This is a genomic window from Planktothrix mougeotii LEGE 06226, from assembly GCF_015207485.1.
Lineage (GTDB): Bacteria > Cyanobacteriota > Cyanobacteriia > Cyanobacteriales > Microcoleaceae > Planktothrix.
Map to the genome: position 1 here is coordinate 1 of NZ_JADEWU010000034.1, position 54,638 is coordinate 54,638.

Annotated in this window: 47 protein-coding genes, 1 rRNA gene and 1 riboswitch; of the genes, 26 read left to right on the forward strand and 22 right to left on the reverse strand. The window is 39.7% G+C overall.

Translation table 11 applies throughout. From position 1 onward, the window contains the following. The 6 genes from IQ236_RS15005 to IQ236_RS15030 all read right to left on the reverse strand — a co-directional run. Positions 1 to 120 (reverse strand): 16S ribosomal RNA (locus IQ236_RS15005); the annotation flags it as partial. A gap of 600 nt (positions 121 to 720) precedes the next feature. Then, a complete protein-coding gene (locus IQ236_RS15010; RefSeq protein WP_193869989.1) occupies positions 721 to 1,341 on the reverse strand; it encodes a hypothetical protein in 621 nt (206 codons plus the stop codon). 141 nt (positions 1,342 to 1,482) lie between these two features. Continuing rightward, positions 1,483 to 2,631: a PspA/IM30 family protein gene (locus tag IQ236_RS15015; RefSeq protein WP_193869990.1), complete on the reverse strand. Its 1,149-nt coding sequence runs from the start codon at positions 2,629 to 2,631 to the stop codon at positions 1,483 to 1,485. 67 nt (positions 2,632 to 2,698) lie between these two features. Next, positions 2,699 to 3,250 (reverse strand): hypothetical protein, encoded by a 552-nt coding sequence (locus IQ236_RS15020; protein WP_228041656.1) that lies wholly within the window; start codon positions 3,248 to 3,250, stop codon positions 2,699 to 2,701. Positions 3,251 to 3,401: 151 nt separating this feature from the next. Then, on the reverse strand, positions 3,402 to 3,776 hold the full coding sequence (locus IQ236_RS15025; protein WP_228041657.1) for an HNH endonuclease: 375 nt from the start codon (positions 3,774 to 3,776) through the stop codon (positions 3,402 to 3,404). 115 nt (positions 3,777 to 3,891) lie between these two features. Further along, complete coding sequence (locus IQ236_RS15030; protein ID WP_193870024.1) at positions 3,892 to 4,104, reverse strand: hypothetical protein; 213 nt, start codon at positions 4,102 to 4,104, stop codon at positions 3,892 to 3,894. A gap of 275 nt (positions 4,105 to 4,379) precedes the next feature. On the opposite strand from IQ236_RS15030, the gene IQ236_RS15035 reads away from it, so the two are divergent. From IQ236_RS15035 to IQ236_RS15050, 4 genes are all read left to right on the forward strand, one after another. Continuing rightward, complete coding sequence (locus IQ236_RS15035) at positions 4,380 to 4,625, forward strand: AbrB/MazE/SpoVT family DNA-binding domain-containing protein (RefSeq protein ID WP_193869991.1); 246 nt, start codon at positions 4,380 to 4,382, stop codon at positions 4,623 to 4,625. A 47-nt stretch (positions 4,626 to 4,672) separates the two neighbouring features. Further along, positions 4,673 to 5,107 carry a hypothetical protein gene (locus tag IQ236_RS15040; RefSeq protein WP_193869992.1) on the forward strand — a complete coding sequence of 145 codons (435 nt, stop codon included), beginning with the start codon at positions 4,673 to 4,675 and terminating at the stop codon, positions 5,105 to 5,107. 21 nt (positions 5,108 to 5,128) lie between these two features. Further along, a complete protein-coding gene (locus tag IQ236_RS15045) occupies positions 5,129 to 5,641 on the forward strand; it encodes a hypothetical protein (protein ID WP_193869993.1) in 513 nt (170 codons plus the stop codon). 102 nt (positions 5,642 to 5,743) lie between these two features. Next, on the forward strand, positions 5,744 to 6,949 hold the full coding sequence (locus IQ236_RS15050) for a Coenzyme F420 hydrogenase/dehydrogenase, beta subunit C-terminal domain (RefSeq protein WP_193869994.1): 1,206 nt from the start codon (positions 5,744 to 5,746) through the stop codon (positions 6,947 to 6,949). A 116-nt stretch (positions 6,950 to 7,065) separates the two neighbouring features. On the opposite strand, the gene IQ236_RS15055 is transcribed toward IQ236_RS15050, so the two are convergent. Further along, positions 7,066 to 7,272: a hypothetical protein gene (locus IQ236_RS15055; RefSeq protein WP_072720775.1), complete on the reverse strand. Its 207-nt coding sequence runs from the start codon at positions 7,270 to 7,272 to the stop codon at positions 7,066 to 7,068. Between the two features lie 40 nt (positions 7,273 to 7,312). Further along, a riboswitch (Glutamine riboswitch) is annotated at positions 7,313 to 7,404 on the reverse strand. 659 nt (positions 7,405 to 8,063) lie between these two features. On the opposite strand from IQ236_RS15055, the gene IQ236_RS15060 reads away from it, so the two are divergent. Beyond that, positions 8,064 to 8,237 carry a hypothetical protein gene (locus IQ236_RS15060; RefSeq protein WP_186440356.1) on the forward strand — a complete coding sequence of 58 codons (174 nt, stop codon included), beginning with the start codon at positions 8,064 to 8,066 and terminating at the stop codon, positions 8,235 to 8,237. A gap of 101 nt (positions 8,238 to 8,338) precedes the next feature. Here IQ236_RS15060 and IQ236_RS15065 read toward each other — a convergent pair whose 3' ends face one another. Together IQ236_RS15065 and radA are read right to left on the reverse strand one after the other, a co-directional pair. Beyond that, a complete protein-coding gene (locus tag IQ236_RS15065) occupies positions 8,339 to 10,990 on the reverse strand; it encodes a sensor histidine kinase (RefSeq protein ID WP_193869995.1) in 2,652 nt (883 codons plus the stop codon). Positions 10,991 to 11,333: 343 nt separating this feature from the next. After that, on the reverse strand, positions 11,334 to 12,947 hold the full coding sequence (radA, locus tag IQ236_RS15070; RefSeq protein ID WP_193869996.1) for a DNA repair protein RadA: 1,614 nt from the start codon (positions 12,945 to 12,947) through the stop codon (positions 11,334 to 11,336). A gap of 413 nt (positions 12,948 to 13,360) precedes the next feature. Between radA and rpaB the strand changes: the two genes are divergently transcribed. From rpaB to IQ236_RS15090, 4 genes are all read left to right on the forward strand, one after another. Next, complete coding sequence (gene rpaB / locus IQ236_RS15075; protein WP_072719259.1) at positions 13,361 to 14,092, forward strand: response regulator transcription factor RpaB; 732 nt, start codon at positions 13,361 to 13,363, stop codon at positions 14,090 to 14,092. A 107-nt stretch (positions 14,093 to 14,199) separates the two neighbouring features. Beyond that, the gene (locus tag IQ236_RS15080) at positions 14,200 to 14,865 is read left to right on the forward strand and encodes a cofactor assembly of complex C subunit B (protein ID WP_193869997.1); all 666 of its coding nucleotides are present in this window, start codon (positions 14,200 to 14,202) and stop codon (positions 14,863 to 14,865) included. Positions 14,866 to 15,262: 397 nt separating this feature from the next. Then, positions 15,263 to 15,676 carry a hypothetical protein gene (locus tag IQ236_RS15085; protein WP_228041658.1) on the forward strand — a complete coding sequence of 138 codons (414 nt, stop codon included), beginning with the start codon at positions 15,263 to 15,265 and terminating at the stop codon, positions 15,674 to 15,676. Then, a complete protein-coding gene (locus tag IQ236_RS15090) occupies positions 15,648 to 15,983 on the forward strand; it encodes a hypothetical protein (protein WP_190523242.1) in 336 nt (111 codons plus the stop codon). The genes IQ236_RS15085 and IQ236_RS15090 overlap by 29 nt, the downstream gene beginning before the upstream one ends. Before the next feature lie 35 nt (positions 15,984 to 16,018). On the opposite strand, the gene rfbB is transcribed toward IQ236_RS15090, so the two are convergent. Continuing rightward, entirely contained in the window at positions 16,019 to 17,128 is a 1,110-nt protein-coding gene (rfbB, locus tag IQ236_RS15095) for a dTDP-glucose 4,6-dehydratase (RefSeq protein WP_193869998.1), read from the reverse strand. A 145-nt stretch (positions 17,129 to 17,273) separates the two neighbouring features. Here rfbB and IQ236_RS15100 point away from each other — a divergent pair, with 145 nt between their 5' ends. The 8 genes from IQ236_RS15100 (at position 17,274) to IQ236_RS15135 (ending at position 26,550) form a co-directional block, all read left to right on the forward strand. Continuing rightward, positions 17,274 to 18,980 carry a CapA family protein gene (locus tag IQ236_RS15100; protein ID WP_193869999.1) on the forward strand — a complete coding sequence of 569 codons (1,707 nt, stop codon included), beginning with the start codon at positions 17,274 to 17,276 and terminating at the stop codon, positions 18,978 to 18,980. A gap of 119 nt (positions 18,981 to 19,099) precedes the next feature. Then, positions 19,100 to 20,566: a rhamnogalacturonan lyase family protein gene (locus tag IQ236_RS15105; protein ID WP_193870000.1), complete on the forward strand. Its 1,467-nt coding sequence runs from the start codon at positions 19,100 to 19,102 to the stop codon at positions 20,564 to 20,566. Positions 20,567 to 20,640: 74 nt separating this feature from the next. Then, a complete protein-coding gene (locus IQ236_RS15110; RefSeq protein WP_193870001.1) occupies positions 20,641 to 21,069 on the forward strand; it encodes a hypothetical protein in 429 nt (142 codons plus the stop codon). 378 nt (positions 21,070 to 21,447) lie between these two features. After that, positions 21,448 to 21,825 (forward strand): 50S ribosomal protein L21, encoded by a 378-nt coding sequence (rplU, locus tag IQ236_RS15115; protein ID WP_190523232.1) that lies wholly within the window; start codon positions 21,448 to 21,450, stop codon positions 21,823 to 21,825. 54 nt (positions 21,826 to 21,879) lie between these two features. Further along, the gene (gene rpmA, locus IQ236_RS15120; protein WP_190523230.1) at positions 21,880 to 22,164 is read left to right on the forward strand and encodes a 50S ribosomal protein L27; all 285 of its coding nucleotides are present in this window, start codon (positions 21,880 to 21,882) and stop codon (positions 22,162 to 22,164) included. Positions 22,165 to 22,673: 509 nt separating this feature from the next. Continuing rightward, entirely contained in the window at positions 22,674 to 23,162 is a 489-nt protein-coding gene (locus tag IQ236_RS15125; protein WP_193870002.1) for a GNAT family N-acetyltransferase, read from the forward strand. Positions 23,163 to 23,306: 144 nt separating this feature from the next. Continuing rightward, a complete protein-coding gene (locus IQ236_RS15130) occupies positions 23,307 to 24,233 on the forward strand; it encodes a class I SAM-dependent methyltransferase (RefSeq protein ID WP_193870003.1) in 927 nt (308 codons plus the stop codon). 121 nt (positions 24,234 to 24,354) lie between these two features. Continuing rightward, a complete protein-coding gene (locus tag IQ236_RS15135) occupies positions 24,355 to 26,550 on the forward strand; it encodes an alkaline phosphatase D family protein (protein ID WP_193870004.1) in 2,196 nt (731 codons plus the stop codon). Here IQ236_RS15135 and IQ236_RS15140 read toward each other — a convergent pair. Both IQ236_RS15140 and IQ236_RS15145 read right to left on the reverse strand, forming a co-directional pair. Continuing rightward, on the reverse strand, positions 26,526 to 28,841 hold the full coding sequence (locus IQ236_RS15140) for a diguanylate cyclase domain-containing protein (protein WP_193870005.1): 2,316 nt from the start codon (positions 28,839 to 28,841) through the stop codon (positions 26,526 to 26,528). The genes IQ236_RS15135 and IQ236_RS15140 overlap by 25 nt on opposite strands. A 352-nt stretch (positions 28,842 to 29,193) precedes the next feature. Next, positions 29,194 to 30,273: a PIN/TRAM domain-containing protein gene (locus IQ236_RS15145; RefSeq protein WP_190523216.1), complete on the reverse strand. Its 1,080-nt coding sequence runs from the start codon at positions 30,271 to 30,273 to the stop codon at positions 29,194 to 29,196. Positions 30,274 to 30,560: 287 nt separating this feature from the next. Between IQ236_RS15145 and hemW the strand changes: the two genes are divergently transcribed. Together hemW and IQ236_RS15155 are read left to right on the forward strand one after the other, a co-directional pair. Beyond that, positions 30,561 to 31,829 (forward strand): radical SAM family heme chaperone HemW, encoded by a 1,269-nt coding sequence (hemW, locus tag IQ236_RS15150; RefSeq protein ID WP_193870006.1) that lies wholly within the window; start codon positions 30,561 to 30,563, stop codon positions 31,827 to 31,829. A gap of 204 nt (positions 31,830 to 32,033) precedes the next feature. After that, complete coding sequence (locus IQ236_RS15155; protein ID WP_193870007.1) at positions 32,034 to 33,356, forward strand: aromatic ring-hydroxylating dioxygenase subunit alpha; 1,323 nt, start codon at positions 32,034 to 32,036, stop codon at positions 33,354 to 33,356. Between the two features lie 91 nt (positions 33,357 to 33,447). On the opposite strand, the gene purF is transcribed toward IQ236_RS15155, so the two are convergent. From purF to IQ236_RS15170, 3 genes are all read right to left on the reverse strand, one after another. Then, positions 33,448 to 34,929 carry an amidophosphoribosyltransferase gene (gene purF / locus IQ236_RS15160; protein ID WP_193870008.1) on the reverse strand — a complete coding sequence of 494 codons (1,482 nt, stop codon included), beginning with the start codon at positions 34,927 to 34,929 and terminating at the stop codon, positions 33,448 to 33,450. 292 nt (positions 34,930 to 35,221) lie between these two features. Further along, a complete protein-coding gene (purL, locus tag IQ236_RS15165) occupies positions 35,222 to 37,567 on the reverse strand; it encodes a phosphoribosylformylglycinamidine synthase subunit PurL (protein ID WP_193870009.1) in 2,346 nt (781 codons plus the stop codon). Between the two features lie 97 nt (positions 37,568 to 37,664). Continuing rightward, positions 37,665 to 38,774, reverse strand: a complete 1,110-nt coding sequence (locus IQ236_RS15170; RefSeq protein ID WP_193870010.1) for a hypothetical protein — start codon at positions 38,772 to 38,774, stop codon at positions 37,665 to 37,667. 30 nt (positions 38,775 to 38,804) lie between these two features. On the opposite strand from IQ236_RS15170, the gene tadA reads away from it, so the two are divergent. The 3 genes from tadA (at position 38,805) to IQ236_RS15185 (ending at position 40,597) form a co-directional block, all read left to right on the forward strand. Next, positions 38,805 to 39,284, forward strand: coding sequence for a tRNA adenosine(34) deaminase TadA (gene tadA, locus IQ236_RS15175; RefSeq protein ID WP_193870011.1), 480 nt, complete (start codon positions 38,805 to 38,807; stop codon positions 39,282 to 39,284). Between the two features lie 108 nt (positions 39,285 to 39,392). Next, the gene (locus tag IQ236_RS15180; RefSeq protein ID WP_193870012.1) at positions 39,393 to 40,103 is read left to right on the forward strand and encodes a lysophospholipid acyltransferase family protein; all 711 of its coding nucleotides are present in this window, start codon (positions 39,393 to 39,395) and stop codon (positions 40,101 to 40,103) included. 56 nt (positions 40,104 to 40,159) lie between these two features. Further along, complete coding sequence (locus IQ236_RS15185; RefSeq protein ID WP_193870013.1) at positions 40,160 to 40,597, forward strand: hypothetical protein; 438 nt, start codon at positions 40,160 to 40,162, stop codon at positions 40,595 to 40,597. Between the two features lie 90 nt (positions 40,598 to 40,687). On the opposite strand, the gene IQ236_RS15190 is transcribed toward IQ236_RS15185, so the two are convergent. Next, positions 40,688 to 40,882, reverse strand: coding sequence for a hypothetical protein (locus IQ236_RS15190; protein WP_072719281.1), 195 nt, complete (start codon positions 40,880 to 40,882; stop codon positions 40,688 to 40,690). Positions 40,883 to 41,360: 478 nt separating this feature from the next. Between IQ236_RS15190 and IQ236_RS15195 the strand changes: the two genes are divergently transcribed. The 4 genes from IQ236_RS15195 (at position 41,361) to IQ236_RS15210 (ending at position 48,999) form a co-directional block, all read left to right on the forward strand. Continuing rightward, positions 41,361 to 44,021 carry a TIGR03960 family B12-binding radical SAM protein gene (locus IQ236_RS15195; RefSeq protein WP_193870014.1) on the forward strand — a complete coding sequence of 887 codons (2,661 nt, stop codon included), beginning with the start codon at positions 41,361 to 41,363 and terminating at the stop codon, positions 44,019 to 44,021. Between the two features lie 437 nt (positions 44,022 to 44,458). After that, on the forward strand, positions 44,459 to 44,599 hold the full coding sequence (locus tag IQ236_RS15200) for a hypothetical protein (protein WP_193870015.1): 141 nt from the start codon (positions 44,459 to 44,461) through the stop codon (positions 44,597 to 44,599). Between the two features lie 238 nt (positions 44,600 to 44,837). Then, positions 44,838 to 46,037, forward strand: a complete 1,200-nt coding sequence (locus tag IQ236_RS15205) for an RNA-guided endonuclease InsQ/TnpB family protein (RefSeq protein ID WP_193870016.1) — start codon at positions 44,838 to 44,840, stop codon at positions 46,035 to 46,037. Positions 46,038 to 46,800: 763 nt separating this feature from the next. Then, entirely contained in the window at positions 46,801 to 48,999 is a 2,199-nt protein-coding gene (locus IQ236_RS15210; RefSeq protein WP_193870017.1) for an Rne/Rng family ribonuclease, read from the forward strand. Positions 49,000 to 49,105: 106 nt separating this feature from the next. Here the strand turns inward: IQ236_RS15210 and IQ236_RS15215 are convergent, their stop codons facing one another. The 6 genes from IQ236_RS15215 to IQ236_RS15240 form a co-directional block, all read right to left on the reverse strand. Then, positions 49,106 to 49,594 (reverse strand): hypothetical protein, encoded by a 489-nt coding sequence (locus tag IQ236_RS15215; RefSeq protein ID WP_193870018.1) that lies wholly within the window; start codon positions 49,592 to 49,594, stop codon positions 49,106 to 49,108. Positions 49,595 to 49,818: 224 nt separating this feature from the next. Then, positions 49,819 to 50,664, reverse strand: a complete 846-nt coding sequence (locus IQ236_RS15220) for a M56 family metallopeptidase (protein WP_193870019.1) — start codon at positions 50,662 to 50,664, stop codon at positions 49,819 to 49,821. Next, on the reverse strand, positions 50,664 to 51,086 hold the full coding sequence (locus IQ236_RS15225) for a BlaI/MecI/CopY family transcriptional regulator (protein WP_072719286.1): 423 nt from the start codon (positions 51,084 to 51,086) through the stop codon (positions 50,664 to 50,666). Before IQ236_RS15225 ends, IQ236_RS15220 begins: the two co-directional genes overlap by 1 nt. Before the next feature lie 171 nt (positions 51,087 to 51,257). Beyond that, positions 51,258 to 51,593: a cytochrome c6 PetJ gene (gene petJ, locus IQ236_RS15230; protein ID WP_193870020.1), complete on the reverse strand. Its 336-nt coding sequence runs from the start codon at positions 51,591 to 51,593 to the stop codon at positions 51,258 to 51,260. A gap of 168 nt (positions 51,594 to 51,761) precedes the next feature. Next, positions 51,762 to 53,645: a hypothetical protein gene (locus IQ236_RS15235; protein WP_193870021.1), complete on the reverse strand. Its 1,884-nt coding sequence runs from the start codon at positions 53,643 to 53,645 to the stop codon at positions 51,762 to 51,764. Positions 53,646 to 53,663: 18 nt separating this feature from the next. Further along, a complete protein-coding gene (locus tag IQ236_RS15240) occupies positions 53,664 to 54,626 on the reverse strand; it encodes a lysylphosphatidylglycerol synthase domain-containing protein (protein ID WP_228041659.1) in 963 nt (320 codons plus the stop codon). Positions 54,627 to 54,638: the final 12 nt, after the last annotated feature.

Genomic DNA, 54,638 nt, shown 5'->3' on the forward strand with positions numbered 1-54,638 from the left:
GGCAGGTTCTTACGTGTTACTCACCCGTCCGCCACTAAAGTATTGCTACTTCCGTTCGACTTGCATGTGTTAAGCAGACCGCCAGCGTTCATCCTGAGCCAGGATCAAACTCTCCATTTTGAAGAATTTGTAGCTCTTCTGTTGACTAGACTTGCTAGTCATGTTATCTTTTGGGAGTCCTCAGTCTTTTAACTGATTCCTCCGATAGTTTTTTGACTAGGAGTTCGTTAATTCGACTTTCAAACGTATTTTTTTTTCTAGGTTCGGTGCGCTTTCGGTTCTTTCGTCTCTCAAGCGCATTTACCAATGTATCTAATCTCTTCGGCTTTGTCAACCCCTTTTCTTAACTTTTTTTTGATCCAGGGGAAATCCTTGTCTGGCAAGGGTTGTAGTTTCTCCAGATCTTGGAGAGCTTGGAAATTTAACTGGGGGCATAGCGAAAATCCAGCGAAAATTTTTTGAACGTAGGCCTAGGGCTGGAATCTTTCCTAACTTCAAGGTAGGTTGCTTGTCCATTCATAAAGGTTACTTAGGGCATCGTATAGACCCTAAGCACCGATGGCAAAAGGATAAGTATTGATGGGAGTGTGTTTTGCCTGCGAGAATTTAGAACGATAATATATAGTCATCAGCGACGGGATAACGAACGGAATCCGGCAATAAACTCCTTCTGAGTATGACTACCCCCTGACATTCGTTTATTATTGAGTCGATTTAGGATCATGTACTTACTTTTGCCCACAGTGCAACACCACCACCTCTTCCCCTAGCAGCAATAAGATTAGGGGTGATTACAAAAAAGGCAAAAAAAGCTTGTTTTTTGATAGAATCTTGATAAAATTGTTGAGCATTACTTGGAGTTCCAGGCATTTTTCCATTGTAGAGGTTTAATCCTAAGAATTTAGCCGTAAGACAGGTAAAGTCAAAAGCTAGAATATTGTTTTTTTCTACAAATTTAGCAGGGCCAGTTAGGATTAAATTCAACCCATCCAACTGAACAGAATTTTGAATAATTCCTGCATCTATTTTCGAGGGTGGATTGAAGGGTAACAGGGGATGGGGATATTGAGAATAGATAATTTGTAGACTTAAAAATCGAGGAATATAAAACCCGCTTCCGATAAAAACTCCGGCTTTTTTACGGAGTTTATGGGTTCCACTTACCCAACACAGTCGCCAAGTTCCAACTAAGGATTCAAAACTATAGTGTTCTTTGTTTTTTTTAGCCCAATGTTCACATCGAATTAAACTTTCAGCAACAATATGAGAGTCGATTTTTTGTTCTTGACCCGTTAACACAAATTTAGCTACTTTTTCTAACAAGAGAATATCATTTTGCATAAAGTTGGGGACTATCGACTATTGGTTGTGGAAGGAACTAGAAATTTATCCTATCATAAACATCAAGAGTTAAAAAACTGTTTAGGAATTTTACTCGATAATCTAGGGAACCCATAATTGACATTACTCCTCATTTTTGATTTACATTTTATCCAATTCTTGACGTAATTGTTCTAACTCATTATCAAATACATCTGTTTTTGATAATGAGTTAGTCTGAATATGAGGATCACTTATTGTATGATTACTTGAAATTTGTGCTTTTAATGCTGCCAACTCATCATCAACCTCACTTGTTGCTTCTAAAGCAGCCAATTTACTTTCAAAATCTGAGCCTGCTAATTTTCCTGCTGCTGAACGAGCTTCTAGTTGTCTAACTTTCTCTTCCATTCGTTCAAAGGCTGTTGTTGCATTATAAGAATTAATTTCACCTAACAAATCTTGTCGATTATTAATTTCAATCTGTGCTTTTGCAGCTTTGATTTTAGACATTAGTAATGATTTTTTAGACTTAGCATCAGAAACCTTTTGTTCAAAAACTAATAATTGATGTTTAAAAGAAGTAACTTTTTCTGTATGAGTATCGAGTTGCTGCTTAATTGTATTTAAAGTATTCAACGATAATCGTTTTCGATTTAATGCTTCTATGGCTAAATCTTCATAACCTTTTTTTAAAGCAAGTTCGGCTCGTGATTGCCATTGATCAACTTGCATTTTAGTTTGATTATATTGTTGTTCAAGACGTTTTTGAGCAACAATGACTGGAACAATCGCTTTACGGAACTTAATCATATCTTCTTGCATATCCAAAACCGCTTGTTCTAACAGCTTTTCTGGATCAATTCCTTGCTTCAAAAGACGAATTAAACCTGCTACACCGAGTCCAGCAATAGCTCCCGCAGCACCCATAGAAGCCATTCCCACACCAAATGCTGTTCCTCCTGTGGCGACTCCAATACCCCCTATCGCAGCAGACAAACCTGCACCCGCAACTGCACCTGCGGTGGCTGCTCCCACTGAGGAAGTATCCCCTTCTACCATCATTCTAATTGCTTCATAAAGTGCAAGTCCTGTTAATGCACCAGCCCCAGTTAATCCAACTGTTCCAACACTAAAACCTGTTCCGGCTGCTAAAATTCCTACTTGACCAACAGAAGCACCTGCTAAAGCACCCCCTGTAGCAAAGGCTGAACCTGCTGCAAAATTGCGAGAATCTGTTTCTGAAGAGTCGAGATAAGAGTTGACATTAGCTCTAATTAAACGACCCATTCGATTAAAGAGTTGACCCATGATTTTTAACTCCTCTAAGATGACATCTTGAGCTATTTTTCGTTAATTTATTCACTCCGTAACTTATCTATTTATCGGCTAGATCCCTTTGTTTCCAAAACTCATCTCGTGCAGCTTGTTCCGCTTCTAATTTCGCTTTTTTTGCAGTTTCTAAATTTTCATTGAGTTTATTAGCGATCGCATTTTCTAACTGTTCTTGTTCAGAATTTTGTAAATGATTATCGACTAACTTTTTAATCCCATACCCTGCTAACCCCACAATCGCACCTGTTGCCACAACAGGGGCCATTCCAATCCCAACGGCAGTTCCCGCCACCGCTAAACCCATACCACCCACAACCGCAGAAACCCCAGCACCTCCAACCGCACCTACCGCTATTGCCCCTAACGCGGTTGCATCTCCTTCTTCTAAGGCTTTTTTCGCACCATAGGCTGCTGTTCCCACCACTGCACCTGCGGCTACAACGGGTGCTGCACCGACCGCCACGCCCCCAAAACCACCGACTAACCCCATTCCCCCAACCGTTGCTGCAACTCCGCTTCCAACTGCTGCTCCTGTCGCTGCGTAACCTGTCGCTTCTGCAACGTTTTGCAAATCCTGATTATCCTTGTCAGTCATGGTGGTTGCCTAAAATGTTGACCTTGATATTAAATTAACAAAAATAACAATATCTGGGAATTGGTATTTATACGGAAGTTTAATACTATTAGTGATACTTCAATATTGATATTTTTTGTTGATCATTAATTGACATTTATTCAATAAAAACCTATTTTAAAATACGCGCTCCTTTGCCTCTATTGCAGTCAATACAAAGAGTCTGTAAGTTATTAATTTCATGAGTTCCGCCTTTTGAAAACGGCTTAATATGATCAATTTCTAGCTGTACCTGTGTAGATTTTCGACCACAAAAACGACATTTATAATTATCTCTAGTTAAAACAGACACTCTCACTGATGCGGGGATATGACGAGACTGCTTTTTATTTTTAGATTTATTCTCTAATTTCGGGTTGTCAAGATTAAGATTTTTTGGTTTTGGCTTGGAATATTTAGTTGGTTTTTGCTCATTAGCATTATTAATCAAATCTCGAAGAAATCCTCTTACCATTTTTTGTAAAGGATTGGGCTGTTTTTTTGTCATAAATTATTTGAAACATCAAACTTTAGTGAGATGGATGATAACCGATTATGTAATGCTTGAAATCAAAAAGGTTGTCAACTCACCCACCCTACCGTTAATCAATTTTCTATTGGCTTTAATCTTTCAGTGCTTTCTTAAGTCCAAAAGCAGCTAGTCCAACAACTGCACCTGCTGCAACCACAGGAGCCATACCAATTCCAATGGCAGTTCCACCAACCGCTAAACCCATTCCTCCTAATAACGCTCCTGCTCCTGCTCCTGCTGCGGCTCCCCCAGCAGTAAAAGCAGCGGCTTCTTTTAAATTGTCTTCAGATTGTTGCTGACTCATAACTTTAATCTTCCGTAAAAGAGGGGTTTTAATTAACCTGCTCTAATCTTAATAGAACTCAACAGTCAAAACATCAGTAAAATTACTGATGTTTTGAGAGTATCCAGTTAATAATACTGAGATGTAAATCTACTTAGATTTGTGTGTCAATTAATACATTATCGGAATTCTGCTTAAGAGTGATTGATTGTAAAAATTGTAAAATCTCCACTTCAGCGAATTTAGGTAAAAATGTAATACAATACGGTAAGGACTATTAGTAAAGATTCTGTCTCATGGCGAGTACCACAGTAACCCGTAAAGGACAGGTCACAATTCCTAAAGTTATTCGAGACTACTTGAAACTCGATACAGGTAGTAAAGTGGAATTTGTCATTGATGAAAATGGACAGGTAAAAATTCTTCCTCTGAATGTTTCGGTTGAAAGTTTATCGGCGATTTGGCATCGTCCTGGGATGAAAAAAGCTACCTTAGAAGATATGGAAGCTGCTATTTATAAGGAGGTAAATGATTGGACATGATACTAATATTTTAGTTCGTTATTAAAAATATCAGACAGGAGGATTGAGTGGAATCGGGTGAGGAAGAAACTATCGAAATTATTGCAGCAGATATTATTGATTCAACAGTTGAGGTAGGAAGTGGTTGTATTTGGCGAGGGAAGGGTCAAGAGCCTCAATGGGATAATCCTAAATCAAGTAAAGCTTACGATCATATTATCCGCCATCATGGTTCCAAGCTCAAATCCAGTAACTTACAAGGAAGATCAGCAAGTACAAATCAGGATCAAGGACAATGGTTAAATGATCAAGATTGGGTAATAGCAGAAAAGTTAATCCCTAAATATTATGGGCAGTACATTATTAAGTTTAATCGTCCGATTGGTAGAGTTTATCATTCTGATAGCAGGATTACTGAAAACGTTTATTATGTTGAAATTGGGAGAAAGTATGACGGAACAATTAAATATGCTTATCCAGTTGTTCAGCCTAAATCAAAATAAGTCAAAGCCAGGTAGATTAGCATGAAAGAAATAACGAATTTTAGTTTTAAAATTGATGATCAAAATGTAGAAAATTACGCCTTACCTCCAGAAGATCCATTAGGAGAATTATCTGATTTTGAATTAGGGTTCCGGCGTTTTTGTTATGAGCATAATCAACGAGTTATCTGGGAAATTGGTGAGATCCAGTTTACTGTATTTTTTGACCCTGATATTTGTATGTTATTTGAAGATCGCTTTCCCGAACAAATTGGTCAATTAGAACAGGGTCAAAATATTCGGATAGATTTTGTTGAAAGTTGCCATATTACGGTTATTTTAACCCATGAGGGTGAGCAGCTTAATTGTCAATTAAGGGAGTTTAATGATCAGTACAATCAGTATAATTATAAGTTGGATAAACAGCAAGTTTTAGCAGGGTTAAGAGCAATTCTGGGGGGGTTAATGTTATTGGCTTCGCAACAAGGTTATATCACGATAGAAGATATGGCAGAGTTTATTAAACCAGCTTTTTCTTCCCCCATGACAGTCTAACACGCGAAACTTTTGAGTATGTTTTACAACATTTCAAATTGGTTCGTCCTGCGGTAAAATATGGGCTAGAACAATCTGGAAAATAACAAAACCTAACTATCAATGACTTCACTACAAGAACCAGCCAAACATCTCAAAGCTAAAGCTATGAAACCAGGGGGTCGTCGCCCTGCGAAAGAACTCTGTAGCGAGTGCGGTCTGTGCGACACCTATTATATTCATTATGTGAAAGAAGCTTGTGCGTTTCTAAATCAACAAATTGCTGAATTAGAAGCAGAAGCTCACGGACGTCGCCGCAATTTAGACAACTGGGATGATGTTTATTTTGGGGTGCATCAAGATATGATGCAAGCTAAGAAAAAACAACCCATTGAAGGTGCACAATGGACAGGAATTGTCAGTACCATTGCCATTGAAATGCTCAACCGAGGGTTAGTGGAAGGGGTGGTTTGTGTTCAGAATAGTAAAGAAGATCGTTTTCAACCCCAACCTGTAATTGCGAGAACCCCGGAAGAAATTTTAGCAGCCAGAGTTAATAAACCTACCTTATCCCCAAATTTATCAATTTTAGAACAAATCGAACAGTCGAATTTAAAGAAACTGTTAGTGATTGGGGTCGGCTGTCAAATTCAAGCTTTGCGGTCGGTTGAGAAAGAATTAGGGTTAGAAAAACTCTATGTTTTGGGAACGCCTTGTGTTGATAATGTTACCCGTGCGGGATTGCAAAAATTCTTAGAAACGACAAGTAAATCCCCAGATACTGTTGTTTATTATGAATTTATGCAGGATTTTCGAGTTCATTTTAAACATGAGGATGGTTCTTTAGAAACGGTTCCCTTTTTTGGGTTAAATACGAAGGAATTAAAGAATATTTTTGCACCCTCTTGTTTGAGTTGCTTTGATTATGTCAATTCTTTGGCGGATTTAGTCGTTGGATATATGGGGGCAACGTTTGGGTGGCAATGGATTGTAGTTCGCAATGAAACCGGACAATTTATGTTAGATTTAGTTCGAGATCAACTCGATACTCAACCTGTTATCGCTCAAGGCAATCGCAAACAAGCGGTGCAACAAAGTATTCCCGCCTATGATAAAGCAGTTACATTACCAATGTGGGCTGCCAAATTAATGGGGGTAGTGATTGATAAAATCGGCCCTAGAGGGTTAGAATATGCTCGGTTTTCGATTGATTCTCACTTTACTCGCAATTATCTCTATGTTAAGCGAAATCACCCTGAAAAGTTAGATGCTCACGTTCCTGATTTTGCTAAAAAAATTGTAGAACAATATCATCTGCCGAATTCTTAACCAGAAAACCACGCATAAGTTTTAAAATGCTTATGTGTGGTAGAATACAATTAATGAAATTGACGAAGATACCCATCAATTCTCCAAGTTAAACCTATAGTCTGGATTTGGAGTCTTTATTGGGGATTTTGAGCTAGTTTAAGGCCCATGAGGGGGACTGCTAAAATTAGCAACACCAACCAAGGCGCTAAAACTAAACTCGCTAACAAACCAACTAAAGCAATTCCCCTTGCAATAACCTGAACGATTTCTTCGTTGGTGCTTACACTCAGTAAAGCTGCAAAAATGGAAATTGCAAGGGATAACAAAGAAGGTACTAACATCACTACAAACCCTTCATTCAAGGTAAAGGTAAAACAGTGTTGTGCGTTCCTTCGGGAAAATTCCCTACTTCCGTCTTCCTCAAACCGCTAAAATATCACCCTCCTATTCAGCGCATGGGGGAGATGAACGATGACTATTTATTTTTATTATTGAAATTATACCACATTTAACTAGAATGTCGGGCTGTATTCGCACGCTGTACTATCAAGCAAGTCAGGGTGCGGATACAGCCCGACCAACAAATAAACGCGCCTTGGCATCGACATTTTCCTCTCACGGGGTGACAACCCAAGAGAGCCAACTTTCCTTTGCGAAAGCGAAGGAGTATTCCCAGCAGGGATGGGGATGGGGGAAGAGCAGAGATGAGGACAAGCCACTAACCGTCAACTCATACTCCCTTTAATATTTCTTCACTAACAAATATTGCTGATTCTGCTTCTAGTCTTAAATTTTTATTAAGTTTTTGCCACAAGCCGTTAAAAGCAGCCTAAGAATAGATCAAGAGAAAAAATTTTTTTCGACGAATTAATCTAGCAATGGAGGAAGACTGGGTAAAATTCAAGGGTTTATCCTTGGGGATCAAGGATTTCTGACTAAAGAAAGAGTGTAAAAATAGGATTAGGGTGTAAAAATTAATTTAGGAATTAATAAAAGAAACGAATCCATCTGTTTTGTCAGAATCAACAGAATATTCGCCGATTTCCCTATTATTACCACTCTTAAAAAATAGCAGAATAAAAATTGATTTTGACAAAAAATTATAAATGGGCTGGAACCCAAAGGATTAAAAATGGCTACTAAACAAACGGTTCGTTGTCCTAACTGCGGAACTTTAGCAGAACGGTCTTACACCCACAAAATCACCCAAACTCAATGTCATCGTTGCGACTACTTAATGATTACCTGTTCTGTGACGGGTAAAGTTGTGGAAGCTTATGCACCAGGACTTTCCCTTCGTTGTTGAAAAAGAAATCAGGCAGAAGAAGCGTGTAATCAGTTATCAGTGACCAGTCGTTAGACCTACTTGGGGCTGATTTCACTTCTCTGCTGTTCTTCCCTTGTTGTTTAAAAATCTGAATCAGAGGCAGTATCTTCTGAGGTTCCGGGCAAACAACGCAAGATTTTGGGGAGTTTCATCGTGAATGTGGAACCTTTACCCAACTCACTAATCACTGATAAATCCCCACCCATCATTTGACATAATTTTTGAGTAATGGTTAACCCTAAACCTGTTCCACCATAACGGCGAGTGGTGCTTTCGTCAGCTTGAGTAAAGGGATTAAAAACCGTTACTAACTGTTTAGGGGTCATGCCAATTCCGGTATCAATCACTTGAAAAACAATAACCGTTGAACAGGTTTTAGGGACATCGGGGAGAGAACAAGCTTCATTAATGCCTTCCTCATTTAAACTTAGTAATTCTGAGTCTAGGGTAGGATTTCCATTCAGATTAACCTGATCGATTCCTTGTTGAAAAACTTTTAAGGTGATTTGACCATTTTCGGTAAATTTGCACGCATTACTAAGAAGATTTAATAAGCATTGACGAACTTTCGTTAAATCAGTGTGCATCAAATCTACATCTTCTGCCACGTCTAAAATAAACTCATTAAAATTCTTCGCCACCGAAGGTGCAACCGTGGTTTCCACTTCCCAAAGCAGTGTAGCGACTTTAAAGGTTTCTAAATGGAAATTCATGCGACCCGCTTCTATTTTAGAGAAATCTAAAATTTCACTAATTAACGTTAATAAATGTTGTCCTGCCACATAAATATTTTTTAAATCTCCGACCAATTCATCTTGGTTTAACTCTTCAGCATCTTCAATTAACAATTCACTGTAGCCTAAAATTGCATTCAGGGGGGTGCGAAGTTCATGACTCATATTCGCTAAAAATAAACTTTTAGCATGGTTAGCTGATTCGGCAGCTTCTTTTGCCGTTCTGAGATCCTCTGCCTGTTGACGTTCCGTAATATCATTCGCCATCATCAGTAAACAGGAAATTCCCTCTAAATCAATTAATTCAATCGAGACTAACCAATCTCGAATCCGTCCTGATTTTTGGCGAACTTTTAACTCAACATTACTAATCTGATTTTGACGTTGTAATTGTTTTTTCAGCTTGAGATGTTGTTGAGGATAAACCCACATCTTTAATTCTTCGGGAGTGTGATGCAGAACATCTTCTCGATTCCAACCAATTTGACGTAAAAAACTATCATTAACATCTAAAAATAACTCCTCAACCAACGTCATAATACTAATCCCAATCGGACTGGCGCTAAAGGTTTTGTAAAATCGTTCTTCGCTGGCTCTTAAAGCATTTTCTGCTTTTTTCCGATCCGTAATATCTTGAATTGTACTCGTAATGTGACTCGAAGTAATCACCGCCTGTTCAAAAACAATCCGTTCCTCACCATTGATTAATTTCAAACGATAATCAATACAGTAAGGTTTTTGTTGAAATAAAGCTTGATCAATATAATGTTGTACAAATCTTCGGTCTTGAGGATGAACAAATTCTAAAAATTGAGGAAAACTAGGTTTAACACCCTGGGGGGTTGTTCCTAACATCCGATAAAGTTCATCCGACCAAAATAATTCATAACTACTGATGGTCAAATCCCAATGACCTAACTTGGCAATGCGTTGAGCATTGGCTAAACTCGCTTCACTATTTCTCAAGCTAATTTCTGCTTGTTGACGTTCTGTCACCGTTGCTGCTAACACTAAACCTGTAACGGCGATCACCAAAATAAACGCCTGCAACGAAAAAATTTGAGGCGTATCCGTACCCCGACTAAAAAACGGCCCACTTTCACGGGCTACACCCCAAACCGCAAAACTGGCGGTAATAAAATGGCCGAGTGCCGTTCCCCGTTGACCAAATCGTAAAGAAGCCCAAACAAAAAAAGGAAAGGGTAAATATTCCAAGGGAAAACTAATGGTTGCGGAGCGGGTGCGAGAACAAAATACAAACCAATTTAAGGCGAATAATAGTAATAACCAAATCCCAACCTCGACCTGACGCATCCACAAAAATTGACGAGGAGACCGTTCAATTAAGCGTAACCGTGTTGTTCCTAAAGGTAAACTTTGAGACAATGCGTTGAGGAAAGATGAAAATGGGGAGGCCGGAGTTTTGCAGCGATAGTAATACCGTTGAAATTCACTTCCCCAGGTTAATAGTACCGGAGTTACCACTAATACCCCAATAGCATTTCCCAGCCATCCCGCCACCCAAGTTTCTCCAAAATCTTTCCACAATAACCAGCCATTTAAACAACCCACGAGCAGGGTAATTGTGGGATGAATCAGGGTGGCAATGACTCCTGCTAAAATCATTAATCCCAGAACATCTTTGAGACGTTTCAGTTCCGGGGAAAAGCCCAGATGATGCAGTAAGTGAGTCCCTAAACACGCTTGTAATGTGGCTCCTACACTGGAAAATACCACCACTATTAGGGGGATTTGTTCTGTTCCGAGAAGGGAAAAAAAGCAACCGAGGGTAATTGCGGGCCAATATCGATAACCAGACAACAGAATAATCCCTTGGGCGACTCCTGCTGTCGGCAAAAATAAGGTTTGGGTAGGACTCAACATTAAATATTCAATGGTCAGCTTCCCAATGAGCCAGTAGGCTATCGCCATCAAACCCACTGCACCGAGGTATCGGCCATTGGTGACCTTCGCACGTTCAAGGGATTTCATTAACATTGTCGTTATGAGTAAGCTGATGTGGAGTGAGTAACCCTGAATTTCTAGTTTAGATTGCTTCTTGGGGAATTGCTTGAGTTTGATTTAGATTGCCTATGCTTTAAAAATAGATGGGAAAAAGCGAAAAAGCCGTTGACAATTTTGCTTTGAATTCCTGTATAGAACGAATACGAATTGTCCCTAAATCTACTGATTTTTTAACTAAGGTTAGATCAGTCACGCATTAGGGTATTAATCAAGCCCACCCTAAAAATATCCCGGATGATTAATAGTTTAACAGATTCGATTCCAGAAATATCACAAGAGTCAGCGAGACTCGCAGGTAGATACTTAAGATTCAGTCTCAGAATTCATCATTAAGGGTTGGGGGTTGAGCCGGAATGGAAGCGATAATCGCATCAATCACTTTCCCCACCGGAAGAATTTGTAACCCTAAATCCGCAGGACTTTGACCTCTGGGGATAATCGCCCGTTTAAATCCCAATTTGGCCGCCTCCCGCAGTCTAAGTTCCAGTTGGGACACCGGACGCACCTGTCCTCCTAACCCGATTTCCCCGATTAAAATGGTTCGGGGATCAACCACGCGATCCCGAAAACTGGCAACAATAGCAATGGCTATCCCCAAATCTGCTGCGGGTTCTTCCACTTTTAAGCCCCCCACCGAGGCTACATAAGCATCCAATTTAGACAACGGAATCCCCACCCGTTTTTCTAATACCGCTAAAATTTGTAATAAGCGGCTACTGTCTACCCCGGTTGTTGCTCGTCGGGCCGAACCGTAACTAGCGGGACTGACTAACGCTTGAATTTCCACCACAATGGGCCGAGTCCCTTCTAACGCCACCACCGTTGAAGTCCCCGGAGCAAATTCATCTCGATTTCCTAAGAATAATTCTGAGGGATTAGAAACTTCTTTTAATCCATGGGCGACCATTTCAAATACCCCGATTTCATGGGTCGCTCCAAACCGATTTTTCATTGACCGTAATAACCGATGGGAGGCAAAGCGATCGCCCTCAAAATATAATACCGTATCAACTAAATGTTCCAAAACCCTCGGCCCTGCAATGCCTCCATCTTTAGTGACATGACCAACAATTAATAAGGTAATATTTTCCCGTTTTGCGACTTGCATTAAAGCAGAGGTGCATTCCCGTACCTGCGCCACCGAACCCGGTGCAGAGGTGAGACTGGCGAAATAAATGGTTTGAATACTATCAATAACGGCTAACTGCGGTTTTAAAGATTCTAATTCTCTTAAAATCACTTCTAAATCCGTTTCAGGAAGTAAGTATAAGTTGTCTTCGTGATGTTGGGGTGTCACAGATTCAGACTTCGGGGGAGGATTTTTTTGCCCATTTTCTGGGGAATTTGACTTTTTCTGTCGCCGACCTTTAAGCTGTTCACTAAAGGGATCAACTGTTGTAGCAGAAGGTTGGGAATTGCCGTTTTCTGGTTCAGGTGAGGGGTCTGTTTCCTCATCCACACCCACCCCTAAACGTTGCGATCGCAATTTTACTTGCTGTCCCGACTCTTCGGCTGAGACATAGAGTACCCGACTGCTGTGGGATAAACGATTTGCCACTTGTAACAACAGCGTAGACTTGCCAATTCCGGGTTCACCTCCGATTAAGACTAAAGAACCTGGAACAATACCCCCTCCCAAAACCCGATCTAATTCTCCATAACCTGATGGCATCCGGGATTGGGATTGATCGGAAATTTGGGATAATCGGAAGGAAGATCGAGGTTGTCCGGGTTTAGTCACTTCCGGTGAACCCTCTGGGTGTTCTGGGCTCAGGTTACTCCAACTAAAGCGTTGCAAAGAGGTCGGAGGCGGTTGTTCAACTTGTTCTTCCAAAGAATTCCACGCATGACAAGCAGAGCACCGACCAAAATATTGAGGAAATTCGGCGCCACATTCGTGACAAACATAAAGGGTGCGAGATTTTGCCATGGTTGAGAATCATCAAGTGAAATGCAAGAAAACCTTAAAACACAACAACTTTTAATTAGAGCAACTTTAAAAAAGTTTAAAGCTGATTCATCTTGGCAAGAATAGTGATTAAACTTTTGTTACAGCTAGTGATCGATGTCCCAGGAATACGGGGATATAATTGGGGATCTCCATGGGGGTTCCCTTAATGATAAGGTAAAAAAATCAATACATTTCTCAAACTAAACTTAACATAAGTTGAGATTCGCCTAGTACAGTCGCGCCAGCCACGAGTTCATACCGTAGGCTAAGGCCTTACCCCAAGGCAATGGGTGTGGTTGTCAGCTAGAAATTCCTTAGATTCAGGGTTGCGAGTCTTACTGTTGTTCTATCTAAACTGTAACTTAATGCAACTAAGGGAGCGTTGAAATCCATTGGAAAATCATAAAGAAAAAATTTTGGTTGTTGATGATGAGGCCAGTATCCGTCGGATTTTGGAAACTCGCCTTTCCATGATTGGTTACGATGTCGTTACCGCCGCCGATGGAGAAGAAGCCTTAGAGACGTTCCGCAAAACTGACCCGGATTTAGTGGTCTTGGATGTGATGATGCCCAAATTAGATGGGTATGGCGTTTGCCAAGAGTTACGCAAGGAATCCGATATCCCGATTATTATGCTAACGGCCTTGGGGGATGTCGCAGATCGGATTACCGGGCTAGAGTTGGGGGCGGATGATTATGTGGTTAAACCGTTTTCTCCCAAGGAACTGGAAGCGAGAATTCGTTCAGTCTTACGTCGTATTGACAAAAATGGCGCATCGGGGATTCCCAGTTCCGGTGTCATTCATGTTAGCAATATTAGAATTGATACCAACAAGCGACAGGTTTACAAGGGAGATGAACGCATCCGCTTAACGGGGATGGAATTTAGTTTATTAGAACTTTTAGTCAGTCGTTCTGGTGAACCTTTCTCTCGGTCTGAAATTTTACAAGAAGTCTGGGGATATACCCCAGAACGTCACGTTGATACCCGTGTCGTGGATGTTCATATTTCTCGTCTCCGGGCTAAGTTGGAAGATGATCCCAGTAATCCTGAATTAATCTTAACGGCCAGGGGAACTGGTTATTTGTTCCAACGCATTATTGAACCGGGGGAAGTCGGTTAAATAATTAAGAATTACGAATTAAGAATTAAGAATTAAGTAGTTAATTTAACTCGTAATTCGTAATTTCTAATTCGTAATTACTCTTTCAGCTTAATTCAGATGCAGTTATGGCGACATCAGATCGGAATCGGGTTTTACGATTATTACCGATATTTGCAGGAAGTTTAGGGGGGGTGCTACTCCTGATCAATCGGGTTCTAACCCCAGAATTATTGGACTCTCAAGCGCGTTCTGATGCCTTGGGGGTCATTTTAAGTGCGGTGTTGATTTTAACGGGGTTATTGTGGCAACAAATTCAACCGAGATCCCCGGATGCGGTTGAGTTAATCGGAGAACAGGGGTTTGAATTGAAACCGGATTTACCTGAATTTGTTAAAACTGAATTAGCTTGGGCTTCTCATCTATTATTAACAAATACTATCACCCGTTCTCTTGTGGTTTATTATCAAGGTGAAGTTTTATTACGGCGAGGAGTATTAGGGAACAATCCTACTGTTAATCCAGGGCCGATTTTACAACGAGTTTTAGAGAAACAAAAACCTGTCTATTTAGTCAATTTAGCGTTATATCCGGGGCGAATTGAATTTGATTATTTACCCGAAAATACCCAGGGGGTGATTTGTCAACCCCTAGGAAATCAGGGGGTTTTAATTTTAGGGGCTAATGCACCTCGGAGTTATACCAAACAAGATGAAAATTGGGTGGAAGGAATTGGGGATAAGTTAGCGAATACCTTGTCCAATTTACTGAATGAAACGTCAACTTTGATCTAGGAATTTTAAAATGGCATACCCCGATACAATGACTGTCCGGGTATTTTATATAATATGATGAACAAATGGGTAATAGCTCAGTTCAAACCTCATCCAGACATTTAAAAGAATTCTAATTTTCTAGCTTGAATCTTGACTCAGTTTGGGTTCAATTTAGAGAGTTTGGAAGACAACTGAGGCTGAAGTCAGTGGACAAAATCCAAGAAAGTTGAGAAAATCTTAATTTTTTGCGATTAACAGATCACATTTTTTCCACAGGGGAACTTTACCCGTAAAATATTCGGTAGAGTAGGGAATCGGGAATAGAAGGATTTTACAGATGATGAAGTAGGATAGCACAATTGAATTCTCTGTTAATTTGTAAAACCGTTAAAATGTTGACTTTGGAGTCTAGGTTATGGAGATAATATTTGAGTCTACTGAAGAATTTGAAGAGGATTTAAAAACCTATAGTGAAGCGGAACAAACACTGATTTTGCAACAGCTTCATGAATATTCTTCCTGTTTATTACAAGTTAAAGGGTATCGAGAAAGACGACTTCATCAATTTTATCAATTTGATTTACTAGGGGATTATGCTTCCTCTCTCTATTCTTTTATTGTTAATTATTACTTACGAGTGATTTTAACAATTGATGATGATCCTTTATTTAATCGCACGATTATTACATTATTTAGAGTGGTAGATAGTCAAGTTGCAGCCCAAGTCTATCAACAAGTTGGAAAATCCCTTTATCAATCTTTCTTACAATCTACGGACTTTATGGAGGTTCAATCAAACAATGGTACAGTTGTCGCCGTCACTGGTTGATGAACGGGGAATTATTCGTAAAGCGTTAACCCTGCTTCCCCCCCAACTTCGAGGTCGATTTTTAGAAGTTTTAGCAGAATTACAGGATGAATCTTGTTATCGCTATCAACGATTTTTTAAGACTAAACTGAAACGAATTAAAGGAATACAAATTCCCCTTTATTGCGCCCGAATTGATGATGCTGAACGCTGGAAACTTTATCTCTACTATCAAGAAGGTAAATTATATTTACAGGATATTATTTGTCCCCTTCCTAAAGCCAATAAAGATAGTTTAGATATTATTGCTGAATTAAATGATTTTTAGAAAGTAGAGACGTTGTATACAACGTCTCTACGGTTTTAGGACGGATAAACCTGTCGATAATAAGCTTGATATTCCTCAGATAATAAGGGCTCCCACCAATGGCGATGGGTTAAATACCAGCCGACGGTTTGACGTAATCCTTCTTCAACGGTAACTAATGGAGCCCAGCCTAATTCCGTTTTAATTTTAGTGGCATCAATGGCATATCGTCGATCATGTCCGGGTCTATCTTTAACAAAAGTAATTAATTGATTAGACGGTTTTATCGGTAAATGTACGGCTAATTCATCCATAATCCGACATAATATTTTAACTAAATCAATATTCTTAACTTCATTATTTCCCCCAATATTATAAGTTTCTCCCGGTCTGCCATGATGAATTACCGTATCTAAAGCCCGACAATGATCTAAAACATACAACCAATCTCGCACATTTTGACCATCCCCATAAACCGGAAGCGGTTTCCCTAATAAAGCGTTAATACACATTAACGGAATCAGTTTTTCAGGATAATGATAGGGGCCGTAATTATTAGAACAATTAGTAATAACGGTGGGCATTCCGTAGGTATGATAATAAGCCCTGGCTAAATGATCACTTCCGGCTTTTGAGGCAGAATAGGGACTATTAGGAGCATAAGGCGTCTTTTCTGTAAACGCATGATCATTTGGGCCGAGACTACCATAAACTTCATCGGTTGAAACGTGCAGAAACCGATAATGGTCTGGTTGACCTTGGGCTAACCAATATTGACGAAAGGCTTCTAAAAGGGTAAACGTCCCAACGACATTGGTTTGCACAAACGCATCAGGGCCAAGAATTGACCGATCAACATGGGATTCTGCGGCAAAATGGGCAATAGTATTGATCTGTTCTTCTTGTAACAGACGATCAATTAAAGTGCGATCGCAAATATTCCCTTCGACAAATCGAAAATTCGGGTTATTCTCCAAACTGGCTAAATTCTTGCGATTTCCCGCATAGGTCAACGCATCTAAAACCACAACCCGGTCATCGGGATACGCACTAAACCAATGATGGACAAAGTTTGAACCGATAAACCCCGCCCCCCCGGTAACCATGATGCGATGGGGTGAACGAGTGCCTATATTATCGTAGCTATACTGAACAGCCAATGTCATATCCTCCCAAGATCTGCTGGATAAAAATCATGCTGAAGATTCCGTTTAAAGCCCTGATCCGATAAACTGTTGATCATTGTACTCGTTGAGATGGCTCTCTAAGGGAAATTACGCCAGAAATTAAATCGGATGTGAGGACATTGGAGTGAGTGACCACAAGACTATCGCCCTGGCTAAAGCCGGGGATGCAACAGCAATTGCTATTTTAATCAATCAGGCGCTACAACCCAAAGGGGTAACAGCAAAAGCCACTCGTCAAGACCACCATCTCAGCGTGGTTTTGGAGTCTAGCCAAGTTCCCAATGCTCAAGCCTGTGTGCGGGTGGTTCATAATGGTTTGATGCGGTTAGATGCCGCCTGTATTGGGTCGGTGACGATTTCCGCATTCCGTCGAGGTCAGAAAAAAGTCGCTTGGACACAAACTCTGGTTCTGAGAGAGTTCGTCTCTAGCCCTCAACCTTCCCCGGTCAGACCCCCAATTCCTCCGAAACCTCAACCCCAACCTCAACCCCGACCTCAAAAAACGCCTCAACTCAAGGTATCCCTTCCTAAAGTTTCAAGTCCAAAACTGCATATTTCGGTTCCTAAAGTTGTTTTCCCTAACCCTCAAATTTCAGTTTCTAAACCTTGGTTAATTGCGGGTTCTGTTAGTTTAATGGTTTTGCCATTATCAGGATTTTTAGTTAACCAAAATCATCAACAAATTACAGCTATTTTAACGGGAATTCCTCAAAATATCTCTACCAATTTCCTTAAAATCCCTTCTCTATCCTTAGCAGTAGAACCCGTTTCTACACCCTCCCCAGTTCACCAAACCGCAACACTGAAAACTCTGAATCAAGTCTCGCAGTTAACCTTAACAACGCTGCAAAATCCGATTAATCCTGATTTACAACTGACGATTCGGGCTGTTGGTGATATTATCCCAGGAACGAATTACCCTTATCATAAATTATCTTCTAATAAAAAAGCTTTATTTGCGGATGTGAAACCGGAATTAAAAGGCGATATTGTTTTTGGTAATTTTGAAAGTACATTAACGAAATATCCCTATAGTGCAAAAGCCATCGGTCGGGGGTTAGTGTTTGCTTTTCGCACTCCTCCTGAATATACGACTTTATTGAAGGATGCCGGATTTAATATTTTGAATGTTGCGAATAATCATTCTTTTGATTTTTTTGAAGCGGGTTTTAAAGATACCGTTCAGAATATTCAAAAAACGGGAATTAAGCCAGTGGGAGAAAAGGGAAAAATTGTTTATCATGAAGTTAAAGGGGTAAAAGTTGCCTTTATTGGATTTAGTAATTATGACGCTCATAATAACTTAAGTAATATTGAAGCGGGCAAAAAGTTAGTTAAGCAAGCTCAGAAAAATGCTGATTTTGTTGTAATTTCTTTTCATGGTGGAGCGGAAGGAACAGGTGCGTTAAATGTTAAGAATAAAACGGAATATTTTTATGGAGAAAATCGCGGAAATTTAGTGTTATTTTCTCATAGCATGATAGATGCAGGGGCTGATTTAATCTTAGGACACGGCCCCCATGTTGCCAGAGCATTAGAACTTTATAAAGGTAAATTAATTGCTTATTCTTTAGGAAATTTTATGGGATATCGAACCTTATCAACCTCTGGAGAGTTAGGATATTCATTAATTTTAGAAGCAAAAGTTAATCCTCAAGGAGATTTTATCAGTGGAAAAATTATCCCCGTTCAATTAGATTCTCAAGGGGTTCCTAATTTAGATAATCAGTCTAAAAGTATTAAGTTAATTCGCAATCTCATTCAACAAGATTTCCCCAAAACCCCTTTAAAAATTGATGATGAAGGCAAGATTTCAATCAAAAAACCTTAAATATTCGTCTTTTGACTTAGAATTATGCTAAATTAGTTCTTAAAATAGGTTTCTGTGCTGATGAAGTCAGCTTCAGTGCAATAACTCGGATTCTGGAAAGTTCAAGTTGGAGAACACCGATGAACAAAATTTTGAGCTTATTCAGCTTAAGTCTAGTCCTAGCCAGTTTGAATTGGGGATGTGGGGAAGCATCCTCTTCTCAACAAGAAAGCTTAAGCAATCCTAATCCAAATGTTAAAGTGATTCCCTTAGATTTGTCCATGAAATCTAAAGATCAAGGGGGACTGATTGCGGTTGATGTTAATAACAATAATCAAAAAGATTTTATTATTACCCAGTCTCGTTCAAATCTTCTGGGTCAGCAACAAGGTTTAATTCAGGTTTATGATCATTCCGGTCAAAAACTCTGGGAAAAATCTGCTAAGGTGCAACTCACCACACAAGCAGAAAGCGAAGGTTTACCGGGGTTACACGCACCTGGAGTTCAAGCCGCTGATGTCAACGGAGATGGCAAAATAGAAGTTTTGTTTCTGACCACAGATAAGCGGTTACAGATTGTTGAGGGTGAAACAGGACAAACAATTCGAGAAATTCAACTTACCTCTCCTGAAAAAACTAAGCGGTGGGAACATTTAGTAATTGCTAATTTTCGCGGAAAAGGCGATCGCGATCTACTTCTACAAGCCACTGAAAATGCTGATTATCGGATGGGTCGTTATATTGCGGCTTATTCTATTGAAGATTTACTCAAACAAGATAATCCTCAACCTTTGTGGACAAGAGATGATTTTGTCGCCAATGCACATAATGGCGCACGGGTTGGAGATCTCGATGGAGATGGCTTAGATGAAGTGTTAGGAGGGACGCTAATTTCTCCAAAAGGCGATATCTTGTTTAGTCTTCCTCTTGAAGGTCATCTTGATTCTGTTTTTATTGCGGATGTTCGACCTGATATTCCTGGGTTGGAAGTTGTGGGTTTAGAAGAAGGGGGGGAAAAAAGAGAAAACGCCCAGCCCCCCAAGCGTCTTAAACGCAATCGTGTGTTTCTCTACAATAAAAAAGGACTGATTTGGGAAACAGATTATAAAAATTGGGAACCTCAAAATGCTGCGGTGGGAGACTTTGATCCCAGTCGTCCTGGATTGGAAATTTGGTGTCGGAGTCGTTTTAATACGGATCAAAAACCCTTTGTCTTTGATGCTAAAGGTCAACTCATTTCTAACTATGAATTTAGTAAGATTGCGCCTGAAGGTTGGACACAGAAAGGGGTTGAAGTGATTTTTCCGATTGATTGGACGGGGGAAGCTAAACAGTTGGCCGCCGCCAAGGAACGTCATGAACAGGGAGATGTGGCGATTTTCGATCCCCTTAACGGTGAATATCAAATTCAATTTCCTGAACAAACCTATCGCCTCTATGTTGCAGATGTTTCGGGTGATTGGCGAGAAGAATTAATCGTCTTGAGTACCAACGAACTCCGTATTTATCATAACCCTGAACCGAACCCTAATCCTAAGAATGCGTCCCTGTGGGAGCAAAACCGCTATCGTCGGAGCAAGATGACCTGGAATTATTACAGTCCTTAGATATTCCCTGGTTTTAACAAAAGCGATATACTATGTAACGAATTGTAAAAAACCCTTCCTTTTTGGCATTAATTATGATCTCTGAACCCCTTGTCGTTTCCCCAATTTATATTGTTATTGTAGCTTCAACGGTGTTGGCCGTCTTGTGGGGAATCATTTTTAAAGATATGTTGGAATATCAAGTGGCGGTGTGGAGAGAAAGTCCTCAACGGTCAACGTCTATTCCTTATAAAACTCCCAATTTAATTGCGGCTTATTTGGGAATGACGTTATTTATCTCATTGTCTGTTAGTTCCAGTTTAGCGGTGTTTTTTCCCGTCTATTGGATTGCAGGATTGATGGGGTTAATCGTTGTGATTCCGACGGCTTTATTGATTTGGGTACAATTAGGTTCAATGTTGAATTTATTAGCCACAAAAGGTTATGAATCTATTGATATTGATACCCTATTTGTCGATAAATCTGCTGAAAAAGTACCGAATCCAACGGTTAGTAAAAGCTAAAGTTAATTCATTTTTTGTCTTTGTTGTTGACACTGGGTTGAAGCCCTGAAGGGCTTACTACAAGTTTGGGTTGGAGCCCTGAAGGGCTTACTACAAGTTTGGGTTGGAGCCCTGAAGGGCTTACTACAAGTTTGGGTTGGAGCCCTGAAGGGCTTACTACAAGTTTGGGTTGAAGCCCTGAAGGGCTTACTACGGGTTTGGACTTGACAGAATGAATACTCATCAACGATAATAAGAGATTGTGTCTAAACCTTGCTCGGAACAGGTGCAGACATGGCAAACGCTCGAAAAAGACACAAAGTTCATTAACCTGTTAAGGGTTGAACGTGCTTTCAGTGTTTTTGGGCTACCTGTACGGCAACCTTAACCCAAAATTCCATGAGTTACGCAATTATTGAAACAGGCGGTAAACAAATCAAAGTAGAACCCGGTCGGTTTTACGATATTGAACTATTAGCCGCCGAAGAAAATGAACAAATTACCATTGATAAAGTTCTGTTAGTCAATCATGACGGCGACGTTCAAATTGGTCAGCCTTTAGTGAGTGGGGCGACGGTTGAAGGTACTGTGATGCGCCATCTGCGGGGACGGAAAATCATTGTTTATAAAATGCGTCCGAAGAAGAAAACCCGCAAAAAACAAGGTCATCGCCAAGAAATTACTCGGTTGATGATTGATTCTATTTCTCTGAATGGGTCTGTCGTGGCGAAGCGGGAAGAACAACCCGCAGAGTCTGGGCCAGCGACAGAAGAGTAACACCACATTGCGTCAGACTATCTAACATACTGATTATTTCATTGGGAGAATACAATGGCTCATAAGAAAGGGACGGGTAGCACTCGTAACGGTCGTGACTCTAACGCCCAGCGCTTGGGTGTCAAGCGTTATGGCGGTCAAGTTGTTCGCGCGGGTAATATTTTAGTTCGTCAACGGGGTTGCAAATTCCACCCCGGTAACAATGTGGGTATCGGTAGCGATGATACCTTATTCGCCAAAATTGATGGGGTTGTTTGTTTTGAACGTAAAGGTAAAACTCGCCAAAAAATTAGTGTTTACGCTGTTCCTCAAGCTGAACCCGCAGCAGTTGAAGCTTAATTAATTTTATCTCTTGTTAAAGCGGGCTAAAATAGCCCGTTTTTTATTAAAAAAATTTAGCATGATTCAACCCTTGTAGGGTGCGTAAGTACAGCGCACGCACCCCTTTATTTAAGGGTTAAAAAACAGGTTAAATCAGGCAATTAGTTACTGAAATTACAGAATTTCTGAGAGTGTTCTAGGGAAAATCTCACCGTCTGGCTGCAAATGTCATTAAACGCTCATATTTTATCCTAAACTCTTGATTATTCTATCCCTATGTTATAGGATTTATTTCAAGAAAAACACTCAATATCAGTCCAGTTACCATCTGGAAAAGAGGCGTATTTTTTTGAATATTGTTAAATTCGCCACACAATCAATGAACTTTGATCTGTTCCATAGCACCTTGTTTCAGTAGATTAAACTGGATCTGCTTTAACGTGCTAATCTTGAGTTAAAATTCATCAGTTTCTTAACAGTTATCAGTGGTTATCGGTTGCTGAAAATCATTTAAAGGATTATTTTCTATGAAAGCTGTTTCACCGGATCACCATCATATCTTATTTAATGATTCTCGTACTAACATTGATTTAAACCAGCTTCAAAGGTTATTTCAACTCGCTGCATTTTGGGCAAAAGATCGAAGCCAAGAAGATTTAAAAATTGCCATTAGTAATAGTGAACCTGTTGTTACAGTATGGGATTATGAGCAAATGATTGGGTTTGCAAGAGCAACTTCTGATGGCATTTATCGCGCGAATATTTGGGATGTAGTAATTCATCCTGATTATCAAGGGAGTGGACTGGGACGAAAATTAGTCCAAACTGTATTAAGTCATCCCAAAATGTGCCGCGTTGAACGAGTTTATTTAATGACAACCTATCAACAAAAATTTTATGAACATATTGGGTTTGAATATAATTCAAGTACCACAATGGTTTTGAATAATCAACTGTTAGAAATGAAGAGTCAAAAACCAGACTTAACAAGCATTTATTCCTCACAACAAACCTAAAAACCCCGTCTGTAGCACAAATTTAGCAATTAAAATTATAAGTTTTGTTGAGAACTGTCGTTTCTTTTTTCCCCTTCAGAGGTGACAAAAACTCCCCATCGTGAAACACTAAGAAACATAGATGTAAATACTTAGATATCCATCATGACGGTCAGCACAACCTCCAAACCTGAATTGATGTCCCGCTTCGTCAACGGGATTTTAGCGGTTAAACCCCTCAGCAATTTTGCGAAACACCAAGCCCGACAAATGATGATTAAACGGGCTGAAAAAATGGGAGTTCCTTGGCGAAAACAGACGGAAACCTTACTCGCCCGGAATTGGGATGCAGAATTATCTCAAGTTGAAAACCCCAATCTGCAATATCCCGATTATTATGTTACGTCCTTCCACGCCTATGAGGAGGGAAATCTAAGTTGGCAAGCGGCGGTTGAAGTCGAAGTTGCGGCTTATGCGGTTCATGCTAAAATTTGGCCAGAAGCAGGTGCCCAGGGTGATGCTAAATTGCGGCAAAGTTATCATGATATTTTAAAAGCTCAATTACCGACTCCTCCCCAGGATATTTTAGATTTGGGATGTAGTGTGGGAATGAGTACATTAGCGCTGCAAGAAACGTTTCCTAATGCGAAGTTAACGGGTGTAGATTTATCGCCTTATTTTTTAGCAGTTGCTACCTATAATACCCAAAAACAATCCAATTGGAAATATCCCCCCCAATGGGTTCATGCAGCGGCAGAATCAACCCGTTTACCCAGTGCTTCTTTTGATTTAGTTTCTTTGTGTTTAATTTGTCACGAATTACCCCAAGCTCCCACCCGTGAAATTTTCCACGAAGCACGACGTTTATTACGTCCAAATGGTCATTTGGCAATTATGGATATGAATCCGCAATCAGAACAATTTAAAAAAATGCCCCCCTATGTTTTTACTTTGTTAAAAAGTACAGAACCTTATTTAGATGAATATTTCACATTAGATATTGAACAAGCCATAATGGATGCAGGATTTCAACGTCCTACGATTAAATTTAATAGCCCTCGTCACCGAACCATTATTGCTAAGGTGAGCTAGGATTTAAAAAGATTCCGCTTTAAAATTGTGGAACTATTAGCCATAAATGAGCATTTTCGGATGTAGGGGCGAGGTCATCTCGCCCTTAAAGGTTATCAGTTCATTTCATTAAATTACGTTTATGTTAGAAGCCAATGGTTTATTTAATGAATCCTTTTATTTAGCTCAAAATCCCGATGTTGCTGCGGCTGTTCAGAGTGGGGTAATTGCCAATGGATTTCAACACTTTATTGAGTCGGGTCAATTTCAAGTTCGCCAACCCAGTCCCCTCTATGATGAATCTTATTATTTAAGTACAAATCCTGATGTTGCCCAAGCCGTTAATAGTGGAGCATTTGCCAGTGGTTTTCAACATTATATTACCCTAGGGCAATTTGAAAATCGTAACCCCAGTTTTTTATTTAATACCTCTTATTATTTAACCGAAAATCCCGATGTTGCCCAAGCCGTTGCCCAAGGTAATATTACGGGAATTGAACATTTTATTGAATTCGGACAATTTGAAGATCGTAGCCCCACACCCCTTTATAATTCTAGCTATTATTTAGCTCAAAATCCCGATGCTGCGGCTGCGGTTGAACGAGATGAACTCACGGGAATTCAACATTATATTAATATTGGGGCTGCGGAAAATCGACGGTTTACCCCCTTTATTGACCCAGAGGGTTCTAGTTTATTAAATCGAGTCGCAACGGGGGATACAACTGCAACTTCAACGGTATTTTGGACACGCAGTTCGGCGGCAGGGCCGATTACGTTAGAATATGCTACCAATCTAAGTTTTTTTAATCCTATTGGTGTTCTCAATACCACCGTAACCGATATTACTGAACCTGTTAAATTAGCAGTCAATAATTTAGCACCTAATACTCAATATTTTTATCGATTTACCAATGCTCAAGGGGTATCATCGGTGGGAAGTTTTCGCACGCCAGCACCCCTCGATATTCAAACAGAATTAAGATTTGGAGCAACAGCAGACGGACAAGGAGAATTAATGCCTTATATGTCTGTCGATAACGTTCCCGAACGCAATTTAGACTTTTTTGTACAATTGGGAAATACCATTTCTGCGGATACAATTTCTCCTGATTTACCCGATGTACAACAAGCAACAACACCCTTAGATTTTAGAACCAAATATAATGAAATTGTTTCCCCCCGTTTAGATCTTAATCCTTGGGCAAATTTGCAAGCTTCCACAACTTTATATGGGACTTGGAATGATCAAAATCTAATTGAGAATTTTGCCGGAGGAGAAAATCCTGCCTTATCTCCTCAACAATTCTTTTTTGGAAATGAAGGACAATTTATTAATGATACCAATCAATTTAATATCGGTTTAGAAGCTTGGAAAGACTATAATCCTGTGGGAAATCAAGTGTATGGAGAAACCGGAGATCCACGCACAGCAAATCAAGAAAAACTCTATCGATTTCAACCTTTTGGTCAGGATGGGGCTCTATTTGTATTAGATGCCCGTTCGTTTCGAGATGCACCTTTACCTCAAGTTCCTGACCCGGCTTTAGACAGTCAAATTCATCAATTTTTAGCGTCTTCTTTTGACCCCAACCGGACGTTATTAGGTAAAGTTCAGTTACAAGATTTAAAGACTAATTTATTAGATGCCCAAAACGCTGGCGTGACTTGGAAATTTATTTTTTCTCCGGTTCCCATGCAAAATTTAGGACTGTTTGAGTCGGCTGACCGTTGGGAAGGCTATGCGGCTGAACGCACGGATTTATTACAATTTATTGATCAAAATAATATTCAGAATGTGGTGTTTATATCAGGCGGTGCAGATGGAACGATTGTTAATGAGTTAACTTATCAATTAAGTTTTGATCAACCTCAAATTCAAACTGATGCGATTGAAATTACCGTAGGGCCTATAGGTCAGCAATTGAATTTAGGGGAGGAGTTGATTCCTGCAACCTTTGGTTCAGAACTGATTAACTTGAGTTCAATTGATACCATTACTCAAGAGACAAAGGATTTTTATCAAACCTTAGATACGGCTTCTAGTCAAGATCAATTGGTTCAAAATATTCTTAATAATCAATTAAATCAATTAGGATATAATAATCCGATTGGTTTAGATGAAACTCAAGGAAAAGCTGAGTTAATGCAAGGGTCTTATTTTGCGGTGCATAATTTTGGCTGGACAGAATTTGTGGTAGATGAACAAACCCAACAGTTACAAGTCAACGTCTACGGAATTGAACCTTATACCGAAACCGATATTAAAACAAGTCCTGCTAATATTATTAATCGTCAGCCAGAAGTCATTAGTCAGTTTGTGATTAATTCCGTTTGATAAAAAATAGCTTGATTTCGCCCTTTTGCTTTAGCTTCATAAAGTGCGTCATCTGCCCTTTGAATCAACCGATCAAAATGAGTATTAGGAAGAGGAATACAAGTGGTTATCCCTTGACTCAAAGTTATATAACGATGGGGGGAATCGGGGTGAATCATTTTAACTTTAGCGAATTCCTTTTGAATCAATTGAGCGACAGTAATCGCCCCATATTGGTCTGTGTTGGGTAAAATAATAGCAAATTCTTCCCCGCCATAACGAGCCACTAAATCTGCTGGACGTTTGGCTAATTTTGTTAAGATTTCAGCGACTTTTTTTAGACATTCATCGCCTTGTAAATGTCCATACATATCATTATAATTTTTAAAAAAGTCTACATCACATAAAATCAAAGATAAGGGCAATTGTTCCCGTGCTAACCGTTTCCACTCTGAGAATAAATAGGTATCAAAATAACGACGGTTAGCAACTTGAGTTAATCCATCAACCGTGGCAAGGCGGTGTAATTCTTGATTAACTTCTTCAAGTTTATGATAGAGTTGAGATTGTTGAATCGCCATGTTAACTTGAGCAGCTAAAGAAAGAATAATTTTAACTTCTGATTGTTGCCAATTTCGCTGATATCGACATTGATGAACAATTAATAATCCCCATAATTTTTCCTTTTGAAGTAGGGGAACAATTAATTTAGATTTAATTGCTACACTTTGTAAATATTTCACTAAACAAGGTAATAAAATATCTTGATTGATATCAGGAATAATCCGAGGAAACCCTTGACAATACCGTTGATAATACTCTTTAGGAAAATCATCTTCTGGGAAAGCTTCACCTAACAAGGAAGACCAACCCGGTGCTAGGGATTCTGTGACTACTTTGCTGGTTTTATCTCCATAAAATCGTAAACATAAAACCCGATCACAATCGAGTAAATCTCGAATTTCATCCACGGTTGTTTGCAGAATTTCATCTAAATTTAAACTTTGACGAATCTTGGTTGTAATTTTTTGGGTTAATCGTTCCCATTTAATTTGTTGTTTGATAGCAACTTCGGCTTTTTTTCGTTTGGTAATATCCTGTCCAATGCCAATCTGCATTCCATTAGATAACCGAATATTTGCCCAAGCTGTATCTAAAAGTTTCCCCTGTCGATTCAGGGTTTTTAGATCTTTCCACTCCCCTGTTGCGCTTAACATAAAATCAATTACACCCTGACGATATTCTGGATCAAGATAACAAGCTTTTAGGAGATTCATCTGTTGAATTTCCTCAAAAGACCATCCTAAAACTTGCTCTAATTCTCGATTAATGAATTTGATTTCACCTTGAGAATTATAAAAGGCTAACATAATCGGAATATGATCAATAATCATTTGTAAAATTTCTGTTTTTTGTTTCAACTCTTCTTGAGCATTAACTAATTCTGTAATATCAGTATGCGCCCCAACCATCCGAATCACACGCCCTTGATCATCTTTAAAATGAATCGCACGACTGAGAATATAAACCGTTGATCCGTTTTTATGATAAAATCGTTGTGTTGCTAAAAATCGCTCAATTTTTCCACTATTGTAGTCTTCAATTCGTTTTAAAGCTGTGATCCGATCTTCGGAGAAAATCACTTTTTCCCAAGAGGATAAAAGATTCGGTAATTCTTCATCTTTATACCCAATCATTTCTTTCCACCGGGGCGAAAAATAAATTTCTCCCGTTACCCAATCCCAATCCCAAAATCCATCATTAGAAGCAGTAATCGCTACTTCAAATCGTTCTTTAGCAAATTCTAATTCTTCCTCTACGGGTTTACATTCAGTCAAATCTCGTCCAACCGCCTGATATTCAATAACTTCACCTTGTTCATTAAAGAAAGCTTGATGAATCCATTGTTGCCAACGAACTTCTCCAGAAGATAGAATAATAGGATGTTTGTAAGTACCGACTGAAGCTTGGGGAGATAAACTTTGGAGGTAAGTTTTTAAGGGTTGATGTTCGACTGGGGGAATTAAGGAATAAGTCGTTTTTCCTATTAATTCCTGAAAAGATTGATTAAAATAACGACTAAAGGCTAAATTAATAAAAGTAATTGTTCCATCCGGTAGAAATCGACAAATTAATTCGGTTTGCGTTTCTACAATTTCTCGATATTTTTCTTGACTTCGGAGTCGGTTTTCTAACTGTTTGCAGTTTTGTTGTTCTTCGTACAGTTGTAATTTTAATTGTTGAACTTGAATCTTTAGCTTTTGACACGGGCTTTCTGGGTTATAGGAACAATCTGTTAGTTCTTCTGCCATAAATCCTCCCTGGATTTTGTAAATTGATAGAGAAACTTCAAATAGTGCCAGTTTTTGAGAATAATTTGCCCCTGAAGAATATAACAATATTATCGCTCTTCTTTAAATAGTATTTTAAGGTAATACCGGGAATAGGGAGTAGTAATTATTTCTCTAGTTTATCGAGAAAAGCAATTATAATTCTGGTTTCGGTTTTTAAAAGACTGATTATAATTTATGATATCATCCGCAGTCAGCTGATCAATAAATAGCTTATGATCAGCTAAAAACCTAGTCTCTCTATCCCCATTAAATCTTATTTTTAAGATTTTTGAGAGAAACCAGGTTTTATTTTAGGGCTGAATTTGGTAATTTAAGCTAAAACCGAATGTTCTGGACGAGCAAAAATCATTCGACCTGCGGAAGTTTGTAGAGAACTGGTCACAATAACGCGCACCTGATCTCCGACATATTCACTTCCATCTTCCACGACAACCATTGTGCCATCATCTAAATAGCCAATTCCTTGAGAAGGTTCTTTTCCTTCTTTTCTAATTTTTAACTCAATAATATCCCCTGGTAAATAGGAGGGACGAATGGCTTGAGCTAAATCATTAATATTCAGAACTGGAACTTGCTGTACCGTTGCGACTTTGGATAAATTGTAATCATTCGTTAACAGCGTGCCGTTAATTTCTTGAGCAAATCTCACTAATTTGGCATCCACTGTTTGAGGTTCTTCATAATCAGCCGGATGAATGGAAATTTGATCAGGATAGTCTTCCCGCAGACGGTTGAGAATATCTAATCCTCGCCGTCCCCTGATTCGTTTTTGATCATTAGAAGCATCGGCTACTAATTGTAATTCCTGTAAAATAAACTGAGGAACTAAAATTTGACCTTCGATGAAACCGGTTTCTAACAAACTTTCAATCCGTCCATCAATAATACAGCTTGTATCAATGACTTTTGTATAGGCAGGTTTTAGGGTTCCTTCTGCCAATAACATTGATTCTAAACTGTTGGGATTAATAATTCTGAAAAATGCCCGTCCGTGAGTATCCGCTAAATTAACCCCAGTAAATCCAAACATGACACTGCATAACACCGCTAACAAGGGTTTAATAAACCCAACTTCACGGGGAATAGGCAGTAAAAATAAAGGCGCTAACATTAAATTAGCCACTAATAATCCAATCACTAAACCAATCGCACGGGTGATTAAAACATCCAGTGGCATCTGACGAATTTGTTCTTCTAAACGGCGATAGGTGGTTTGCACCACTAAACCCATCACGCCTCCGATTAAGGCGGTAAATGCACCTGTAACGGATCGCAGTCCTTCGATATTGGTGACTTGATCGAGTACAGGTTTCGGAAGCAATTCAATGCCGTAGAAGCCCGTTCCAGCACCAGCTATTATGAATAAAATAATAATGATTGCATCTAGCATGATTTTAAGCCGATGGAAGTGGGTTGGAAATCCTGTTGAGGAGATCCGCAGGTTTGGGTACTATTATATCTTCTGTCGGAAACCTGATCTGTATTCAAGGGTTAGGGAAAACCGACTGCATCTATCCATCCTCCCTTAAGTTTGGCATTCGAGATCACTCTAAACCCGCTTGTACCTATACTCTCTACATCTTGATGGGTTCAAGGTTTACGGTTTCATACCTAATCAAACTTCTAATTTCTTTACAAACAATTTAGAATTGAAGATACAAATGTTGATAAAATTCCATGAATGCTAATCCTCTTGTTAACAAAATTCAGCCTTCCTTGCCATTTCAAGATTTAGAACCGCCCAAATCTGCCTATTTACATATTCCTTTTTGTCGTCGGCGTTGTTTTTACTGTGATTTTGCTGTTGCGGTTGTGGGCGATCGCAAACACGGGGATAATTCTACAATGATTCAAGATTATGTCGATATTTTATGTCAAGAAATTGATCAAGAATCTGTAATTGTTCCAGCTTCTAACTTAAATACAATTTTCTTGGGAGGGGGAACTCCTTCATTATTATCTGTTCATCAGCTTCAGAGGATTTTAAACACCGTTGATCAAAAATTGGGTATTGCTAAAAATGCAGAAATTTCCATGGAAGTTGATCCCGGAACCTTTGATCGGGAAAAATTACAGGGTTTTGTAAATTTAGGGATCAATCGGGTAAGTTTAGGGGTTCAAGCCTTTCAAGATAAATTGTTACAATTAGCAGGGCGATCGCATAGCGTTGAGGAAGTTTTTACTGCTATTAATATTATTGAACAAGTAGGAATTCAAAACTGGAGTTTAGATTTAATTTCCGGTTTACCTGAACAAACCCTCAAAGATTGGGAATTGTCTCTAAAAAAACTATTACAAATTAACCCGAATCATGTTTCGATTTATGATTTAATTGTCGAAGATAAAACCCCTTTTTCCCGCTATTATACTCCCGGTGAATTCCCTTTACCTTCGGAAGAGACTACAACTCAAATGTATCGTTTGGCTCAAAAATTATTAACACAAGCAGGATACGAACATTATGAAATTTCAAACTATGCCAAACCTGGGTTTCAATGTCAGCATAATTTAGTGTATTGGAAAAAACAATCCTATTATGGGTTTGGCATGGGTGCGGCGAGTTATCTTCAAGGTTATCGTTTAACAAGACCTCGAAAACGCCTAGAATATTATGCTTGGGTGAAAGGGGATCATTCTGATGATATGAGTGAATTTGTGAATACAACTCAAGAACAATTATTAGAAACCTTAATGTTAGGATTACGGTTATCAGAAGGCATTAATTTAGAAGCATTATCCCAACAATTCGGAACAGATACCCTACACAATATTATAACACTATTAATGCCTTTTTTTCAACAAGGTTTAGTTGAATTTTTAGATAGTTATCAGAATTTAATTCAACCTAACTTTAATCAAGGATTAATTCGCTTAACTGATCCCGATGGTTTCTTAGTCTCCAATCAAATTTTATCAACAGTATTCGCTGGATTAAGCGAACTGTAGCTGAGGTTTAATCCTCTTCTCTATAGCAAGTCTAAATCAGTTGTACAAATAGCTGGAAATCCGAATAATCCTAGGGGCGAGGCGCGCCTTGCCCCTACAAAACGAATTTGTGTCCATTTTTTAGGGTTAATAATCTTGATATCATGATGAGTGTACAATTCATTTAGACTTGCTATATTGTTGTAAGTCTTAGGAGAAAAAGAGATGACAACACCCGAATTTAACTTTTTTCAACACTGGTATCCTCTAGTTCTTCTAGTCGATCTTGACCCCAAATATCCAAAAACAATCACCCTATTGGGAATGCGTTTAGTGATTTGGAAACCCAAAGATCAACAACATTATCAAATATTTTTAGATGAATGTCCCCATCGTTTAGCCCCCTTAAGTGAAGGCAGAATTGATGAAAAAACGGGAAATTTAATGTGTAGTTATCACGGTTGGGAATTCAATTCTCAAGGTGTTTGTACCCGCATTCCCCAAGCCGAAAACCCGGAATTAGTCAAAGATAAATTTTGTGTTCAAAGCTTTCCCACCCGCGAACAACAGGAAATTTTATGGGTTTGGACTGATCCATTATCTCCTGAATTAGCTGCAAAAACTCCCTTAGCTTTATCCCCTCAAATTGATGCTGAAAAAGGATTTGTTTGGAGTTCTTTTTTTCGAGAATTAGACTATGATTGGCAAACGTTAGTCGAAAATTTAGTTGATCCAAGTCACGTTGCTTTTGCTCATCATGGATTACAAGGAAGGCGAGAAAATGCTCAACCGATTACGTTTGAACTTCTGCAATCAACAATCCAGGCTATTGAAGCCACAATTTCTGTTCCAGGTCGCACGATTAAATTTCATCCCCCTTGTCATATAGAATATCAAATTGAATTTCCTAACGGCAAAAAAGTTGGAATTGTAGCGTATTGTATTCCTGTTTTACCCGGAAAATCCCGATTAATTGGTTTCTTTCCTCAAAACTTTGCTAAAACTTTAGTTCAACTTAAGCCTCGATGGTGGGATCATATTATGCTGCGGAATTTAGTCATGGATAGTGATATGATGCTACTGCATCAACAGGAACGCTTGTTACAACAAAATCACCCGAATCAAACCTGGAAAACCGCTTATAAAATGCCAACCAGCGCTGATCGTTTAATTATTGAATTCCGTAAATGGTTTGAAGAGTATTGTCACGGACAGTTACCTTGGAAACAGCTTAATATTCCGGTTCCTGAATATTCCCCTGTTAATGATAACCGTCGTCAAGTTATGGATATTTATCACCAACATACCCAACATTGTAGTAGCTGTCGAAATGCTTTAAAAAATATTCAACGGTTACAATTAGGGTTATTAATTTACTTCGTATTAACGGTTTCTACTGTAGCCTTAATCTCAGATTCTCTTCGGTCACACTGGGGATTTCCCTTAATGGCGATCGCTCTTTTCGGATTAGGTATTTATGGAGGATTAAAATATTATTTAGAACCCAAGTTTTATTTCATAGATTATATTCACGCAGACAAAGAGTAGGGTGAATTTTTCCCGCTCAAAACACCCTAAAAAAACAGCCCATCAAAACTCTATCCTGAATAGGATTTTGATGGGCGAAGCTCATCCTACTTTAAACCGTTACCGATTTTTCTAAAATTAATTTAGAGCGTTTTACCTTTTCAGGAATATCAATCGGATAATTCCCGGTAAAACAAGCCGAACAGAAGGTATTGGGATCTTCCCGTGTTGCTTTTAACATTCCTTCCCAACTCAAATAAGCTAAAGTATCTACCCCAATTTGTTGACGAATTTCCTCAATAGATTTCGTCGCCGCAATCAATTGTTCCTGACTATCGGTATCAATTCCATAGAAACAAGGATGGGTTACTGGAGGAGAAGAAATTCTCATGTGAACTTCTTTTGCACCCGCATCCCGTAGCGCCTTAACAATTTTGCGACTGGTTGTTCCTCGAACAATCGAATCATCGACAATAATCACCCGTTTACCTTCTAATACATCCCTTAACGGGTTTAACTTCATGCGAATTCCCGACTCGCGCATACTTTGGGTCGGCTGAATAAACGTCCGTCCCACATAACGGTTTTTAATTAAACCCTCAGCAAAAGTAACGCCGGACTCTTGGGAAAATCCAATGGCGGCGGGAATTCCAGAGTCGGGAACGCCGATGACAATATCCGCATCTACAAAGGATTCTCTGGCTAAAATCCGTCCAATTTCCATGCGATAACTGTAGAGACTTTCGCCACACATCACACTATCAGGACGGGCAAAATAAATCATCTCAAACACACACAATTTCCGCGCAGGTTTCGGACTCCAGTGAAAGGATGCCATTCCTTCTTCGCTGATCCAAACCAGTTCCCCAGGTTCCACATCCCGCAGATATTCTGCCCCAATAATATCTAATCCGCAGGTTTCTGAAGCTAAAACATAGCGTTTAGGATTTGTCGGTAACGTTCCAATCACTAAAGGTCGAATGCCATTGGGGTCACGCACTCCCATTAATCCTTTTGGAGTACCTATGACTAAACTATAAGCTCCTTGGCAGAGGTTAAAGGCACTTAACGCCCCTTCCAACCAATCTTTGCCATTATTGACTTCTGAGGCGATGGCTAAGGCAATCATTTCGCTATCCGTCGTGGTCAGAAAGTCAAATTCACGCTTGGTTAATTCCTCACGCAATTCCCCAGTATTGACTAAATTACCATTATGTGCTAGTGCGAGGGAACCTAAACGAGTTGAGACCACCGCAGGTTGAGCATTCACCACCCGACTCGATCCCGTGGTGGAATAGCGGGTATGGCCCACCGCAATATGGCCAACGAGGTCGTTTAATAGGGTTTCATTGAAGACTTGGGACACTAAACCCATGTCTTTATGTAGATGTACCTTGTCGCCCTCAAAGGTGGCAATTCCGGCGGATTCTTGGCCTCGGTGTTGGAGCGCGTACAGACCAAAATAAGCCAGTTTTGCAACATCCTCACCCGGAGCATAAACCCCAAAAACGCCACAGGCTTCTTCTGGTTTATCGGGTTGTTCGTGATCAACCGGGTGGGCAGAGTGCGTATCAAGGGAATCGTTTGGAATCATGTTACGGTTTGGCTCCTGATTGGCAAAGTCAGATGGTGGGAACGGTATAACGCTACTGGATTATAGAGGTAGAATGACTAAAAAGTTAATATTCTCTTAATCTTGTCCCTCTTTACTGTAGCTTATTTGACACGGATCAGGAAATAAAATCAGTCATCAGTGATCAGTGATCAGTGATCAGTGTGTAGGACTCAGATTTTGATCATTGGTTAACATCTTGATGAACCCGCCTGTACAGACTCCCGCTATGCGAGTGAATCAACTGTCTATTTCTCGACTGATCACTGATTATTCATAACCGTCGTTCAATAGCGTTTTCATAGGAAACCTGCATTTCTGCAACATTAACCTCTATTAAGCTGTGATCATCAGCCGTGAGAATTTGTAAAGATTCAGACTCCGAACCCACATAACCCAAGTTTTGCCAGATGTAGTTTTCTGCTCCTAAGTGTTGTTGCAGATAGGTTTCCCAAACGGATTGATTTTCAGGATTAACAGAAACCAAAATTCGTCCTCCGCCTTCTGCAAACAGAATATTATCCCAACGGGGGGAAGAGTCAGAACTTAAACTCAGCTTAACCATTGCGCCTTTTTGACTACTCATGCAACATTCAGCTAAGGCCACCGCTAACCCCCCTTCAGCACAATCATGGGCCGATTGAATCCACCCTTGACGAATGCCTTCTCGACAGGCGGTTTGAACTTTTTGTTCTAACTCAAAATCGACTCTGGGAGGTTTACCTGCAATAGTTCCATGTAACACGGCTAGATATTCAGATGCGCCCAAGGTGGGTAAAACTTTGTCATCCCCCAAAAGATAGATTAAATCCCCCGAATTTTGCCAACCTTGGCCACAAATTTTCGTTAAATCCGCAATTAATCCCACCATTCCCACCACCGGAGTCGGATAAATGGCTTCTGGATTTCCCTGTGCATCCAGGGTTTCATTATAAAGCGACACATTCCCCCCCGTCACCGGAGTATTAAAGGCTTTACAGCCATCGGAAATCCCTCGACAGGCTTCCGCTAACTGCCAATATCCAATAGGTTTTTCAGGACTGCCAAAATTTAAGTTATCCGTCACCGCAATAGGTTCAGCACCGACACAACTTAAATTCCGGGCGGCTTCTGCTACCGTTGCTTTTGCTCCTTCGTAGGGGTCAAGATACACATAGCGAGAGTTACAGTCTACGGTTGCGGCTAATCCCTTGTTAATTGGCCCTTGGAAATTCGGAACAGGTTCCAACGGCCTTAATCGAATTACGGCCGCATCTCCGCCCCCAGGAACCAACACGGTATTATTTTGAACTTGATGATCATATTGACGATAAACCCAGCGTTTAGAGGCAATAGAAGGAGTATCTAATAACGTTAATAAAACGTGATTCCACGATTGAAATTCGCCGTTAATTTCCAGTCCTGAAATTGTAGATTGAGGTAAAGATTCCGGTATCCATTGCCATGCTTTTTGGGCATATTCTGGCGGTTGCGATAATATTTCTCTCGGATATAATGGCGTATTTTCTGCTAAAGCATCGGCTGGAATTTCCGCCGCAATTCCCTTTTTAAATAAAATTCTAACGATAGGTTCGGCAATCACTGTTCCTGCTACAACCGCTTGTAATCCCCACCGATGGAAAATCTCAATTAACTCCTGTTCCCGCCCTTTTTGAGCCACAAATAACATCCGTTCTTGAGATTCCGATAACAGATATTCATAGGGCACCATTCCCGTTTCTCGTACCGGAATTAAGTCTAAATCCAGTTCAATTCCGACCCCACCTTTTGCCGCCATTTCTGACGTTGAGCAGGTAATTCCTGCGGCTCCCATATCTTGGGCTGCAACGACCGCCCCGGTTTTAAAGGCTTCTAAACACGCTTCAACTAAAGACTTTTCTAAAAACGGATCTCCCACTTGTACTGCGGGGCGATCTTGGATCGATTCTTCGCTTAATTCAGCACTAGCAAAACTCGCGCCACCCATGCCATCTCGCCCCGTTGTTGAACCAACATATAACACCGGATTTCCAATACCAGAAGCACCGGATTTTACAATTTCTGGGGTTTCCATTAACCCAATTGCCATCGCATTAACCAGGGGATTTCCGTTATAAGCGGGATCAAAATAAACCTCACCGCCAACAGTTGGAACCCCGAAACTATTCCCATAATTAGAGATACCTGAAACAACCCCTTTAAAGATTTGTCGAGTTCGAGAATCTTCTAAGGAACCAAACCGCAAAGAATTTAACGCCGCAATGGGACGCGCCCCCATTGTAAAGATATCTCTTAATATTCCTCCGACTCCTGTAGCAGCACCTTGGAAGGGTTCAATAGCCGAAGGGTGATTATGGGATTCTATTTTAAAGGCAATATGCAGTCCATCGCCAAAGTCCACAACTCCGGCATTTTCTCCTGGCCCAACTAATATTCTCTCTCCCGTCGTCGGAAATTGTTTGAGGAGGGGACGGGAATTTTTATAACAACAGTGTTCACTCCACATCACGCCAAACATCCCCAATTCTGCTTTATTGGGGTGTCGTCCTAAGCGTCGGACTATTTCTTTATATTCTTCGGGTTTAATGCCTTCAGAAGCGATTTCTTCAGCAGAAAAGGGACAATTGGTTTCGTTAGACATGGGTTAAGCGATCGCACTTTGCAGACAGCATTATTTATTTTATATTAAAAGGGAACAGGGAACAGGGATAATACTTCTGGCTGTTTCATGTCAGTTGTCAATCATTACAACCTCCGTCTCGAAGGCGCGGATTGCTATAGTTAATCTGATGTTTTACTAACTGATGCAAAAGATGACGAATTCTTGGGGTTAAAATGATCTGATCTTCTTCAAATTCCTCAATAGTTTTACCCGCTACAGAATAAGTAACTTTCAACCCTTGAATTAATGTTTCTTTGCCATCAACTTGCGCTCTCTCACATTCTCCCGAAAAACTCAAAGAAAAATGACTCAAATCTCCATTTTTTTTGAAGGATGATAAAAATAATATATCATGTCCTTGGGAAGCCATAAAATATTGATCATAGCCTTCTTTTCTCATAGACTTTACCAGTTCCGTCATGAGGTTAGCGAGTTCATTGTTCATAAACAAGAATCTACTAGGCGCGTAAAATTTTTCCAAGCTGTCCCAACTTTGAATCCGTTTACCTTCAATTAAGTTTTCTTGCTCGTAAAAATCGGCAAGATTTTCCATCACAGCCAAGGGAAATTCTGTCTGGATTTGGGAGGGTAAAGCGCGATCGCAGATCCACCGCTTTAAAAGTTTTGCTAAACTTCTTCGATCTTGAGTTTTGAGGGTAAATAGTAGGGTATTATCTCCATAGAAAGCTGCATTTAGAATTTGGCTTTGATGATCAAAAGCAATATTGTATTTTCGATCATCACTTTCAAACCAAAGTTTATAGTTATAGGAAAGACAACGCTCAATCTTGACTAATTTCGATAAGTTTGGATCAGCAGCAACTAAATCCTTATAGACGTTGATTATATCTCGTTTGCATCGGTCAATAAATGAAAACTTCTTGTAAAGGATAGAAAGTTCATCCCCTCGAATCCAGTCATCCACCGCGTTAATTGTATCAAGTTTTGAGGATGTCCGCCCCGTCGCTACTCTTTTAGAATTTTTCCCAAATGAGATAAAATATTCAGGAGTTCCAAACTGATCAAAGCATTCTATAGAACAAATCTTAAAACCAGATTTTACCCAACAACACCAATGAACACCAGCACCTTTTATGGAACAGATAATAGGCGGAATTCTATTAACAAACTTTTTTTTAAGATCCCTATACAAATCCTGAGCATGATCTTTTTCAAGGTATCTCATAAAATTAATGCAGTTTTATGGTGCTCTAAAATGACTATTCCCCAAATTAACAATTATTCTATCCATCAATATTGGATGAATCAAGCCTTAGAATTAGCGCAACAAGCGGGAGAAGCTGGAGAAGTGCCCGTTGGCGCTATTATTATTAATCAGAATAATCAATTAATTTCCCAAGCTCAAAACCGCAAAGAAAGAGACTGTGACCCCACCGCCCATGCAGAAATATTAGCACTACGAAAAGCAGGTAAAATCTTAAAAAATTGGCATCTCAATACTTGTACCCTCTACGTTACTTTAGAACCCTGTCCGATGTGTACCGGAGCAATTTTACAAGCTCGTTTAGGGTTATTGGTTTATGGTGCAGATGATCCTAAAACGGGTACTATTCGCACCGTTGCGAACCTTCCTGATAGTGCTTGTTCGTTTCATCGGTTATCGGTTTTAGGAGGAATATTAGAATCTTCCTGTCGTCAACAGTTACAAGCTTGGTTTGCTCAAAAACGCCATTGAACAGCTTTGCTAAACAGACAATAGAAAAACTGTCCTGAACCCCATAGATAATCCCTTTTAAACTTTTTAATCTAAAGTTAAGAGGTTTATTTGATCCAGAAAACCATTATGCTCATCCTTGACTCTCATCAATCTTCTGCAAGAATGTCCATCCCGACAAAGGAAACACCCACTAATTCTGATGTTTCCCCCTGGTTAGCTTCCCTGGTTTACCCCTTGGGACGATATTTTGTTTTACCGTTCTATTTCAAATCCCTGGAAGTCATTGGCCAAGAACATCTTCCCAAACAAGGCCCTGTTATTTTAGCACCGACCCATCGTTCTCGTTGGGATGCCTTGATCGTTCCCTTTGCAACGGGTCGCCATGTCACAGGACGAGATTTACGATTTATGGTGACAGTGGATGAAATGAAAGGACTCCAAGGCTGGTTTATTCGTCATTTAGGGGGGTTTGCGGTGAATCAAAAACACCCGACTATTGCCACCCTCCGTTATGGGTTAGAATTACTCCACCAAGGAGAAATGTTAGTGATTTTTCCAGAAGGTAATATTTTTCAGGATCATCAAGTTCACCCCCTCAAACCGGGACTCGCTCGTTTAGCACTACAAGCGGAAACCAGCTATCACAATTTAGGGATTAAAATTGTACCGATGTCCTTACACTATGATCCGATTATCCCCCATCAAGGTGCTCGCGTTCAAGTTAGGATTGGTTCTCCCTTATCAGTTCTTGATTATGCTCAAGGTTCGATTAAGAAAAATGCTCAATCTCTGATGCAAGATTTAGAATTTGCCCTCCATCAAATTGATCAGCAATAACCGTTATAATCAAGATTAAGAGTCAGCAATATGTTGTTTGGATTAAATCAATAGGAATGAACTCTAGCTTAAATTTCCAGCCCGGTCAGATTGTGGGATTAAATCATCTCAACCGTTGTTTATATGCAGAAGTCATTCAAGTTGTCGAATTTCGGGGAGTGTGTTGGGTACGACCTTTGATGTTAATTGAAGGATTAGCCGATCCGGATCAAGGTAATTATTGGGATTTTCCGAATACTCCAGAATCCTTGATTTTATACAATTTACACCAAAGCCCTGATTTAATTTGGCCGACTCAGTTATTTAGAGCCGCTTTAGATACGGAGGTTATTCCCTTTCTAGCTCAGTTAGACTCTCCAGAGATCAATTCTCCTAGAATTAAACCCGTTAATGCTTGTTCTGCTCACCAACAATTGCGAGAGTTTATTCGTCAGGTTTGGCAAGCTTATCCTGATGTTTTTCAGTCTGTTGATCATCCTGAAGTTGATGTTTAATGAACTGAAAAACACGTTTAGTAAGCACCGTCAACCTAATCGCTGAAAATATTTTATTTGGCTATATCAAAATTTTAAACGGTGAACTCATTAATGGCTAGAAATTAATCGAATACGACCTGCATCCATTTCTTCCATTAATAGTTCTAGGGCTTCATAATCCACATCTGAAATATAACCGAGTCGGGTTAACTCAGTGTTAATCGCATTTTCGATTTCCGGGGTCAGACATTTGAAATAGAGTGCTTTTTCAACGAGTTTACGAATCATATTAGTTGCGGACATGGTAAGTACAGACAACTCAGATACCTTTATTGTCTTATGAATTTCCTGATCTGATGGTGATCGAGTCCTTTTTTGTTGAGTGATCCTTATCACTGAAGGGATGGGAACTTTACCAACATTTATTCCGTCCCCAGCCAATCCAACTTAGGGTATATTTTTCAGTGTTTTTGGATACATTCTTACCTGCTATTGAAAAGGTAGCCGAAAAAATAAATCTATTTTGGGCAATTTCAGTTTAAAACATTTTATTTCACTTACGGATATTAATTCATGTGTTAATTGTTACTATTTTTTTCTTAAATAGGGTTCTCGTATTTTAGCCTAATCCCCTTATTTAATCAGTTACACAACAATTCTTACTGAAAAAAACAATACCCTGATCAGAGTAACATTTTTACTCTAGGATTTGACCCCCAACGAATTACAGAAGGCTGCTACAATGATCAGATGACAAGATTCAATAAAGGTGAGGTTGACTTTGGCCGTCGCAGTAGAACAACTGATTACACCGGAAATTCACCAACCTGCACGTTATTTGGGTCAGGAGTTAGGCGCGAAACGTAAACCCTGGGAGTCCGCCCTCGTGCGTTGGTCGTTAACTTATCCTGAAGTTTATGAGGTGGGTGTTTCTAATTTAGGTCATGTTATTCTCTACAATATTTTAAACACTCAACCTCGGCAATTATGCGATCGCGCCTATCTCCCAGCACCGGATTTTGCTAAAAAATTACGCGAAACTCAAACTCCTCTATTTGCTGTTGAGTCCCGGCGTTTTTTAATGGATTTTGATATTTTAGGATTTAGCCTTAGCTACGAATTAGGGGCAACTAATATCCTAGAAATGTTAGATTTAGCGCACATTCCTTTAACGTGGAAAGAGCGACAAAATTATTCGGTTTGGGAAACTGAAACTAATCCGAATCAACTCCATTATCCATTAATTTTTGCGGGAGGACAAACGGCAACTTCTAACCCCGAACCCTACGCTGATTTTTTTGATTTTATTGCGTTAGGAGATGGCGAAGAATTATTACCCGAAATTGGATTAATATTAGAAGAAGGTAAGAAGAATAACTTAAATCGAGAAGCAGTTTTATTAGATTTAGCGCAAATTCCAGGGGTTTATGTTCCCCAATTTTATCAGATGTCAGAAGAAGGTTCTGTTCATCCTAAACGGGCTGATGTTCCCGCTCAAATTTTAAGACGGGTTGCCGCCCCAATGCCCGCTTATTCGATTAAATTTGTGCCTTATGTCCAAACGGTTCACGATCGGTTAGTGATTGAAGTTCGACGGGGTTGTACAAGGGGTTGTCGCTTTTGTCAACCGGGAATGTTAACCCGTCCGGCGCGTGATGTGGAACCGGAAGCGGTGATTCATACTGTTGAAAGAGGTATGAAAGAAACGGGTTACAATGAATTTTCTTTATTATCTTTGAGTTGTTCGGATTATTTATCTTTACCCTCGGTGGGAATGGAAATTAAAAACCGCCTCAAAGATTACAATGTTAATTTAGCTTTACCGAGTCAACGGGTAGATCGCTTTGATGAAAATATTGCTAATATTATTGGGGGAACGCGACAAAGTGGGTTAACTTTTGCCCCTGAAGCGGGAACTCAACGGATGCGAGATATTATTAATAAAGGGTTAACCAATGAAGAATTATTAAAGGGAGTTAAAACGGCCTTTGAACAAGGATGGGATAAAATTAAACTCTATTTTATGATTGGTTTACCTGGAGAAACCGATGCGGATGTATTAGGAATTGCTGAAACAGTGGCTTGGTTACAACGAGAATGTTCGGCTCAAGATCGCAGAAAATTAAACTTTAATTTAACCATTTCTAACTTTACCCCCAAACCTCATACTCCCTTTCAATGGCATTCCGTTTCAACAACAGAATTTGAACGGAAACAAAAATTATTAAGACAGGAATTTCGCCGGATGAAAGGGGTGAAAGCGAATTTTACTGATGTTAGAATATCAGCAATGGAGGATTTTGTCGGTCGAGGCGATCGCCGTTTAGGATCAGTTGTTCGTAGAGCCTGGGAACTGGGTGCTGGTATGGACTCCTGGTGGGAAAGTTTAGATCGGGCTTTTGGTGCTTGGACACAGGCGATCGAAGAAGCGGGTTTAAGCTGGAAATATCGTCGAGTTGAAAGCGGAGAATGGAGTTTAATCCAATCTGTAGAAACCCCTGACAACCCCGTAGAGACGAGCCATGGCGCGTCTCTACAGATGGATCAAACTTTATTAGATCAATCCTTACCTTGGGATCATATTAATAGTGGGATTGATAAAAATTGGTTAAAAGATGATTTAAAACGAGCGTTAGAAGCGGCGACTGTTCCTGATTGTTCTTTTGAGAGTTGTTCCCATTGTGGTGTTTGTGGAACGGATTTTGGTCATAATATTGTCATTGAATCTCCAGCCATTCCTAAATTTTCTGGAGAATTTATTCCGAATACTCAAAAAGTTCAACGGTTAAGAGTTTGGTTTGGCAAATTAGGGGATATGGCGTTAGTCGGACATTTGGATTTATTAAAATTATTAGATCGGGCGGTTCGTCGTGCTTCCCTTCCCCTAGCTTTTACCGCCGGATATCGCCCTAGTCCGCGAATTTCTATTGCTTATGCCTTACCATTAGGGGCAACCAGTAGCGGAGAAATTGTTGATTTTGAATTAACAGAATTGATTGATTTAGAAGAATTTCGCCAAAAATTAGCCGAGGGTTTACCCGAAACAATACCCCTATATTCTATCCAAGATATTCCTGTAAACTCTCCTTCTTTAACCGATGTTGTTAAACAAGCAGAATATCATTTAACCATCCAATGGAAATCCGAAACCGGAAATTCACCGCAATGGTTAGAGTGGATAAATCGCGTTAAAGCCACCTCAGAAATTCTATGGGAAAAAACCACAAAATCAGGGAAAAAGAAATTAATCAATTTACGAGAACAGTTACAGGAACTGGACATAATTTCTCCCGAAGGGACAGTGCTGCGTTATGTCGGAACTTGTCTCAATGATGGGACACAACTGCGACCGGAACATATTATTGAGATGTTAGAACAAGTGACTCACCAAGAGTTTCAATTGTTACACATCCACCGTCAGCAGCTTTTAACCCACGACTAACAAAGTTCTACGGACTGAGAAAATTTGCATTTCATCCAGTGTTATCGGAAATGTTGGGTTTAAAACCTCGTCACGAACGACAAACTCAGGGCAAGCTCTTCTAGGACGGCTTGTTATTCAGTTTTGTGTTAAAATGTTCGAGGTCGTAAAAAAACCACCCTATCAAAGATACTCCGAAACCCAATAACAAGGTTGAAAGTCCTGTGGGGTTGACGATGAGAAAGGGGAAGCGGAGGTAAGGCAATGGTTCAGTCCAACCTTGAACGCATCAATTAACAAATTAAAAAAGTTTAACTGAGTGAACGAGGTTAAGCTTAAGTCGCCGGAGGGCATTCGGAGACTCTAAACGGACGTGGAGATTGGGTAAGACCTAAACACTTAGGCATTGATCTGTGAAGCGTCAACCCCATTCAGCGACCCTTGCGGCGTGGTGAAGAATGCACTCGCCTTTAGGCAGTGGAGGATGTCAAGCCAAAGTCACCTTGATGGCTGACGACAGTTGTATAAAACCCGATCCTGATTTAGAAAGGATGGGAAAATATTGGACAACTCTTTGTCAATTGATAATCATTCGATAGTCAAGAATCAAGGGTTTAGAAAGGTTGAGCTTTGAAACCCCAACCTACTTTTAGGAGTAGCGTACCTGTCCCTTGGGCGGTTGAGAAATCCAGAAACCTTAATGTTGCTGAAAGTTAGCTTCTTCCGCATGCGTGCCCCACGTCTGACCCGTGATTGGCAGCGTGGGATGAATTGCGGTCAGGGACTAGAATGTTTAATAATTGGTTATAATAAAACCAGAAAGGAGGTGATGCAAAAGTGTTGAAAGCAATTCAGGTTAGGCTATACCCAACACCCGAACAAGAATTAGCGTTAGCTAAATCGTTTGGTTGTGCAAGGTGGTATTGGAACTATGCCTTAAATGCCTGCATTCAGCACTATAAAGAAACTGGAAAAAGTCTAAAACTAGCATCTTATAAGGGAATGCTCCCTCAACTCAAAAAAGAATATCCTTGGCTTAAGGAAGATTGTTACTCATCGGTTCTCCAATGTGTAGCAATTAACTTAGACAGAGCCTATAAAAACTTTTTTGAAGTCCGAGCTAAGTTTCCGAGATTCAAGTCCAAGCATCATCAGCAATCAATTCAATATCCCCAAAATGTTACTGTTAACAGTGACTATCTGAAAGTCCCTAAGATTGGTGAGATTAAAGCAGTTTTTCACCGAGAAGTCACGGGAAAGATTAAAACGGTAACAATCTCTAAAACTGCAACTAACAAATACTTTGCTTCAATTTTATACGAAGTTGAAGGAACTGATATTAAACAGTCAGGAGATAAGATTATTGGGATTGATCTGGGGTTAAAAGATTTTGCAATTGTTCATGATGGTGATAACGCAACTAAATACGCTAACCCCAAGCATTTATATCGTCACCAGAAAAATCTAGCCCGAAAACAGAACAAACTCTCTCGAAAAACCAAAGGAAGTTCTGCGAGAGAGCGGTTCAAGAAGATTGTAGCTAAGGTTCATGAGAGAATAGCTAATTCCCGCCAAGATTTCTTGCATAAATTATCAAGAAAGTTGGTAGACGAAAGCCAAGTTATTGTCATTGAAAACCTCAATGTCAAGGGAATGGTTAAAAACCGGAAGCTATCAAAATCAATATCTGATGTAGGATGGGGAATGTTTGTAAACTTCATAGATTACAAACTCAAGCAAAAAGAAGGCGAATTAATAGAAATTGGTCGCTTCTTCCCTAGTTCTAAAACTTGTTCGAGTTGCGGTCATGTACTAGATGAGTTGTCTCTAAATATCAGGGAATGGGATTGTCCTAACTGCCATACTCATCATGACCGAGATAGTAACGCTGCACTCAACATCAGGAATGAAGGCATCAGAATTAAAATTGAAGGCGGAGGGAACCCCGTCTCTGCTGATGGAGCCTGTATAAGACCGGATAACCGTAAGGTGAAAGGGCGTCGGGCTAAGAAATCAGAAGCCAACACTTACTCGTAGAGAAGTGTTGGTAGTTCACGGAAATCAGGAAAAAAGTAGCGAAGTCTCGTGTGGGAACATTCGCTTTCTTGAATAGAACTAGGGGGAAGGTTGTTCCAAGTTTAAGCCTGTAGAGAATCATCTTTGATGGGAATACCGACTTAGAAGGATCTCAATACAGGAAAAAATAAGGTCAATATCCAAAATTGTCCTAGGGTTGCAGTAGCTCAAATTCAATTCATTTGATTGGCAATGTGGCATTTTGTTTATGCCAGTATTTGACAATAAAACTTTTTCTGGTATATGTCTTAAGACCAGAACAAAACAAACTTACCTGAAGGGCCTAGGTTTAAGTCCAGTTCAGTGAGGATTAGGGGATATTGTGTAGCTTAGACCGTGCGATCTAAGCTGTACGCTCTAAAAAACTTTTGGGAAGGCGGATACGGTGTGCTGAGTCTGTCAAGAGGGAAACCCCTGTCAAACCCAAGTATCGTTTTACACAGAAAATGATGAAGGCTAACGGATAACAAATAACCTGCTTTCATTTCAGTTGCCCATAACGGTTTAAGGCTGACGGTTGATGGATTTTTGCGATGGGATTAGGTTCAGTATTAACCGTTATTTTTAAACAATTACTCACCTAATTTCCTCCGGCTTCCTGTCTTCGGTTTTTAGTCTTCCTAAAGGGCGACCATTCGCATTCATAGATTTACTAATCACGTCAATATTGCGAGGTACACGCAACGTAGGTGCCTTCAATATGACTCAGTTTTGAGGGAATTGAATGTCAAAACAAATTATTATCGCAGAACAACAACGTATCGCGGCGGTTTTTTCAGAAGATCAAATTCAAGAACTGGTTGTAGCGACCGGAAATCACCAAGTTAGTGATATTTATCTGGGTATCGTTGAAAATGTCCTACCAGGGATTGATGCCGCATTTGTCAATATTGGAGATCCTGAGCGCAATGGATTTATCCATGTTTCCGACTTAGGGCCATTACGCTTAAAACGAACGTCCGGTTCTATCACTGAATTATTAACGCCCCAACAGAAAGTGCTGGTGCAGGTGATGAAGGAACCTACGGGAACCAAAGGCCCCCGATTAACCGGAAATATTTCCTTACCCGGACGGTATTTAGTGTTAATGCCTTATGGCAGGGGGGTAAATTTATCGCGGCGCATTCGTTCAGAAACAGAACGCAACCGTTTAAGGGCCTTAGCCATTTTAATTAAACCCTCTGGAATGGGGTTATTAGTGCGGACAGAAGCCGAAGGCATGGCCGAAGATGCGATTTTAGAAGATTTAGAAAGTCTGCAAAAACAATGGGAAGTGATTCAACAAGAAGCTCAATCTTCCCGCCCTCCGGCTTTGTTAAATCGAGATAATGACTTTATTCAACGGGTGCTGCGAGATATGTACAGCACCGAAGTTAACCGAATTGTGGTGGATAATAGCCCTGCGGTGAAGCGGGTCAAACAACATTTGATGAATTGGAGCGTCGGAAAAGCACCTCAAGGAGTCTTAATTGACCACCACCGGGAACGAATTCCGATTTTAGAGTATTTCCGAGTCAATGCAGCTATTCGAGAAGCCTTAAGACCCAGAGTTGATTTACCGTCAGGGGGTTATATTATTATTGAACCGACGGAAGCCTTAACGGTGATTGATGTTAACTCTGGCTCCTTTACCCGTTCAGCGACATCACGAGAAACTGTGTTATGGACAAATTGTGAAGCCGCCACGGAAATTGCCCGTCAATTGAGGTTACGCAATATTGCTGGGGTGATTATTGTGGACTTTATTGATATGGATTCCCGGCGAGATCAATTACAAGTCTTGGAACATTTTAATAAAGTCTTGAAAGCTGATAAAGCCCGACCCCAAATTGCTCAATTATCGGAATTAGGGTTAGTGGAATTAACCCGTAAACGTCAAGGCCAAAATATTTATGAGTTGTTTGGGCGAACCTGTTCCACCTGTGGCGGTTTAGGTCATACCGTTCATCTACCGGGAGACATTGAACTCGAAATCGGAGAACCCCCCGCCGAACGAGTTGTCCTGACCAATAATCGGATTGTTCCCCCACCAGCCAGTAGTGAATCCCCAGAACGGCCTAGTTTACGCACTTCGATTTCCCCCTATGAACCCACTTCCCGGGAAGAACCCGAAGTCGTTGAATTTGATGCGTCTAATAATTTCCAAGAGTTAGAACTGCTCAACCATCCCAGTTATCAAGATATCGGCACCAGTAACGCCCGTCGCCGTCGCCGTCGAATTCGGGATATGGATTCGTTAACGCGAGATGAAGAAACCCCCCGGACTTCCCTGCGGATGTCTCCTCCGGTTCAATACGGCGAGTCTCGTTCGGATATAGGATTCAGTGAAGGGTTCTCCGCCCGCAGTGGATTTAGTGAACGCAGTCGTCCTACAAAATCCGAAATTATTAAACCGCCTGTGGAACCCCCGGAAGTGATTTCGGTGGAAATGACCCCGGAAGAACAGGAAGTTTATGCGTTGATGGGGATTTCTCCCTTGATGCTCTCCCATCAACAGGTGAAAAACCCTCGTTCGGTGATTGTTACGGTTCGTTCCCCAGGGGAAGCCCCTGTGTCTCCCTCAACCCTCATCGATGAAGACTATGACGAACCCGACATTCCTGGAATTTCTATAGGGGTCACAGACCGGATTATTCCTGAACGGACGATTTCTGAGCGGATTATTCCTGAACGGACGATTTCTGAACGGATTATTCCTGAACGGACGATTTCTGAGCGGATTATTCCTGAACGGACGATTTCTGAGCGGATTATTCTGGAACGAGAAACACCAGAAGTTGAAGAACCGGAACCCACCCTAGAATTTTCGCTTTTGGAAACCGATAACGAGGATTTCTCAGAAGAGTCTTCTGACTCAGACCATGAACCGGGTGAACCCATTATTCGTCGCCGTCGCCGTCGGTCTTCTGCGGTCACGGAGTAAGCTGTCCTATTCCAATCTAGGGGTTAGAAGCTAGGGTGTGGGGCGAACGGAGTGAAGTAGAGAGTATCAAGATGTTATCCTCTCTTCCTGTGTCCCTACACCCCTGTTATTCTTGAACTTCAATCATTTCTGTATCTGCAATTTCTTGATCATGAACCATTAACATTTCATGACCATTTCCTGTTAAACCCACTCGAATTTGATGACGTCCTGGGGGCAATTCGGGGAGATAATACCAGTTTCCATAAATTCGGGTTACTTTTTTGCCATTAATATAAAGATGCGCGTGTCCTTCCTGATAGGAACTTATGGCTTGATTGACGTTTTCAGGTGTTAATTTAAAATTCGTTAATTTTAACTCTAAATTCCATCCTTGACGAGCATCAGGATGGACAATTAAATCAACGGTTGGAATGGGTTGACCGGGGGGAATTGTCACGGTTTTATGATGACCAGAAGCGGAATGGTGCTGTTGTTCATCGGCTTGGACAGATAATAGACCCAATCCTGTAAAATGACTCAAAACTGTTCCCAATAGTAGAGAAAATCCCAGGACAAAGTTTTTGTCTTTTCTCAGATTAAATTGCCAGTTCATGAAATCAAGACCCTATATCAAGAAAGTGTTTTTCCTTTGTTCTGGTCTTGATTTCTCACCCTTATGTTATTCTTGTCAAAAGACACTTTGTCAAACTTATATTCATATTTTCTTTTCCCCTCTGTTCCCTATTCCCTATTCCCCATTCGTAATTCGTAATTCGTAATTCGTAATTCGTAATTCGTAATTCGTAATTCCCTGTTCCCTATTCCCTGTTCCCTAAATTAAGAATAATGAAAAGGGACTGTAATCCAAGGTAAACAAACCCAGAATAGTAACGTCCACATCCACCATCCCCAGGTTAAAGTATCAGAATCTTCTGCTAAAATAGCATCGATTCGCTCTCCTAAACGACTACTCCGAATCGAACAACTAAACGATAAATTGCAATAATTGGGAGATTTAAACGGAGCTTTGGCAAGACATAATAAAGATTCTGCTAACACTAATGGATCGACTTTTTGTGCCGCATAACGGTCAGCCCGCATTTCTCTTAATAACAGTAATTCTTGCCATAGATTCTCTGTATTAGGTAGCCCAGTTGTGAGGGTTTTTAACCAACCTAAAATACAAAACCAAAAGGTATCTCGATAGTTTAAATGAGCTTGTTCATGGGCAATAACGGCTTCTAAATGGAGATCATCTAAGGTTTCTAATAATCCTCGACTCACCACTAATTCCGGTTGCCAAAACCCAACTTGAGCACTGTAGGGAAAATCATCTTCTAAAATTCGGGCTGTTTTTCCCATCACAATTTGTTGAGATAAACGCTCAATTCGGTGTTGAGACTGCCATAATTGATTCATCAACTGAACACCCATTAATATTCCCCAAGCGACAAACCCCACAGCCAGTAAATAACTAAACCAACTGGCTTGGAGTCCCAACATTTCGCCTTTTGTCCCCATCGACAACACTGCCAACGCTGTCATTAGTAATATCAAAGGAGGACAAACAAATAAAAATAGTGATTTTTGCCAGCGTTGATGCCAACTTCTGCCTTGAGGTAAAGGCATCACTCGTAAACCCACCGCGCATCCTAGGGCTAATAAAATAATCATTAAGTGCATTATTGTTGTCCCTCCCGTTGACGACGAATGGCATCCAGGCGTGAGGCAATGGCATCAATTTGTTCTAAACTTGCTGTATCCAAGCTATCAGCAAAAGAAGCTACTACATCAGGATTACCAATGGCTAAAAATCGATTTAAACGATCATAAGCCAAAATAGCCTGGGCTTGTTCACGGGTGACTAAAGATTGCCAATAAAAAGCACGTTCCTGTTTATTACAGGTTAACCAACCTTTATCGGTTAAACGGCGTAAAACCGTTGTGACTGAAGTATAAGCTAATTCCCGATTAGGATCAGCTAAAATTCGTTCATGGACATCTTTAACCGTGGCAATACCCAAGTCCCAAACGATTTCTAGGATTTCTGTTTCTAATGGGCCGAGAGACAGTTGGCGAGGACGATAATCTGGCAAAGGGGCCATAAGGAATTAAGGGAAATACAACTAATTCGTTAGTTTAGTGGATGATTTGAACAGAAATCAAGGATTGGTGATGTTTCGACAAGAAGATATAATAAAGATACACCTCTCACCCTTTAATTAATCCAAGGGTTTGAGAGGTTTAAGGGTATTAAAATTTGGGATTAATTGATATTACTTTGGCCAACCTTGATCGGCTTGGGACAACACATAAGTCGCAACATCAGCAATTTGTTCTGGTTTTAAACGACCTTTGAAAGATGGCATTGCATTTTTCCCATTTGTCACCTGGGCTGTGATTGCCTCAATACTATACATCCCATATTTTTCGAGATCTGCTTTTTGTAAGGTATATTTAGCATTGACTAGATTTTTTCCACCAGCATGACAAGATGCACAATTTGCTGAAAATACTTTACCTCCATTTGCTACATCTCCAGCCAATGCACTAGGAACAATAATTAAAACAGCCACTGCCATCATTAACAAGGCTGAGATTAACTTTTTCATCACTATTCTCCTCTCAGGAAATTAAATCAATCCTTCTATCGTGCAAAACAGATTTCTGCTTGTCAAAAGACAGGCCGTCAAACTTCTAATTTAAAACCGTTTACATCTAGGCTGTGTAAGCTGCATACTCCGGCACAAATCAATATTAAAAATTATTAATCATATCGCTTAATCTGGAGTCGGAGAAATCTGTTTCATGGCTTCAATATTAGCTGGCTTAATACTTGATTTTGCTTCTAAATCTTTAACTTGATTGGATTTTAGTTTGTCTAGCCAATTCACTAAAATCGTTTCAACATCATCAATAATCTGTTCTTTATTTAATTCGATTCGTAACTGATCTACAAACTTTTGAGTTAATTGTTTTTGTAACTGCATTGCTATAAAATCAGGGGGTTTATTTTTACCCTCCTCCAGAGATTTTTTAGGGTTTTCTGAAATAGCGATCGCAATTTTTTGGGCTACATTATTAGCAACTTGTTGGGGAAGATGACGAACACCGGGAATTTTATTTAATCCTTTATAAATGGGGGATTTTTGGATAGATTGAGAAACTTGATAATGCACATAAGCTTCTAATTCAGGATGAATACTAGGTAAAACCTGAGTAATTGTCAGTTCAACAATCCGATTAGGAATTCCTGGGGGAGCTTGTTGAGTCAGGTCTACAAAATCGAGGGCTTGATAGGAGGAAGCAGGATTACCCATTAAATTTTTAATCGCTCCTTTTTTCACAAAAGATTGAACTTGATTAACGCCTTGATTGACCAAAACCTGAATTAATTCTTGAGCAAAACTATAGATAAATTTTAATTTCAAATAATCAATAGTGGGCTGTAATCTAGGAAAATTAGCTCGATTCAAGTGATAAATGGCTGAAATAAACCGCAAAAACAATAATTTAGGAATTAATAGAAATAAATAATACCATAATTTTAAAATAGCTTCCCTTAATGTCAACTCAGGTTGACGACGACGAAGGGCATAGATCTCCATTAAAAATGTTAAAAAGAATAAGGTAATCCAAGGTAAATCAATCAACCAAAATCGGTTAACAAATTCACCATCTATTCCTAACTGTCGAAAATAAAATAACTGCATTAACTCTTGAATTTCAGCTTCAAAAAATTGAAGCTCAGTTTCCCATCCATATTGTTCTAAATTTTCAAGGCTCCAAAAAGTGTTAAACGATTGTTTAGCGGATCGATCTGACCAAATTAACTCTGGGGCTAAAAAATTTAAGACTTTAATTTGATATAAAAATTTTAAGGTCGGTGTCAGTCGAGTTGTAAATTGGGGATCTCGACCATAAATATGATCAATAATTCGATATTTAATTTCCGTTAATTTCCCTAAATTAGGTTGTAATTGTAAGGGATAATTACGGTCAATCAGTTCTATGCTAATTTGACGAATTTCTTTCAATAAACTCTGGGATTTAGGGTGATTTAATCCGTTGTATTTTAAATTAACCTTTAATTCAGAAACTTTTCTTAAATAGTTTTGGCTAAGTCGATCCGGTTCAACCCCTTTAATCAGGTCATAGGTTAAACTAGGTTCATAAAAAACAATTAAAAATCGAATATTTTGATTAAAAAAAATCAATTGTTTTTCCCAAGTTTTCTGATTAAAATAAACAGGACTCCAAAACAATTCTAAGGCTTGCTGAAAATTCTTAGCCTTGACTTGATTTTGAAAACGGTTTTGAATTTCAGCTAAGGTTCCAGATGAATTAAGAACCGGAAAGGGAGGATTGTTAATGAATAGTTCTACACTGGATGTCTGAATCTGCTCTAAGGCAATTTTAACTTGTTGAGATTCAATCCCAAATTGATTAATCGTTTTTTCAAGTTGATCAATTTGTTGTAAATATTGATTTTGAGGCGTATTTTCAGATTGTTGTTGATGTTGATCAATTTTTAAATAATATTCCCGAAATTTGATATAACTTAAATCAAAAACAACTAAACAGAAATTAGCAGTGACAACCAGTGCTAAAATTCGAGCCGTGAGTAGAGATAAACCAATAGATGGAGAAGATGACAATCGCATTATTAGAATAGCCTAGAATCAATAAAATGAACCCTGTTTTTTAATTTCATGAATTCCCAGTAATAAGGTCGCTACAATTAAAGGCAGAAGATAGTAAATTGCGCGATAAGCCAATAAAGCTCCTAAAACCTCTGCTGGATTTGCTTCTGCGGAAACCAAGGTGAGAACAACGGTTTCAAAGACACCTAAGCCCCCTGGAATACTACTAATCATACTAGCAGTCATTGCCAATAAATAAATACTAAAACAACTGAGATAGGAGGAAGTGCTACCTGCTGGTAATAATAAATATAAAACGCCACCCGCAGCCCCCCAATCGAATAATGCAAAAGCGATTAAGGCTAAGGAAAGGCCAACGGTTGGAAAATTTAATTCCCAGTCTCCCAGTTTCAAGGGTTGATGATTGAAACTACTCCATAATAAATAAATACCAATGGTTAGGAGAAAGATTATTCCGATGGGACGAACAGAGACAAAAGGTAAATCTAAAATACTAGGAATTTGTAAAGGGGTGAACAGGAAAACAAACCCACAAACACCAAATAATCCCAACCAAAATGTTAAGTTAGCGAAAGCAATGACTTGAGCAATTACACCCGCCGGAACACGCCATCCTGAATAGATTCGATACCGAAGAGCACTGCCTGTTAAGATGGATAATCCAATATTATTACTAATAGCATAACTAATAAATGCACCGTAGGCAATTTTGCCATAATGCAGGGGGAAACCGATATAACTAAATGCTAAAACATCATAACCTGTTGTCATTAAATAACTAATTAACATCAGGAAAATTGCACCGGATTGATGAGTTTTAGGAATATTCGATAAACTGTTTAAAACATCCTGAATAGAATATCGTTCTAGCTTTTGACTAATGGCCCAGATGGAAAGAGCAAATAGAAGAAAGCCGAGAAAAGATGGCCAAATCTTACGCAGTCGATTCATCTCGGAATTTAACCATGAACTGGTGGACATTGATTCTTAACC

Excerpts from the sequence above, each read along its gene's own strand:
- IQ236_RS15010 (WP_193869989.1), bottom strand. The coding sequence starts at position 1,341 with ATGCAAAATGATATTCTCTTGTTAGAAAAAGTAGCTAAATTTGTGTTA.
- IQ236_RS15015 (WP_193869990.1), bottom strand. The coding sequence starts at position 2,631 with ATGGGTCAACTCTTTAATCGAATGGGTCGTTTAATTAGAGCTAATGTC.
- IQ236_RS15020 (WP_228041656.1), bottom strand. The coding sequence starts at position 3,250 with ATGACTGACAAGGATAATCAGGATTTGCAAAACGTTGCAGAAGCGACA.
- IQ236_RS15025 (WP_228041657.1), bottom strand. The coding sequence starts at position 3,776 with ATGACAAAAAAACAGCCCAATCCTTTACAAAAAATGGTAAGAGGATTT.
- IQ236_RS15030 (WP_193870024.1), bottom strand. The coding sequence starts at position 4,104 with ATGAGTCAGCAACAATCTGAAGACAATTTAAAAGAAGCCGCTGCTTTT.
- IQ236_RS15035 (WP_193869991.1), top strand. The coding sequence starts at position 4,380 with ATGGCGAGTACCACAGTAACCCGTAAAGGACAGGTCACAATTCCTAAA.
- IQ236_RS15045 (WP_193869993.1), top strand. The coding sequence starts at position 5,129 with ATGAAAGAAATAACGAATTTTAGTTTTAAAATTGATGATCAAAATGTA.
- IQ236_RS15050 (WP_193869994.1), top strand. The coding sequence starts at position 5,744 with ATGACTTCACTACAAGAACCAGCCAAACATCTCAAAGCTAAAGCTATG.
- IQ236_RS15055 (WP_072720775.1), bottom strand. The coding sequence starts at position 7,272 with ATGTTAGTACCTTCTTTGTTATCCCTTGCAATTTCCATTTTTGCAGCT.
- IQ236_RS15060 (WP_186440356.1), top strand. The coding sequence starts at position 8,064 with ATGGCTACTAAACAAACGGTTCGTTGTCCTAACTGCGGAACTTTAGCA.
- IQ236_RS15065 (WP_193869995.1), bottom strand. The coding sequence starts at position 10,990 with ATGTTAATGAAATCCCTTGAACGTGCGAAGGTCACCAATGGCCGATAC.
- radA (WP_193869996.1), bottom strand. The coding sequence starts at position 12,947 with ATGGCAAAATCTCGCACCCTTTATGTTTGTCACGAATGTGGCGCCGAA.
- IQ236_RS15080 (WP_193869997.1), top strand. The coding sequence starts at position 14,200 with ATGGCGACATCAGATCGGAATCGGGTTTTACGATTATTACCGATATTT.
- IQ236_RS15085 (WP_228041658.1), top strand. The coding sequence starts at position 15,263 with ATGGAGATAATATTTGAGTCTACTGAAGAATTTGAAGAGGATTTAAAA.
- IQ236_RS15090 (WP_190523242.1), top strand. The coding sequence starts at position 15,648 with ATGGTACAGTTGTCGCCGTCACTGGTTGATGAACGGGGAATTATTCGT.
- rfbB (WP_193869998.1), bottom strand. The coding sequence starts at position 17,128 with ATGACATTGGCTGTTCAGTATAGCTACGATAATATAGGCACTCGTTCA.
- IQ236_RS15105 (WP_193870000.1), top strand. The coding sequence starts at position 19,100 with ATGAACAAAATTTTGAGCTTATTCAGCTTAAGTCTAGTCCTAGCCAGT.
- IQ236_RS15110 (WP_193870001.1), top strand. The coding sequence starts at position 20,641 with ATGATCTCTGAACCCCTTGTCGTTTCCCCAATTTATATTGTTATTGTA.
- rplU (WP_190523232.1), top strand. The coding sequence starts at position 21,448 with ATGAGTTACGCAATTATTGAAACAGGCGGTAAACAAATCAAAGTAGAA.
- rpmA (WP_190523230.1), top strand. The coding sequence starts at position 21,880 with ATGGCTCATAAGAAAGGGACGGGTAGCACTCGTAACGGTCGTGACTCT.
- IQ236_RS15125 (WP_193870002.1), top strand. The coding sequence starts at position 22,674 with ATGAAAGCTGTTTCACCGGATCACCATCATATCTTATTTAATGATTCT.
- IQ236_RS15130 (WP_193870003.1), top strand. The coding sequence starts at position 23,307 with ATGACGGTCAGCACAACCTCCAAACCTGAATTGATGTCCCGCTTCGTC.
- IQ236_RS15135 (WP_193870004.1), top strand. The coding sequence starts at position 24,355 with ATGTTAGAAGCCAATGGTTTATTTAATGAATCCTTTTATTTAGCTCAA.
- IQ236_RS15140 (WP_193870005.1), bottom strand. The coding sequence starts at position 28,841 with ATGGCAGAAGAACTAACAGATTGTTCCTATAACCCAGAAAGCCCGTGT.
- IQ236_RS15145 (WP_190523216.1), bottom strand. The coding sequence starts at position 30,273 with ATGCTAGATGCAATCATTATTATTTTATTCATAATAGCTGGTGCTGGA.
- hemW (WP_193870006.1), top strand. The coding sequence starts at position 30,561 with ATGAATGCTAATCCTCTTGTTAACAAAATTCAGCCTTCCTTGCCATTT.
- IQ236_RS15155 (WP_193870007.1), top strand. The coding sequence starts at position 32,034 with ATGACAACACCCGAATTTAACTTTTTTCAACACTGGTATCCTCTAGTT.
- purF (WP_193870008.1), bottom strand. The coding sequence starts at position 34,929 with ATGATTCCAAACGATTCCCTTGATACGCACTCTGCCCACCCGGTTGAT.
- purL (WP_193870009.1), bottom strand. The coding sequence starts at position 37,567 with ATGTCTAACGAAACCAATTGTCCCTTTTCTGCTGAAGAAATCGCTTCT.
- IQ236_RS15170 (WP_193870010.1), bottom strand. The coding sequence starts at position 38,774 with ATGAGATACCTTGAAAAAGATCATGCTCAGGATTTGTATAGGGATCTT.
- tadA (WP_193870011.1), top strand. The coding sequence starts at position 38,805 with ATGACTATTCCCCAAATTAACAATTATTCTATCCATCAATATTGGATG.
- IQ236_RS15180 (WP_193870012.1), top strand. The coding sequence starts at position 39,393 with ATGCTCATCCTTGACTCTCATCAATCTTCTGCAAGAATGTCCATCCCG.
- IQ236_RS15185 (WP_193870013.1), top strand. The coding sequence starts at position 40,160 with ATGAACTCTAGCTTAAATTTCCAGCCCGGTCAGATTGTGGGATTAAAT.
- IQ236_RS15190 (WP_072719281.1), bottom strand. The coding sequence starts at position 40,882 with ATGTCCGCAACTAATATGATTCGTAAACTCGTTGAAAAAGCACTCTAT.
- IQ236_RS15200 (WP_193870015.1), top strand. The coding sequence starts at position 44,459 with ATGCACTCGCCTTTAGGCAGTGGAGGATGTCAAGCCAAAGTCACCTTG.
- IQ236_RS15210 (WP_193870017.1), top strand. The coding sequence starts at position 46,801 with ATGTCAAAACAAATTATTATCGCAGAACAACAACGTATCGCGGCGGTT.
- IQ236_RS15215 (WP_193870018.1), bottom strand. The coding sequence starts at position 49,594 with ATGAACTGGCAATTTAATCTGAGAAAAGACAAAAACTTTGTCCTGGGA.
- IQ236_RS15220 (WP_193870019.1), bottom strand. The coding sequence starts at position 50,664 with ATGCACTTAATGATTATTTTATTAGCCCTAGGATGCGCGGTGGGTTTA.
- IQ236_RS15225 (WP_072719286.1), bottom strand. The coding sequence starts at position 51,086 with ATGGCCCCTTTGCCAGATTATCGTCCTCGCCAACTGTCTCTCGGCCCA.
- petJ (WP_193870020.1), bottom strand. The coding sequence starts at position 51,593 with ATGAAAAAGTTAATCTCAGCCTTGTTAATGATGGCAGTGGCTGTTTTA.
- IQ236_RS15235 (WP_193870021.1), bottom strand. The coding sequence starts at position 53,645 with ATGCGATTGTCATCTTCTCCATCTATTGGTTTATCTCTACTCACGGCT.
- IQ236_RS15240 (WP_228041659.1), bottom strand. The coding sequence starts at position 54,626 with ATGTCCACCAGTTCATGGTTAAATTCCGAGATGAATCGACTGCGTAAG.